The sequence below is a fragment of the Streptomyces sp. enrichment culture genome, assembly GCF_964272855.1.
GTDB lineage: Bacteria > Actinomycetota > Actinomycetes > Streptomycetales > Streptomycetaceae > Streptomyces.
Genome location: NZ_OZ186847.1, coordinates 6,576,569 through 6,631,778, shown reverse-complemented (window position 1 = coordinate 6,631,778; position 55,210 = coordinate 6,576,569). Strand labels below are relative to the sequence as shown.

Genomic DNA, 55,210 nt, shown 5'->3' with positions numbered 1-55,210 from the left:
GCCGGGCCACGGCGGGGTCGCCGCCCGCGGCGTGGGCGTCGGCCGGGTTCAGGATGAGCGTCAGCAGGGCGACGAAGGCGAGCGTCGGCAGGGCGAGGGCCCACCAGGGCAGGCGGGTTTCGACGCCCCGGGTGCCGACCGGGCGGGGGCGGGACTGGGTGCGGGCCGACATGATGCCTCCGTGGATCCGTCCTCGACTGGTGTGGTCCGCCTCCCGCGGCCACACTTCGACGCTACGGAACGGAGAGGCGTCAACCCATCCGGTGATCCACCCACTTGACCCTGACACTCACCCCCTAGGGGATGGTGGGGACAGCCCCACCATGAGCGAGCCATCCGGGGCATCGGGGCCTGGGAGCCGAGGGCCGCGGGTCCTACGGCGCGGCGATCGACGCGATGACGGCGATGATCACGAAGATGGCGAAGAACGAGCCGAAGACGAGCAGCATCTTCTTCTGGCCGTTCTTGGGGTTCGGGTCGAGCACTGGCATACCGCAAGTCTCGCACCCGTCTCCCGCACCCGCCCCGCCGGGGTCACCCGAGCCCCGTACCGCCGGGCTCACCTTCCCCGAGCCCGCCCCGCCGGGGGTCAGCCGGCGGCAGCCGCCTCGTCCTCCACCGTGCGGTCGCGGCCCGCCAGCCAGCCGACCGCCATCTGCGGGATCATCAGGGCGACCATCAGAGCGATCGGCAGCCCCCAGCCGCCGCTGTGCTGGTAGAGCACGCCCACCAGGAGCGGTCCGGGGATGGAGATCAGATAGCCGGTGCTCTGCGCGAACGCGGACAGCTGGGCCACGCCCGGGCCGGACCGCGCGCGCATCCCGACCATGGTCAGCGCCAGCGGGAAGGCGCAGTTGGAGACGCCGAGCAGCACGGCCCACGCCCAGGCGCCGCCGGCGGGTGCGAGGTGGAGCCCGGCGTATCCGGCGAGGCCGCACACGCCGAGGGCGAGGACGATGGGCCCCTGGTGGGGCAGCCGGGTGGCCAGCCGGGGGATGACGAAGGCCAGCGGCACGCCCATCACCATGGTGACGGCCAGGAGCAGACCGGCGGTGCCGGCGGGGACCCCGGCGTCGCGGAAGATCTGCGCCATCCAGCCCATGGTGATGTAGGCGGCGGTGGCCTGGAGGCCGAAGAAGGCGGCGAGCGCCCACGCGATGCGGCTGCGGGTGATGCGCAGCGCGGGGGCCTGCGCCTCCCCCGGGGCTGCCGCGGGGTCGGCCTGTTCGGCGCCGGAGGTCGCGCCCCGGTCCCGCAGGACCGGCAGCCAGGGCAGTACGGCCGCGGCGGCGAGAGCGGCCCACACGGCGAGCCCTGCTTGCCAGTCGCCGCCCAGCGCGTCGGTGACCGGCACGGTCACGGCGGCGGCGGTGGAGGTGCCGAGGGCGAGGGCCATGGAGTACGCGCCGGTCATGGACCCGACCCGGTCGGGGAACCAGCGCTTGACGATGACCGGCATCAGGACGTTGCTGACCGCGATGCCCATGAGGGCGAGCGCGCTGGCGGCCAGGAATCCGGGGGTGCCGCCCGTGAACGGCCGGATGAGCAGGCCGGCGGCGATGGCGGCCATGCCGGCGCAGACCACCGCGGCGGGGCCGAAGCGGCGGGCCAGGCGGGGTGCCATGACGCCGAAGACGGCGAAGCAGAGCGGCGGCACGGAGGTGAGCAGTCCGGCGACGCTGCCGCTCATGCCGAGGCCGTCGCGGACCTCTTCGAGGAGGGCGCCGAGGCTGGTGATGGCGGGGCGGAGGTTGAGGGCGGACAGCATGATGCCGACGACGACCAGGCGTACGGTCCACGCGCGCGTGGTGCTCTGCTGCGCCGCGGTCCTGCGCGGCGCCTCATCGGAGCGGCCTGCCGCCGGACGACCTGCGTCCTGCGACTCCGGGGACTTCTTCGTCTGTATCTCCTCGCCTGCCATGCGATCCATCATAGAATCATGGGATGATTGGTTGTCCATTCCCCGGGCGCCCGATGCCGCCCGGCCCGTGCGAAGGTGTGCCATGCCCTTGAGCCACCCCCGTCGTTCGGCGCTGTCCGAACAGGTCATCGCCGAGCTGCGCAACCAGATCACCTCGGGCGAGTGGCCGGTCGGCTCCCGCATCCCCACCGAGCCGGAACTGGTCGAGCAGCTCGGCGTCGCCCGCAACACGGTCCGCGAGGCGGTCCGGGCGCTGGCGCACAACGGCCTGCTGGACATCCGCCAGGGCTCCGGCACCTATGTCGTGGCGACCAGTGAGCTGGCGGGCGTGATGCACCGCCGTTTCGCGGGCGCCGATCCCCGGCACATCGCCGAGCTGCGCTCGACCCTGGAGTCGGCCGCCGCGAAGCTGGCCGCCGAGCGGCGCACCGAGAAGGACCTCAAGCAGCTGGACGCGCTGCTGGTGCGGCGCGAGGAGGCCTGGGAGACCGGGGACGCGGAGACGTTCGTGACGGCGGACGCGACGTTCCACCTGGCCGTGGTGGCCGCCTCGCACAACGACGTCATGACGGCGATGTACGCGGACCTGGGCGAGGTGCTGCGGGACTGGCTGCGCGAGGACGTGGGCGAGACGCTCACCCCGGAGACGTACATGGACCACGCGCGGCTGGTGGACGCCATCCGCGCGGGCGACGCGGAGACGGCGGCGACGGAGGCGGCGGGCTATCCGTTCCTGTGCCGCCCGGGCCGGTTCAGCTCCCCTGGTTCTGGTGACTGATCCACACCGCGCGAACCTCCTTCCAGCAGCGGCCGGTCAGGCGCACGGTCATCGCGGGACCGGCGTCGGCCGGGGCGCTGTCGGTGTCCAGGTCCCACCAGCGGACGCATTCGATGTGCAGCCGAACGCGGTCCGTGTCCACATAGGGGTTGTGACAGTGAGCGGTCACCTCGGAGCCGTGGATCCGCGTGCGGCAGGCGGCTCCGGACGGCTGGGGCGTTTCCGGTTCGCGCGCCTCAACGCGCGCGTGGGGCATCGCTTCGTGCGGCAGGGAAAGCACCAGGGCGGCGGCCAGGGTCACTGAGGCCAGGCTGCGGAACAGGTACACAAGGGAACCTCCTCGGCCGTGCTGGGGAGGGACGCGTTGGTGGACGCGTAATCAGAGTGCCCGGTTGCCTCGGGCTTCCGCCTGGCCGGATAGACCGAACGGGTGACGCCCCGCTCCCCGCGCCAGGCGGGAAACGGGGCGTCGGCGCCGTAGGCGATGCCTTACGGGACGGGTCACGCACCGATGGCGTGCAGACCACCGTCCACGTGGATGATCTCGCCGGTGGTCTTCGGGAACCAGTCGCTCAGCAGGGCGACCACACCGCGGCCGGCCGGCTCCGGGTCCTTCAGGTCCCACTCCAGCGGGGAGCGGCTGTCCCACACCGAGGCCAGCTCGCTGAAGCCCGGGATGGACTTGGCGGCCATGGAGCCGATCGGGCCCGCCGAGATGAGGTTGCAGCGGATGCCCTGCTTGCCCAGGTCACGCGCCATGTAGCGGTTCGTGGCCTCAAGGGCGGCCTTGGCCGGGCCCATCCAGTCGTACTGCGGCCAGGCGTACTGGGCGTCGAAGGTGAGGCCGACGACCGAGCCGCCGTTCTGCATCAGCGGCAGGCAGGCCATGGTCAGCGACTTCAGCGAGAACGCCGAGACGTGCATGGCGGTGGCCACCGACTCGAACGGCGTGTTGAGGAAGTTGCCGCCGAGCGCGTCCTGCGGGGCGAAGCCGATGGAGTGGACGACGCCGTCGAGGCCGCCCAGCTCCTGGCCGACGATCTCCTCCAGCCGGCCCAGGTGCTCGTCGTTGGTGACGTCGAGCTCGATGACCTTGGTCGGCTTGGGCAGCTTCTTGGCGATGCGCTCGGTCAGCGTGGGCCGCGGGAACGCGGTCAGGATGATCTCGGCGCCCTGCTCCTGGGCCAGCTTGGCGGTGTGGAAGGCGATGGAGGACTCCATCAGCACACCGGTGATCAGGACGCGCTTGCCCTCGAGAATTCCGCTCATGGTGATCAGTGACCCATTCCCAGTCCGCCGTCTACGGGGATGACGGCTCCAGTGATGTACGAGGCGTCGTCCGAGGCGAGGAACCGCACCGTCGCGGCGATCTCCTCGGGCTGCGCGTAACGGCCGAGCGGCACCTGAGACATGATGTTCTCGCGCTGCTCGTCGCTGAGCGCCCGGGTCATGTCCGTGTCGACGAAACCGGGCGCGACGACGTTGAAAGTGATGTTGCGCGAGCCCAGCTCACGGGCGAGGGAGCGCGCGAAGCCGACGAGGGCGGCCTTGGACGCGGCGTAGTTCGCCTGGCCGGCCGAGCCCAGCAGGCCGACGACCGACGAGATGAGGACGACCCGGCCCTTCTTGGCGCGCAGCATGCCGCGGTTGGCCCGCTTCACGACGCGGAAGGTGCCGGTGAGGTTGGTGTCGATGACCGAGGTGAACTCCTCCTCGGACATGCGCATCAGCAGCTGGTCCTTGGTGACGCCGGCGTTGGCCACCAGCACCTCGACCGGGCCGTGCTCGGCCTCGATCTCCTTGTAGGCCTGCTCCACCTGCTCGGGGTCGGTGATGTCGCACTTGACGGCGAGGAAACCGGCCGGCGGCTCGCCGGACCGGTACGTGATCGCGACCTTGTCGCCGGCGTCGGCGAAAGCGCGGGCGATGGCGAGGCCGATGCCCCGGTTGCCTCCGGTGACGAGAACCGAGCGGCTCAACGGATCACCCTTTCGATAGCGGTCTGATACCCCGCCCGGCACCTGGACGACAGGCGGCCATGACAGGCGGCTTCACCGAAAACCTATCGGTCGGCCGCGGGCGCCGGACATTCGGGCACCCACAGTGGCGCAGGGGGCTCACTGTCGAATCCCTACAGAAAGCCCCGGTCGCCGGATACAAACGTGTGGTCCGCGGGCCCGCGGGCGCGTCATGCTCGGAGCCGACAGGCGACGACAGCAGGGAGACCTCGGGTGCCTCATACCATCGACGAAGCCTTCACGGCACTTCCGCTACGCGCCCTCGCCGACGCCGCGCTGGCACGCGCGCGTGCCCTCGGCGCGGAGCACGCGGACTTCCGGTTCGAGCGGGTGCGCAGCGCGTCCTGGCGGCTGCGGGACGGCAGGCCGTCCGGGTCGTCGGACACCACCGATCTGGGCTACGCGGTGCGGGTGGTGCACGGCGGGACGTGGGGCTTCGCGTCCGGCGTGGACCTGACCATGGACGCCGCCGCGAAGGTGGCGAGCCAGGCGGTGGCGATGGCCAGGCTCTCCGCTCAGGTGATCAAGGCGGCCGGGTCGGAGGAGCGGGTGGAGCTCGCGGGCGAGCCGGTGCACGCCGACAGGACGTGGATCTCGTCGTACGAGATCGATCCGTTCACCGTGCCCGACGAGGAGAAGGCCGGGCTGCTGGCGGAGTGGAGCCGGCGGCTGCTGGCGGCCGACGGGGTGGACCATGTCGACGCCTCGCTGCTCACCGTGCACGAGAACAAGTTCTACGCCGACACGGCCGGGACCGTGACCACGCAGCAGCGGGTCCGGCTGCATCCGCAGCTCACGGCGGTGTCGGTCGACGATTCGAGCGGCGAGTTCGACTCGATGCGCACGCTCGCGCCGCCGGTCGGGCGCGGCTGGGAGTACCTGACGGGCACCGGCTGGGACTGGGACGCCGAGCTGGCCGAGATGCCGGAGCTGCTGGCGCAGAAGATGCGCGCGCCGAGCGTGGAGCCGGGGCTGTACGACCTGGTCGTGGACCCGTCCAACCTGTGGCTGACGATCCACGAGTCCATCGGGCACGCGACCGAGCTGGACCGCGCGCTGGGCTACGAGGCCGCGTACGCCGGCACCTCGTTCGCCACGTTCGACCAGCTCGGCACGTTGAAGTACGGCTCGGAGCTGATGAACGTCACCGGCGACCGCACCGCCGAGCACGGCCTGGCGACCGTCGGGTACGACGACGAGGGCGTCGAGGCGCAGTCCTGGGACCTGGTGAGGGACGGCACGCTCGTCGGGTACCAGCTGGACCGCAGGATCGCGAAGCTCACCGGGCTCGGGCGGTCCAACGGGTGCGCCTTCGCCGACTCCCCCGGGCATGTGCCGGTGCAGCGGATGGCCAACGTCTCGCTGCGGCCCGATCCGGCCGGCATGTCCACCGAGGACCTGATCGGCGGCGTCGACCGCGGCATCTACGTCGTCGGGGACCGGTCCTGGTCCATCGACATGCAGCGGTACAACTTCCAGTTCACCGGCCAGCGGTTCTTCAAGATCGAGAACGGGCGGATCACCGGGCAGCTGCGGGACGTCGCCTACCAGGCGACCACCACCGACTTCTGGGGATCGATGGTCGCGGTCGGCGGGCCGCAGACCTATGTGCTCGGCGGCGCCTTCAACTGCGGCAAGGCCCAGCCGGGCCAGGTCGCCGCCGTCTCCCACGGCTGCCCGTCCGCCCTGTTCCGGGGCGTGAACATCCTCAACACCACTCAGGAGGCCGGCCGATGAGCGCCCACTACGGGATCGGCTGGGGGTCCGGGGGTTATTCCCCCGGGAAAGCACAGTCTCAACACCACTCAGGAGGCCGGCCGATGAGCGCCCCGACGAACAAGCCGTACGAGATCGTCGAGCGGGCCCTGGAGCTGTCCCGGGCCGACGGCTGCGTGGTGATCGCCGACGAGGAGTCCAGCGCCAACCTGCGCTGGGCGGGCAACGCGCTGACCACCAACGGCGTCACGCGCGGGCGCACGCTCACCGTCATCGCGACCGTCGACGGCAAGGAGGGCACCGCCTCCGGGGTGGTGTCCCGGTCCGCCGTGACCGCGGACGAGCTGGAGCCGCTGGTGCGGGCCGCGGAGGCCGCCGCGCGCGGCGCCGAGCCCGCCGAGGACGCCCGTCCGCTCGTCGCGGACGTGCCCTCCTCCCCCGACTTCACGGACGCGCCCGCGGAGACCTCCTCGGCTGTGTTCGCCGACTTCGCGCCCGCCCTGGGCGAGGCGTTCGCCCGCGCGCGGGCGGGCGGCCGGGAACTGTACGGCTTCGCCAACCACGAGCTGACCAGCAGCTACCTGGGCACCTCCACGGGGCTGCGGCTGCGCCACGACCAGCCCAACGGCACGCTGGAGCTGAACGCCAAGTCGCCGGACCGCTCCCGCTCGGCGTGGGCCGGACGCTCCACCCGGGACTTCAAGGACGTCGACCCGGCGGCGCTCGACGCGGAGCTGGCCGTCCGTCTCGGCTGGGCCGAGCGCCGGATCGAGCTGCCCGCCGGGCGGTACGAGACGCTGCTGCCGCCGACGGCGGTCGCGGACCTGCTGATCTACCAGATGTGGTCGGCGTCGGGCCGGGACGCGAGCGAGGGCCGCACGGTGTTCTCCAAGCCCGGTGGCGGCACCCGGCTCGGCGAGCGGCTGAGCGAGCTGCCGCTGACCCTGCGCAGCGACCCGCACGAGCCGGGCCTCCAGGCCGCGCCGTTCGTGCTCGCGCACTCGTCCGGCGGCGACTCGTCGGTGTTCGACAACGGGCTGCCGCTCACGCCCACCGAGTGGATCGGCCGCGGAGAGCTGAAGCATCTGATCACCAGCCGGCACAGCGCGGACCTCACCGGGCTGCCGGTGTCGCCGGGCATCGACAACCTGATCCTGGACGGCGGCGACGACCGCACCCTGGACGAGATGGTCGCGAGCACCGAGCGCGGGCTGCTGCTGACCTGCCTGTGGTACATCCGCGAGGTGGACCCGGCGACGCTGCTGCTCACCGGCCTGACCAGGGACGGCGTGTACCTGGTCGAGAACGGCGAGGTGACCGGCGAGGTGAACAACTTCCGGTTCAACGAGTCGCCGGTCGGGCTGCTGGGGCGGGCCACGGAGGCGGGGCGCACGGAGAAGACGCTGCCGAGGGAGTGGAGCGACTGGTTCACCAGGGCCGCGATGCCGCCGCTGCGGGTGCCCGACTTCAACATGAGCTCGGTCAGTCGCGGCGTCTGAGCTGTCGGCAGGCCCCCATAGACTGGGGGAAGCCCTTTTCACCGTTCAAGGAGACATACGACCGTGACGGACATCGTCGACGAGCTGAAGTGGCGTGGGCTGTTCGCCCAGTCCACTGACGAGGACGCTTTGCGCAAGGCGCTCGCGGACGGTCCCGTCACGTTCTATTGCGGCTTCGACCCGACCGCGCCGTCCCTGCACGTGGGGCATCTGGTGCAGGTGCTCACCGTGCGCCGGCTCCAGCAGGCCGGGCACCGGCCGCTGGCCCTGGTGGGCGGCGCCACGGGTCTGATCGGCGACCCCCGCCCGACCGCGGAGCGCACGCTGAACGACCCGGAGACGGTCAAGGGCTGGGTCGAGAAGCTGCGCCGCCAGATCGAGCCGTTCCTGTCCTTCGAGGGCGAGAACGCGGCCCTGATGGTCAACAACCTCGACTGGACCGAGGGTCTGTCCGCGATCGAGTTCCTGCGCGACATCGGCAAGCACTTCCGTGTCAACAAGATGCTGACGAAGGACTCGGTCGCCCGTCGCCTGGAGTCCTCCGAGGGCATCAGCTACACGGAGTTCAGCTACCAGCTCCTGCAGGGCATGGACTTCCTCCAGCTCTACCGGCGGTACGGGTGCAGCCTCCAGCAGGGCGGCAGCGACCAGTGGGGCAACCTCACGGCCGGCCTGGACCTGATCCACCGGCTGGAGCCGCAGGCCGACGTGCACGCCCTGGCCACCCCGCTGATGACGAAGGCGGACGGCACCAAGTTCGGCAAGACCGAGGGCGGCGCCGTCTGGCTCGACCCGGAGATGACCACGCCGTACGCGTTCTACCAGTTCTGGCTGAACGTGGACGACCGTGACATCTCCCGTTACATGCGCATCCTCTCCTTCAAGTCCCGCGAGGAGCTCGAGGAGCTGGAGAAGCTGACCGAGGAGCGGCCGCAGGCCCGCGCCGCGCAGCGCGCGCTCGCCGAGGAGCTGACGACGCTGGTGCACGGCGCCGACCAGACCGCCGCGGTGATCGCCGCGTCCAAGGCGCTGTTCGGGCAGGGCGAGCTGACCGACCTGGACGAGCGGACGCTGGCCGCGGCCCTCTCCGAGGTGCCGCACATCCAGGTCGGCGAGCTCGGCCCGGTCGTGGACCTGTTCGCCGAGGTCGGCCTGGTGGCCAGCAAGTCCGCGGCGCGGCGCACGGTGAAGGAGGGCGGCGCGTACGTGAACAACGTGAAGGTCGCCGCGGAGGACGCCGTCGCGGCGAAGGAGGAGCTGCTGCACGGGCGGTGGCTTGTGCTGCGGCGAGGCAAGAAGAACCTTGCCGCGGTCGAGGTTCTGGGCGCCTAGTGCGATAGGGGTGCGGACGGTCCGCGGGCCGCGGCTTCGTCGTGGTCGCTCGCGCGACTCCCCGCACCCCTTCGCGGCGTTTCTCAGACCCGGTGTTTCCGCTTGCCCAGCGTCGCCATGTACAGCATGTCGCCGACGGCGACGATGATGATGGCCGCGATGAGCTGGAAGATGTGCCGGCTCCAGTCGATGCCGGGCGTCTCCTCGACGCCGAAGCCGCGCGCCATGGCGTTGCCCGCGACAGCGCCGAGCATGCCGAAGATGGTGATCAGCCAGAGGGGGCTGTGCTGCTTGCCCGGGATGATGGCCTTGGCGATCAGGCCCAGCACGAATCCCACGATGATCGCCCACAACCAGCCCATGGTTGCCTCCTCGTCCGGCTCGACGTGAGCTGTACGCCCAGTCTCGGCCGGTAGGCCGTACGGCGCATGTCGGGAGCCCCGTACGCGGGACGGGGGAGGGCGTCCGCGCAGGCCGGAGGGTGACCCGGTCTCGTGGCCTGCGCAGGCCCGGCGTAACGTGGAGTCGTCCCGGCCGGGCGTCCGATCCGGTACGGCGGACGTCGGGACGGGCCGGGGAGAGTCCGATGCGGGCGGATGGTGGAATGTGATGCGGAAGCTAGGGGACGGCGGCAACGCCCAGGTGTTCCGGATCACTGGGGCCCGGCAGGGTCTCCAGGACGATGTCCGCGGGCGCCAGCGCCGGTATGTGATCTCGATGAGCATCCGTACGGTCTCGGTGATCCTGGCCGCGGTGCTCTGGAACGTGGAACGGCATGTCGCGATCGTGGCGTTGGTGCTCGGCGCGGTCTTGCCGTACATCGCGGTGGTGATCGCGAACGCGGGGCGGGAGAACGCGCCGTCGCTGCCCTCGACGTTCGTGTCGGTGCCGCCCCGGACGATGATCGCGCCGCCGGCGGAATCCGGTGCGGAGGACGCGGGGAAGGATCCGGGAGCGGCGTCGCGGGACTGACCGCCGGTGCCGGGTTCGTCCGAAGCTCAGGAAATGCTCAGATCAATCATGTAGTTCCAGTGCCCGGCAACCGGTTACCCGTGACATACTTCGTAGGCGCTCCGCATCCCCCGTCGGAGCGATGGACCGACGCCGGGCAGCTCCCCCCGTGGCTGCTCGGCGTCGCTTTTTTGCGCTGGTGAGACGAAACAGTGAGTGACGAGACCTCCCCGATCTGTTCCGCCAAGGGCTGCCGGGACGCCGCCGTGTGGGTGCTGGCCTGGAACAACCCGAAGATCCACACGCCGGAGCGGCGCAAGACCTGGCTCGCCTGTGAGGAGCACCGCGAGCATCTGTCGCAGTTCCTCGGGGTGCGCGGGTTCCTGAAGGACGTGGTGCTGCTGAAGGAGTGGCAGCAGCAGGCGGAGGGCTGACGCCCGGCGTCAGCCGCCGATGGCGGACATCGGCCGGTCCGGCTGGACGAACGTCGGGTCGTCCAGGCCCGCGCCGGCCTTCTTGCCCCACATCGCCAGCCGCCAGATCCGGGCGATCTCCTCGTCGGGGGCGCCGGAGCGCAGCGCGGCCCTGAGGTCGGTCTCCTCGGTGGCGAACAGGCAGGTGCGGACCTGGCCGTCGGCCGTGAGGCGGGTGCGGTCGCAGGCGGAGCAGAAGGGGCGGGTGACGGAGGCGATGACGCCCACGCGGTGCGGGCCGCCGTCGACCAGCCAGCGTTCGGCCGGGGCGGAGCCGCGGGCCTCGGAACCCTCCTCGGTCAGCTCGAAGCGGGTGCGCAGGGAGGTGAGGATGTCCCCGGCGGTGATCATGCCGTCGCGCTTCCAGCCGTGCTGGGCGTCCAGGGGCATCTGCTCGATGAACCGCAGCTCGTAGTCGTGCTCGACGGCCCAGGCCAGCAGGTCGGGGGCCTCGTCGTCGTTGAGCCCCGGCATCAGGACGGAGTTGACCTTGACCGGGGTGAGGCCGGCCGCGCGGGCGGCTTCGAGGCCTTCCAGGACGTCCTTGTGCCGGTCGCGGCGGGTGAGGGTCTTGAAGACGTCGGGGCGCAGGGTGTCCAGGGAGACGTTGACCCGGTCCAGGCCGGCTGCCTTCAGGGCGGGGGCGGTGCGCTTGAGGCCGATGCCGTTGGTGGTGAGGGACATCTGGGGGCGCGGCTCCAGGGCGGCGACCCGCTCGACGATACCGACCAGGCCGGGGCGCAGCAGGGGCTCACCGCCGGTGAAGCGGACTTCCTTGACGCCGAGTGAGGTGACGGCGATGTCGATGAGGCGGACGATCTCGTCGTCCGTGAGCAGGTCCGGCTTGGCCAGCCACTGCAGGCCCTCCTCGGGCATGCAGTAGGTGCAGCGCAGGTTGCACCGGTCGGTGAGCGAGACCCGCAGGTCGGTGGCCACCCGGCCGTAGGTGTCGATGAGCACTGGGCCCCCTCCCTCGTACGGAGCACACACGGAGCACGCTTGATTCCGTCACCAGTGAGCCTACGTGACGGCACCGACAACGACAGAGCCCGATCCCACGAGGTAAGACACGGCCGCGTCGTAGGGTTCTACGACGCGGCCGTGCCGGGTGGGCTCAGTGAGCGCCGGTGCCGGTGAGGGAGCGGACCTCCAGCTCGGCGTACTTGCCCTTGTCCGGCTCCTCCTTCGACAGCAGGGTGCCGACGACGCCCAGCAGGAAGCCGACCGGGATCGAGATGAGGCCGGGGTTCTCCAGCGGGAACCAGTGGAAGTCGACGTCGGGGAACATCGAGGTGGGCTTGCCGGAGACGACCGGCGAGAACAGCACCAGGCCGACCGCGGTGATCAGGCCGCCGTAGATCGACCACAGGGCGCCCTGGGTGGTGAAACGCTTCCAGAACAGGCTGTAGAGGATGGTCGGCAGGTTGGCGGAGGCGGCGACCGCGAAGGCCAGGGCGACCAGGCCGGCGACGTTCAGGTCGCGGGCGAGGGCGCCGAGCACGATGGAGACCGCGCCGATGCCGACGGTCGCCCAGCGGGCCGCGCTGATCTCCTCCTTCTCGGTGGCCGTGCCCTTCTTGATGACGTTGGCGTAGATGTCGTGCGCGAACGACGAGGACGAGGCGAGGGTGAGGCCGGCGACGACCGCGAGGATCGTGGCGAAGGCGACCGCTGAGATGGTGGCGAGCAGGATGGCGCCCCAGCTGGAGTCGACGCCGCCGAGGTGCAGGGCGAGCAGCGGGGCGGCGGTGTTGCCCGCCTTGTTGGAGCTGGTGATCTCCTCGGGGCTGATCAGCGCGGCGGCGCCGAAGCCGAGGGCGAGGGTCATCAGGTAGAAGGCGCCGATCAGACCGATCGCCCAGATCACGGACTTGCGGGCGGCCTGGGCGGTGGGGACGGTGTAGAAGCGGATCAGGATGTGCGGCAGACCGGCGGTGCCGAGGACGAGGGCGATGCCGAGCGAGAGGAAGTCGAGCTTGGTGGTGCCGCTGGCGCCGTACTTGAGGCCGGGCTCCAGGAAGGCCGCGGCGTGGCCGCTCTTGTCGGCGGCGGTGCCGAGCAGCTCGGAGATGTTGAAGTCGAACTTCAGCAGCACCAGGAAGGTCAGCAGCAGCGCGCCCGCCATCAGCAGCACGGCCTTGACCATCTGCACCCAGGTGGTGCCCTTCATGCCGCCGATGCTGACGTACACGATCATCAGGACGCCGACCAGGGCGACGATGGCGATCTTGCCGCCGTCGCTGGTGATCCCGAGCAGCAGGGAGACCAGGACGCCCGCGCCGGCCATCTGGGCCAGCAGGTAGAAGATCGACACGACGATGGTGGAGGTGCCGGCGGCGGTGCGGACCGGGCGCTGGCGCATCCGGTAGGCGAGGACGTCGCCCATGGTGTAGCGGCCGGAGTTGCGCAGCGGTTCGGCGACCAGCAGCAGGGCGACGAGCCAGGCGACCAGGAAGCCGATGGAGTACAGGAAGCCGTCGTAGCCGAAGAGGGCGATGGCGCCCGCGATGCCGAGGAAGGACGCGGCGGACATGTAGTCGCCGGAGACGGCGAGGCCGTTCTGGAAGCCGGTGAACTGGCGGCCGCCGGCGTAGAAGTCGGCGGCGTCCTTGGTCTGCCGGCCCGCCCAGATGGTGATGACCAGGGTCGCGACCACGAACAACCCGAACAGGCTGATGATCAGCCCGCGGTGCTCGCTCGCCTCACCGGCTGCCAGGGTGAAAGCGGCGGTGCTCATTCGGCGGCCTCCATACGGGTCTTGATGGCCTCGGCCTTGGGGTCGAGCTTCGCGGCGGCGTGCCGCGCGTACCACCAGGCGATGAGGAACGTGGTGAGGAACTGGGCGAGGCCGAGGGCCAGGGCCACGTTGACGTTGCCGAACAGCTTGGTGCCCATGAAGTCGCCCGCGTAGTTGGAGAGCAGGACGTACAGCAGGTACCAGGCGATGAAGGCGACGGTCAGCGGGAAGGCGAAGGAGCGGTAGGAGCGGCGCAGTTCACCGAACTCGGCGCTCTCCTGAACCCTGGCGAACTCCTCGGTGGACGGTAGCCGGTGTTCGGTCTTCGAGGGGGGCGGTGCGTCGGTGGCCACGGAGTCTCCTCGCGGTGCGGATGGCGACAGGGGTGATCTGGATCACATCGACCGGGCGGCGATGTCAGTTGCCCCCGGTGTGATCCGGCAGAGGGCTCGCTTGTGCTCGGCCTCCTGTCCAACGTCACGGCGCCGTTCGGGAACCGGTTCAACGACGATCGTCGTAAATCTGAGAAGTCATCGCGGCTACGCATTGCTGGTCAGCGAGTTCGGGGGATAGCTTCGCTCTGCACCATCGTCATGCACCTGCCCGAGCACCACCTGTGTCTCGGGCCGTTTCGTTTCCGGATGATGTGGAGACCCCATGGCTCATCTGCGCTCCAGACGCCGACTCGCACTCGCCGTGCCCGTCGTGCTGTCGTTGACCGCCTCGCTCGGCTTCCTGCCCGCGACCGCCTCGGCCGCGCCCGGCGGGGAGACCTCGACGCAGGCGGCGGACGCGCCCGAGCTGGCGTACGTCGTCAACACCGAGGTGGACAAGCGCACCGTCGCGGCGGTGAAGAAGGCCGTCGAGGCGGCCGGCGGCACCGTGGTGACGGCGTACGAGAAGATCGGTGTGATCGTCGCGCACTCGGCGAACCCCGACTTCGCCAAGCAGATACGCACGGTCCGCGGCGTGCAGTCGGCGGGTGCCACCCGCACCGCGCCGCTGACCCCCGCGGGCACGACGGACGAGGGCGGCGCGGACTACCTGACGGCCGCGGAGGCCGCGAAGGTGAAGGCCGCGTCGGCGGCCACCCCGGAGGCCGAGCCCCTCGAGGCCGACCAGTGGGACCTGCGGGCGATCGGCGCCGACAAGGCCGCGCAGATCAACCCGGGCAGCAGAAACGTCACGGTCGCCGTCATCGACACCGGTGTCGACGACACCCATCCGGACCTCGCCCCGAACTTCTCCAGGTCCCAGTCCGCCAACTGCGCGGGCGGCGTCGCCGACACCAGCGAGGGCGCCTGGCGGCCGTACACCGAGGCGGACTACCACGGCACCCACGTGGCCGGTGAGATCGCCGCCGCCCGCAACGGCGTCGGTGTGGCCGGTGTCGCGCCCGGGGTGAAGGTCGCCGGCATCCAGGTGACCGACCCGAAGAGCGGCCTCTTCTACGCGGAGAGCGTCGTCTGCGCGTTCGTGTTCGCCGCCGACCACGGCGTCGAGATCACGAACAACAGCTACTACGTCGACCCGTGGCTGTACAACTGCATGGACGACCCCGACCAGCGGGCCATCGTCGACGCGGTCAACCGGGCCCAGCTCTACGGCCAGAAGAAGGGCACCCTGCACCTGGCGTCCGCGGGCAACTCCAACCACGACCTCGACGCCGACGCGATCCTCGACGACACCAGCCCCAACGACACCACGCCGGTCGAGCGCACCATCGACCCGCACGAGTGCTACGACGTGCCGACCCAGCTGCCGGGCGTCGTCACGGTCAGCGCGACGGGCGTGAACAACCTCAAGTCGTACTACTCCTCGTACGGCGAGGGCGTGGTGGACGTGGCGGCGCCGGGCGGCGACCGGCGCTACCAGATCCCGGACACGCCGTCGAAGAACGGCCGCATCCTGTCCACGATGCCGAACAACCAGTACGGCTTCCTCCAGGGCACCTCGATGGCCGCGCCGCACGCCTCGGGCGTCGCCGCGCTGCTGAAGTCCGAGCATCCGTACGCCACTCCGGCCCAGCTCCAGGCGCTGCTGAAGGCGCAGGCGGACAACCCGGGCTGCCCCGAGTCCTACGACCAGGACGGCGACGGCGACCAGGACGCGGTGTGCGAGGGCGGCAAGCGCGTCAACGGCTTCTACGGCTTCGGCGTCGTCAACGCGCTGGACGCGGTGAAGTAGGACTCGACGCGAGTCAATAGGAGTCATCTCTCCATGCCGGGCCGTGCGGGGCATCCGCGCGGCCCGGCATAGTTCGTCCATGAAGGACATCACTCACGCGTGGTCAGCGATCGGCGGAGACCCCGCACTGGTCGAACGGGTGTCGGTGACGGCCCGGCGGGGCGCGCTGGAGGCGCGCCTGCCGGTCCTGGAGTCGGCGCGGGCCTGCGTGGCCGTGTGCGCGCTGGCCGCCGCGGAACTGGCGGCCCGGCGGTACGCGCTCGCGCGGGTGCCCCGGGTACGGGTGGACGACGGGGCGGTGGCCACCGCGTTCACCAGCGAGCGGCAGCTGCTGGTCGACGGGCGCGCGCCGGTCAACTTCGCCCCGCTGTCCCGGTTCTGGCGCACGGCCGACGGCTGGGTGCGGACCCACGCCAACTACCCGCACCACCGGGAACGGCTGCTGTCCGCGCTGGGCGTCGGCGAGGACGGGGTGGCGGCCGCGCTGGCCGCGCGTGGCGCCGCGGACGTCGAGGAGGCCGTGTACGCCGCCGGCGGCCTCGCCGTCGCCGTACGGACCCCCGAGGAGTGGGCCGGGCATCCGCAGGCCGCGGCCGTGGCGCGGCGCCCGCTGGTCGAGCGCGGGCGCCTGGACACGGCTCCCGCGCGGGTGCTCGCCGCTCCGGCGGACACGGCGGACGCTCCCCTGCTGCCCGCCGCCGGGCTGCGCGTGCTGGACCTGTCCCGGGTCCTCGCCGGGCCCGTGGCCACCCGCACCCTCGCCCTGCTCGGCGCGGACGTGCTGCGCCTGGACCCGCCCGGCCTGCCCGAACTCCCCGACCAGCATGCCGACACGGGCTTCGGCAAACGCTCGGCGACCCTCGGCCTCGCCGCCGACCGGCGCGTCTTCGAGGAGCTGCTCACGGCGGCGGACGTCGTCGTCACCGGCTACCGTCCGGGCGCGCTCGACCGGTTCGGGCTGTCCCCCGAGGCGCTCGTCGAGCGGCGTCCCGGGCTGGTGGTGGCCCAGGTGTCGGCGTGGGGGGCGTACGGGCCGTGGGGCGGGCGGCGCGGCTTCGACAGCCTGGTGCAGGCCGCCACCGGCATCGCCGTCGTCGAGGGCACGCCGGAACACCCGGGCGCCCTGCCCGCGCAGGCCCTCGACCACGGCTCGGGCCATCTGCTCGCGGCGGCGGTGCTGCGGGCGCTGACGGAACAGTCGTACGACGGCTGCGGGCGGTTCGTCCGGCTGGCGTTGGCGCGGACCGCGCGGTGGCTGACGCAGGAGGTCACGGCCGGCGGCGGCGCGGACACGCGGGAGCCCGCCTCCTACGACGCGGGCCCCTGGCTGGCCGAACGGGACAGCCGGATCGGCCGCCTGCGGTACGCGCTGCCGCCGGTCGCCTTCGAGGGCGGCCCCGAGGACTGGGCCCGGCCGCCGGGGCCGCTGGGGGCGGACGCGGCGCGCTGGGCCTGAGCCGACGAGGGCGGTACCCGGCTGAACGCGCTCCCCGCGCGGAACGCCGGTCTGTCAGTTGTCCGCGGAGGCTTGCCCAGTTCTGTGGCGACTGGTGAGGATCGTGCGGTGACCTCCATACGACCGGCCGGCGAGGCCGCCGGGAATCGCGGCACCGCGCGGCGGGCCGGTACCGGTGGGGCCGTCACCCTGCTGGTCCTGGTGACCCTGGGGGCGCTGATCCCGCTGCTCGGGCCGTCCGCCGCGCTGCACGGCACCGGCGAGTCCGCCGCGCCCGGCGTCGGCGGCATCGCCCTGCTGCGCGCGGTCCTCTTCGCGGCACTGTGCGTCCCGCTGGGCGAGCTGTTCGTGCGGCGGCTTGCCCGCGCCGTGCCCGGCGCCCCGGCGGAGCTGCCGCGCAGCCGGGCGGTGTGGGCGGCCGGTGCCGGGTTCGCCGCCGCGCTGGGGCTGGCCTCGGTGGTGGCCACCGGCAACCTGGTGCCGCACGGCCTCGGCCAGATCGACGTCGGCGGCCTGTACGCCTCCCGGGACGGCAAGCTGGCCCTGCTGGAGGTCAACGCGTTCGCGGTGGCGGGGCTGTGCGCCCTGTCAGGCCGTCCGGGGACCCAGGTGTGGCCGCTGGCCGCGGTGGTCGCCGCGGAGGCGCTGCGCGCCCATCCGGCGACCGAGCACAGCCCGCTGGCCGGCTCGGCCCTGACGCTCGTTCACGTGCTGTGCGCGTCGCTGTGGACGGGCGGTCTGCTGTACGCGCTGCGCACGCTGCGCCGGTGGGGCGCGGACCGGGCGGGCGCCGCCCTGTTGGGGCTCTACGCGCGCGTGGCGGCGGTGCTGCTCGCCGTGCTCACCGTGACGGGCGTCTGGAGCACCCTGCGCCGGATGCCGCCGGAGACCGTGCCGGAGCAGCTGACGACGACGGCGTACGGGCGTGCCCTGCTCGCCAAGGTGCTGCTCGTGGCCGCCGTCGGCGCGCTGGCGCTGTGGGCGCGGATCCGGCTGTCCCGCGCGGCCGACCCCCTGGCCGCCTGCTCCCCCGCGCGGGCGGAGGTGGTGGTGCTGGCGGTGGTGCTCGCGGTGTCGGGGCTGCTGACGGCACTGCCGGTGCCGATCCGGTGGTGACCGTCAGACGGTCGCCCTCGTCCTGTCCCCGCCCGGCACCCGGTCGCGCAGTGTGCCTCTGGCGAGCAGGAACTGCGCGGCGATGTACGTGAGCATGATCCACAGGTCGGGGCGCGGTGCCTGCGGCCAGTCGGCGACGCCGGTCGCGATGAGGGTGTCGGAGAGCACGAAGAGCGCGCCGCCGATCCCCGCGGTGCGTCCGAACCGGCTCGCCGCCGCGTACGCCATGGCCGTGAGCAGCAGGCTGTAACCGGCCACGGGGACGCGCAGGTCGGCCGGCAGGTCGGGCCAGAGCGCGGCGACGGTGGAGACGAGGACGACGCCGTAGGCAGCGAGCAGCACGCCGGGAGGGGTGCCCGCACGGCCGTACGCCTTGAACAGCATCAGGTAGCAGACGTGGCCGACGGCGAACGAGGCCATCCCGGCGAGGAAGGCGGGCTCCGCGCCGGAGAGCAGCAGCACGTCGCCGCCCCAGCCGCACAGCAGGGCCGCGATCAGCAGCCGGGGTGCGCCGGAGAACGCGGCGTAGCCGGCCAGCAGGGGCATCAGGAGGGGCTTGGCCACCACGTGCCCGGGGTCGAATCCGGCCGCGAGGGAGGCGAGGTCGACGGCGGCGGCGAGGCCGAAGGCCCACAGGAGGGCGCGGCGCGGCGTCATGCGACCACGGTCTCCTTCGAGGCGTCCTTCTTCGGCGGGGCGGGCTGCCAGCCGGGCCCGCCGAAGACGCGCCCGACCCGTTCGCGCCAGCCGGAGGCGGCCTTCACGTCCCTGGCGATGGCGACGTACTCGTGGGTGGCGACCCGCAGCGGGTTGTACGTGTCGATGTTCTTCGTCAGGCCGAACACGGGCCGCTCGGTCTCGGCGGTGAACGAGCCGAACAGGCGGTCCCAGACGATGAGGATGCCGCCGAAGTTGCGGTCCAGGTAGCCGCCCTGGGAGGCGTGGTGCACGCGGTGGTGGGAGGGGGTGTTGAAGACGAACTCGAACCAGCGGGGCATCTTGTCGATCCGCTCGGTGTGGATCCAGAACTGGTAGACGAGGTTCGCGGAGGAGCAGAACGCGAGGGCGGCCGGGTGCACGCCGGCGGCGATCAGGGGGACGTAGAACGGCCAGACGGTCAGCGAGGTCCAGGGCTGGCGCAGCGCGGTGGTGAGGTTGAACTTGCGGCTGGAGTGGTGGACCACGTGGCAGGCCCACAGGATGCGGATGACGTGGTGGCCGCGGTGCGACCAGTAGTAGAAGAAGTCCTGCGCGAGGAGCATCAGGGCCACGGTCCACCACAGCACGGGCACGCGCAGCGGGGTGAGTTCGTAGACGGCCGTGTAGATGGCGACGATCGGGAACTTCCACAGGAAGTCGAAGACGAGACTGCCGAGCCCCATGGTCACACTGGTCGCGGCGTCCTTCGTCTCGTACCCGGCCTGTTCCTCGTCGGGATGGAGCCGGACACTGATGATCTCGAGGATCGTGAGCAGCGCGAAGGCGGGTATCGACCAGACCACGACATCGGGGAGGTTCGGCATTACTGCACCGTAGGACCGTCGTCGGGCCGGAGCTAGACGTTGTTACCGATAAGTATTACCAGCGGTAAGCGCTTGTTTGTTGGCGATCTCCGCCAATGGCGATCTTCACCGACGACGCTCACACCCCCGCCGCCCCCAGCAGCGACCCGACCGCATACGTGACCCCCATCGCCAACACCCCGCCCCCCACGTTCCGCACCACCGCCCGGCGTGGCGCCGCCTCCCCCAGCCGGGCGCTACTCCAGCCGGTGCAGACCAGCGCGAGCAGGACGGACCCCACGGTCACCGGCAGGCGCCAGTCCGCCGGCGGCAGCACGATGGCCAGCAGCGGGAGCAAGGCTCCCGCCGTGAACGCCAGGAAGCTCGCCCAGGCCGCGTGCCACGGATCGGTCAGCACGTCGGGGTCGATGCCGAGCTCCACGCGCGCGTGGGCGCGCAGCGCGTCACGTTCCGTCAGCTGGACGGCCGCCTCGCGGGCGACGTCCCGGGACAGGCCCCGCTCCTCGAGCAGGCCCGTCAGCTCCGCCAGCTCGGCTTCCGGCCGCTCCCGCAGTTCCCGCTTCTCCACGGCCAACGCGGCCTTCTCGGAGTCCCGTTGGGTGGAGACCGAGACATACTCCCCCGCGGCCATCGACAGGGAGCCGGCGAGCAGGCCGGCGAGGCCCGCGGTGAGGAGCGAGGAGCGGTCGCCGGTCGCACCGGCGACACCGACGACGAGACCGGCGGTGGACACGATCCCGTCGTTGGCGCCCAGTACGGCCGCACGCAGCCAGTTCAGCCGCTCGGCCAGCGCGCCCCCGTGGGCACTGCCGGGCGGCGGTCCGGTCGGTTCGGTCACCCCCGGAGGATGACATTCCGGACATCGCCCGACCGGTACCGACTCACACGCACGCACATCGGACCGTCGAACACACGGCCGCACTCGGCCACCTGAGGGACAGCACTGTCAGTCCCGGCCCGTATCCTCAGGGACCATGCTCGAAGACCGCACGACCGCAGCGTCCTCCGCCACGACGTGGCCGGCCGCGTATCCGCACGGATACGCGGTCGTTGACGTGGAGACCACCGGACTGGCCCGCGACGACCGGATAATCTCCGCGGCCGTCTACCGGCTGGACGCGCGAGGCGAGGTCCAGGACCACTGGTACACGCTGGTCAACCCCGAGCGCGATCCCGGCCCGGTGTGGATCCACGGACTCACCAGCGAGGCACTGGAGGGCGCGCCGCTCTTCGCGGACATCGCCGACGAGTTCGCGACCCGGCTGGAGGGCCGGGTGCTCGTCGCGCACAACGCCGTCTTCGACTGGCAGATGATCGCCCGGGAGTACGCGCGCGCCCGGCGCGAGGCGCCGGTGCGGCAGCGGCTGTGCACCATCGCCCTGTCCAAGGCGCTGGAGCTGCCGCTGCCCAACCACAAGCTGGAGTCGCTGGCCGCCCACTTCGGCGTCGTCCAGCGGCGCGCGCACCACGCGCTGGACGACGCGCGCGTGCTGGCGGAGGCGTTCCGGCCGAGTCTGCACGCCGCCGCCTCCGGGGACGTACGGCTGCCGCTGCACGAGTGCCGACCGCTGACCGAGTGGGCCGACCGGCCCGCGCCCCGCATCGGACAGCAGGCGGGCGGCCCTGGCGGCTACGGCGGCTACCGGCCGACCAGTTGGCGCCCCTCCCGGAAACGGCCCGCATGCCCCTATCCCAACCCAGGGCGGTACGAAGAGGGCAAAAGACTCAAGCAGGGCATGCGGGTCGCGTTCTCCGGCGACACGTCCGTGGAGCGGGAGCTGCTGGAGGACCGGGCGACCGAGGCCGGGCTGCACGTCGCGACCAGCCTGTCCCGGCTGACCAGCCTGCTCGTCACCAACGACCCGGACTCGGGCACCTCCAAGGTGCTCAAGGCCCGGCAGTACGGCACGCCGGTGGTCGACGAGGCCGCGTTCGGACAGCTGCTGCGGGATGTGGAACCGGCGTCGGAGCAGTGACCGTACGGACGGGTGATTGCCGCGCGACTCGCCCGCCGCCCGCTCGCCCGCGCGGCGGCGACGGCTCACCCTGTGGCGCATGGCGACTTGCGAAGTTTGCGGCAACAACTACGGCATGACCTTCGAGGTGCACGCGCAGGGCGCGGTGCACGTCTTCGACTGCTTCTCCTGCGCGATCCACCGCATGGCTCCCATCTGCGAGCACTGCCGGGTGCAGATCATCGGCCAGGGCGTCGAGGTCGAGGGCCACTGGTACTGCGGCGCCCACTGCGCCCGCTCGGAGGGGAAGGTGGGCATCGTCGACCGCGTCTGAGCCCCGCGTCCCGGCACCCCTGCCGACGGCACCCCACGGCCTGCGAGGTACGGTCGTGGGGTGTACCGCTTCCTGTTGTCCCGGCAGTGGGTGATCCTCACCCTCGTCGTCCTCGCGCTCATCCCGACGATGATCGAGCTGGGCTTCTGGCAGCTGCACCGGCATGAGCACCGGGTCGCGTTGAACAAGGTGATCGCCGACTCGCTGGCCGCGAAGCCGGTGCCGGCCGAGTCGCTGACCTCGCCCGGGGCCGTGATCGAGGACGCGGACCTGTACCGCCGGGTGTCGGCGACGGGCCGGTTCGACACCGCCCACGAGGTCGTCGTACGGCGTCGGACGAACGCCAACGACGAGATCGGCTACCACGTGCTGACCCCGTTCGTCCTCACCGACGGCAAGGTCCTGCTGGTCAACCGGGGCTGGGTGCCCGCGGGCGCCACCCAGCGCACGTTCCCGAGGGTCCCGGCGCCGCCGCGCGGCGAGGTGACCGTCACCGGACGGCTGATGGCCGACCAGACGACCGCCGAGAGCGGCATCAAGGACCTCGAGGGGCTGCCCGACCGCCAGATCATGCTGATCAACAGCGCGCAGGAGGCGAAGCGGCTGGGCAAGCAGGTCCTCGGCGGGTACGTCGAACTGACCGATCCGCGGCCCGAGGGCGACACCCCGCAGCTGATCCCGGCCCCCGACCACGACGACATCGGCCCCCACATGGCGTACGCCGTGCAGTGGTGGCTGTTCTCCGGGGCCGTCCCGCTCGGCTGGGTGATCCTGGCCCGCCGGGAGGCCCGCGACCGCGCGCAGGCGCGGGAGAAGGAGAACGAGAAGGAGAAGGAGAACGACGGCGAGACGCCGGAGGCCGAACCGGCCACGGTGTAGCGCCCTCGCACACCTTCACCCGCCCGGCGGCAGCCTCACCCGCCCGCCTACGGCCTCACCCGCCCGGCCGTAGTCCCGATTGGCCCCCAGGTCCGCCGGGAACCCGCACCCCGTGCATCCCCGTATCGAGGACTACGCGCTCATCGGCGACGCGCAGACCGCCGCCCTCGTCGGCAAGGACGGTTCCGTCGACTGGCTGTGCCTGCCCCGCTTCGACTCGGCCGCGTGCTTCGCGAAGCTGCTCGGCGACGAGGAGAACGGCCACTGGCGCCTCGCCCCCAAGGACGCCGAAGGCCCCTGCACCCGGCGCGCCTACCGTCCCGGCACGCTGGTGCTGGACACCGAGTGGGAGACCCCGCAGGGGGCGGTCCGGGTCACCGACCTGATGCCGCAGCGCGACCGCGCCCCCGATCTGGTCCGCGTGGTGGAGGGCCTGAGCGGCAGCGTCACCATGCACGGCACGCTGCGGCTGCGCTTCGACTACGGCTCGATCGTGCCGTGGGTGCGCCGCTCCGACGGCCACCGGGTGGCCGTCGCGGGCCCGGACTCGGTGTGGCTGCGCAGCGAGCCCCCGGTGCACACCTGGGGCCAGGACTTCTGCACTCACTCGGAGTTCACCGTGCGGGCGGGCGAGCGGGTGGCGTTCGTGCTCACCTGGCATCCCTCGCACGAGCCGCGCCCGCCGCTGGTCCACCCGTTCACCGCGCTGGAGTCGAGCGTCGCGGAGTGGCAGGCGTGGGCGGCCCGCTGCCGCTACCAGGGCCCCTACCGGGACGAGGTGATCCGCTCCCTGATCACCCTCAAGGCCCTCACCTACGCGCCGACCGGCGGCATCGTCGCCGCCCCCACCACGTCCCTGCCCGAGGCGATCGGCGGGGTCCGCAACTGGGACTACCGCTACTGCTGGCTGCGCGACTCCACGCTGACCCTCGGCGCGCTGCTCGCGGGCGGCTACGCGGAGGAGGCGGCGGCCTGGCGGGACTGGCTGCTGCGCGCGGTCGCGGGTGACCCGGCGGACCTGCAGATCATGTACGGCCTGGCGGGCGAGCGGCGGCTGCCGGAGGTGGAACTGCCGTGGCTGCCGGGGTTCGAGGAGTCCCAGCCGGTGCGGATCGGGAACGCCGCCGTCAAGCAGGTGCAGCTGGACGTGTACGGCGAGGTCATGGACTCGCTGTCGCTGGCCCGCAGGGCGGGCATGCCGATCGTGCCGCAGGGGTGGGAGATCCAGCGGGCGATGGTGGACTTCCTGAGCCGGGCCTGGCGGCAGCCGGACGAGGGGCTGTGGGAGGTGCGCGGCGGGCGCCGGCACTTCGTGCACTCGAAGGTGATGGTGTGGGTGGCGTTCGACCGCGCGGTGCGGGCCCTGGAGCGCTATCCGCAGCTGGACGGCGACCGGGAGCGCTGGCGGGCGATGCGCGAGGAGGTGCACCAGGAGGTGTGCGAGCGCGGCTACGACCCCGCGCGGAACACCTTCACCCAGTACTACGGCTCCAAGGAGCTGGACGCCGCCCTGCTGCTGATCCCGCGCGTCGGCTTCCTGCCGCCGGACGATCCCCGGGTGCTCGGCACCGTCGAGGCGGTCCGCGAGGAGCTGGAGCACGACGGTCTGCTGCGCCGCTACAGCGCCCGGCGGACGACCGTCGACGGGCTGCCCGGGGACGAGGGCACCTTCCTGGTGTGCTCGTTCTGGCTGGCCGACGCCCTGCACATGGCGGGCCGTACGGACGAGGCCCGCCGGCTGTTCGAGCGGCTGGTGGGCCTGGTCAACGACGTGGGGCTGCTGGGCGAGGAGTACGACCCGGCGACCGGCCGCCAGCTCGGGAACTACCCGCAGGCGTTCAGCCATATCGGTCTGGTGAACACCGCTCTCGCCCTGTTCGGGGACGAGCGGGCAGGATAGGGGTCATGGATCTTGGACTGAAGGACCGGGTGTACGTCGTCACCGGGGCCACGCGCGGCCTCGGCAACGCCTCCGCGCGCGAGCTGGTCGCCGACGGGGCGCGGGTGATCATCACCGGGCGGGACGAGAAGACGGTCGCGGACGCGGCCGACGCGCTGGGACCGAACGTGGTGGGCGTGGCCGTGGACAACTCCGACCCGGAGGCACCCACCCGGCTGATCGCGACCGCGCGGGAGCGGTTCGGCCGGTTCGACGGCATCCTCATCAGCGTCGGCGGGCCCCCGGCCGGTTTCGTGGCCGACAATTCCGACGAGCAGTGGCAGGCCGCGTTCGAGTCGGTGTTCCTGGGCGCGGTGCGGCTGGCCCGCGCGGCGGCCGCCGAGCTGGACGAGGGCGGTGTCATCGGGTTCGTGCTGTCCGGGTCGGTGTACGAGCCGATCGCGGGGCTGACCATCTCCAACGGTCTGCGGCCGGGGCTCGCGGGCCTGGCCAAGTCGCTGTCGGACGAGCTGGGTCCGCGCGGCATCCGGGTGGTCGGGGTGCTGCCCGGCCGGATCGACACCGACCGGGTGCGCGAGCTGGACTCGCTGTCCGCGGACCCGGAGGCGACGCGGGCGGCGGCGGAGTCGCGGATTCCGCTGCGCCGGTACGGCACGCCGGAGGAGTTCGGGCGGACGGCGGCGTTCCTGCTGTCTCCGGCCGCCTCCTACCTGACGGGTGTGATGGTGCCGGTGGACGGCGGGGCGCGGCACGGGTTCTGAGGGTTCTGGGCGGGAGCCGGTCTCCGCCGGCCTCAAGTGACCCGTTCCGCGCGGTGCCTGACACCCCGCAGGCGGACCTCCGTCGGCAGGCTCGCCAGGCCCGCCGAGTCACGGGCGTGGGTCAGGACCCGGGCCGTGAGGTGATCCAGCGTCTCTCCCGGGTCCACATGGGGTTCCAGCGCCAGGCGTACCCGTGCCTTGGGGGCCGTACGGCGGCCGGTGAGCAGGACGTGGGCGCCTGTGACGCCGTCCAGGCCGGCCGTCTCGCTCTCCAGGACGTCCTCCAGGGCCCGGCCGCGCAGCAGGGCGCCCTCGCCGTCGCCGGTGTCGACCAGGACCTCGTTCAGGCGGCGCCGGCGCAGCACCGCGATCAGCCACCACAGGGCGAGCAGCACGAGGAGGGCGAGCGCGGCGAGCACGACCGGCCACCACCAGTCGGCGTCCCGCCAGCGGGTCCGTTCGGCGGCGGTGAGCAGGACGTCGTGGCGGCTCTGGTGGAGCCACCAGGAGGGTGGCGGGGCGCCCAGCCCGACGGCGAGGACGGAGCCGCCCAGGGCGACGAGGACGAGGCCGACGAGGCCGAGCAGTACCCGGTTGACGGTCCTGAGCATGGTGGTCACCCCTTCCTGCCGGGTCGCCGGACGCGCACGGACAGGGCCGGCGGGTGGGCGAGCCCCAGCCCCGCGAGCGCGTCGGCGAGCACGGCGTCCAAGTCGGCGCGTACGTCCTCCAGTTCGCGGAAGTGGGACACCGCGCGGACGGTGGCCTTGCGGCGGCGCACCTTCGCCCGTGCCGACTGCACGCCCGCCACCTCCATGGCCCGGTCGCGCAGCACGGTGGCGGCGGCCGGCCGGTGCAGTGCCGCGCGGACGTCGGGTCGGGTGCCGCGCATCGGCAGCAGGGCGCGCAGGCCGGGCGTGACGGCCAGGACGACGAGCCAGAGGCCGAGGGCCGCGGCGACGCCGGCGCCGGTGAGCACCCAGGGGTCGTCCAGAGGCCGTTCGGCGAGTTGCCGGGCCAGTTCGCGGCGCCAGCGCATGGCCGGCCGGTCGGCGCGTACGGCGGCGATGTCGTAGAGGAAGAGGCCCGACACGCCGAGCAGGAGGACGGCGACGATGCCCGCGGGCACGCGGCGCGCGGACCAGAAGCGCCGGCCGGCGCGCTCGGCGTGCGGCGCGGGCTCGGGGCTCGCGGCCGGTTCCGCCTTCTCCAGGACCGGCATCCGCCGTGTGGTGCCGTCGGAGCCGTGGGGTTCGCTCATCGCGTCCTCCCCCGTGCGGCGCCGAGGGCCTTCGGCAGGTGCAGGCGTTCCACCTCGACGGCGACCTCCGGCACCTCGAATCCCACCAGCGTGCCCACCCGCTCGGCGACCTGACGTCGCACCGCGCGGCAGCGGGAGCCGATGTCGGCGGGGTAGCCGAGTTCGAGGTGGATGCGGATCCGCGCGGCGTCGTGGTGGACGGCCACGTTCGCGTGCGGCGGCGCCGCCTCGGCGGGCACCGCGCCGAGCGCCTCGCGTGCCGCCTGGGCGGCGATCTTCGCGACGACGCGGTCGGCGATCCGCGTGGCACCGCGTTCGCCCGGCGGTGGGGCGCCGAGGGGTCGGGGGATCTCACCGGCGCCGCTGTTCACCGGCGTCACCCCTGCCGGTTGCCGCGCGGCCGGAAGAAGTCGCGCAGGTCTATGTCTCCCTCGAGGAGCCGGCCTACGACGAACCCGACGGCGCCCAGTGCGGCCACCAGCAGGAACGCGCCGAAGCCGCCGAAGTACCCGGCGAAGCCCAGCGCCATCCCGGCGATCATTCCGGCCACGGCCATGCTCATCCTGTGCTCCTCCGGTGCGTCACTGCAGCCTTGGCTCCGGCTGTTCCTCTTCCTCTTCGTCCGGCAGCTTCACGTCGCTGACCGCGATGTTCACCTCCACGACCTCCAGGCCGGTCATCCGCTCCACGGCCGCGATGACGTTCTCGCGGACATCGCGGGCGACGTCGGCGATCGAGACGCCGTAGTCGATGACGATCTCCAGGTCGAGTGCGGTCTGCTTCTCGCCGACCTCGGCCTTGACGCCGCGGGTCACCGATTTGGTCCCGCCGGGTACCCGGTCGCGTACGGCGCCGATGGTGCGGCTGAGGCCGCTGCCCATGGCGTGCACGCCGACGACGTCCCGGGTGGCGAGCCCGGCGATCTTCTCCACCACGCCGTCGGCGATGGTGGTGCGCCCCCTGGTGCCGGGGTCTCCCCCGCCGCGCCGGGTGGCCTTCTGGGTCTGCACGGGCGAGTCGGTCCCGCCCTCCGGGGTCTGCGTCCGGTTCCGGTCCGTCATGTCGGTCATCGCCGTACGTCCCTTTCGGTTCGTCGCCCCCTGCCACAACGGTAAGCGCGGTTGCTCGGTCGCGCGCCAGGAATGAGGCAGGCTGGAGCAATGACGACGGCGGACCGGTGGACGCGGGCGGTGCGGGATCAGCTGGGGCTCGGCAGGATCCTCCCGCTGGGTGACGCACGTGACGGGGCTTGGATCACGGAGGCCGCGGCGCGCGCGGTGCTGTGGCGCGCGACGGACGAGGTGACGGGGGTGCGGCTGGGCGCGTTGCGGATCGCGCTGGCCGACCCGGGCCACACCTACGACCCGGCCGTGCCGGCGCCGCCGAGCGCGCTGCCGCCGGGCCCGCTGCGGCTGACGGCGGAGTTCGCGGCCTGGGCGGCGGTGCCGCTCCCGGAGTCCGCGGCGCGGGTGCGCGCGGCCCTGCTGGAGGCGTCGGCGCGGCGGCTGGGGCTGCGGGTCGCGGAGGTCGATCTGCGGGTGACGGACCTGCTGGACGAAAAGCGGGAGCCGGTCGTCGTACGGCCGCCGGAGCCGCCGGACGCGCGGGAGCCGGCGGGCGGCGACGAGGCGCGGGTCGCGGGCCTGGTGCTGTCCGTGCCGGGCGTGGCGCGGCTGACCGGCACGCTGGGCGGTGCGGGCCGGGCGGTGCACGTCGAGGAACGGGCGATGGGCGCCGAGGAGGGGCCGGACGCGGGCGCGGCGGGGAGCGCCGGGGCGGCGCCGCACGCGTTGCCGCGGCGGCACGTCCGGCTGGAGGTCGCCCTGCGTGCGGACCACCGGGCCGTGGATGTGGCCCGGGAGGTCCGCGCGCGGGTGGGTGAGGCGCTGCCGGATCACCCGTCGGTGGCCGTGCTGGTCACCTCGGTGGGCTGATCGGCGGCGTGCCGGGGTGGTCAGTCGCCGATCCCGGCCAGGTCGCGCAGCCGGCGGGCCTGGGCCTGGCGCTCGGCGGCGCGCTGTTCCTCGTAGGTGCGGTCCTGGGCGCCACGCAGCAGCGCCTTGGTCTCGACGACGGCGTCGCGCGGCGCGGCCAGCAGGGCGGCGGCCAGGTCGCGTACGGCGCCGTCGAGCTGGTCGCCGGGCACGGCGACGTTCGCGAGTCCGGTGGTGACGGCCTCCTCGGCGTGGACGAACCGTCCGGTGGCGCAGATCTCCAGCGCGCGGGCGTACCCGACGAGGCCCACCAGCGGATGGGTGCCGGTGAGGTCGGGGACGAGTCCCAGGCTGGTCTCACGCATGGCGAACTGCACGTCGTCGGCGACGACGCGCAGGTCGCAGGCGAGCGCCAGCTGGAATCCGGCGCCGATGGCATGCCCCTGGACGGCGGCGATGGACACGAGGTCGCTGCGCCGCCACCAGGTGAACGCCTCCTGGTACTCGGTGATGGTGGCGTCCAGTTCGGCGTCGCCGCCGCGCGCGAGGTCGATGAACGACGGCTCGCCGTCGAAGCCCTCGGGCGTGAACGCCTGCCGGTCGAGTCCGGCCGAGAACGACTTGCCCTCGGCGCGCAGCACGACCACGCGGACGGTGCCCGGCAGCAGCCGGCCCGCCTCGGCCAGCGCCCGCCACAGAGCGGGGCTCTGCGCATTGCGCTTGGCCGGGTTGGTCAGCGTCACCGTGGCGAGCGCGTCGTCGACGGTGAGCCGTACGCCGTCCTTGTCGAGTACCGGGTCGATTACCGGGTCGAGCGAAGCCATGGGGCGCCTCCGATGGGTGCGGTCATCGCGAGTGCCGTCTGCGGGCACTCCTAAGTGACTGCACAGTAACCACCCGGCCGATCAGCCGACCGACCGGGTGGCCACCATCGAAGCCGTGGGGCCACCCGGGGGCTGGTCAGGCCGACGTGGCCTTCTTGCCCCGGGTCGCCCCGCCACGCCCACGGAGCGTGACGCCCGACTCGCTGAGCATGCGGTGCACGAAGCCATACGAGCGGCCGGTCTCCTCGGCCAACGCCCGGATGCTCGCACCGGCGTCGTACTTCTTCTTCAGGTCTGCCGCGAGCTTGTCGCGCGCGGCGCCGGTCACCCGGCTGCCCTTCTTCAGAGTCTCGGCCACCCGTGCCTCCTCATGGGAAGTGCGCTCTGGTCTCCTCATGATCACCCCTCTGGGGCTTCATGGCCACCCATTCGGCAAGGTCCGTGGATGAGGGTTTTGACGACAGGAGCACATCCCCACAAGCGGAATCGACGGCTCCACGTGATGGACGGGATACGTCCGAACGGGTTGTTCCGCAAAATTCCAGGTCAGCGACGCGAAGCGGCCGACCCCTTGTCGACAAAGGAGTCGGCCGCGAGATCGGTGTAGGACACACCCTGGGGTGAGGAGATCTCACACAGATGATGGATCTCGGCTAGGCCGAATGATCCATACGCGGTGGATCACCCTCTCGATCACGCCAGGGCGACGAGATCCGCGTAGTCGGAACCCCACAGGTCCTCCACGCCGTCCGGCAGCAGGATGATCCGCTCCGGCTGGAGCGCCTCCACGGCGCCCTCGTCGTGGGTGACCAGGACCACCGCGCCCTTGTAGGTGCGCAGCGCGCCGAGGATCTCCTCGCGGCTGGCCGGGTCGAGGTTGTTGGTGGGCTCGTCGAGCAGCAGCACGTTCGCCGAGGAGACCACCAGGGTGGCCAGCGCGAGCCGGGTCTTCTCACCGCCGGAGAGGACGCCCGCGGGCTTGTCGACGTCGTCACCGGAGAACAGGAACGAACCGAGCACCTTGCGGACCTCGACCAGGTCCATGTCGGGCGCCGCGGAGCGCATGTTCTCCAGGACCGTGCGGTCGGGGTCGAGGGTCTCGTGCTCCTGCGCGTAGTAGCCGAGCTTGAGGCCGTGGCCCTCGATCACCCGGCCGGTGTCGGGCTTCTCCACGCCCCCGAGCAGACGCAGCAGGGTGGTCTTGCCGGCGCCGTTGAGGCCGAGGATGACCACGCGGGAGCCCTTGTCGATGGCCAGGTCGACGTCGGTGAAGATCTCCAGCGAGCCGTACGACTTCGACAGGCCCTCGGCGGTCAGCGGGGTCTTGCCGCAGGGCGCGGGCTCCGGGAAGCGCAGCTTGGCGACCTTGTCGGACTGGCGCACCTCGTCCAGACCGGCGAGCAGCTTCTCCGCGCGGCGGGCCATGTTCTGCGCGGCGACCGTCTTGGTGGCCTTGGCGCGCATCTTGTCGGCCTGGGCGTTGAGGGCGGCGGCCTTCTTCTCGGCGTTGGCGCGCTCGCGCTTGCGGCGCTTCTCGTCGGCCTCGCGCTGCTGCTGGTAGAGCTTCCAGCCCATGTTGTAGATGTCGATCGTGGCGCGGTTGGCGTCCAGGTAGAACACCTTGTTGACGACCGTGTCCACCAGGTCGACGTCGTGCGAGATGACGATGAAGCCGCCGCGGTAGGTCTTGAGGTAGTCCCGCAGCCAGACGATCGAGTCGGCGTCCAGGTGGTTGGTCGGCTCGTCGAGCAGCAGGGTGTCGGCGTCCGAGAAGAGGATGCGGGCCAGCTCCACGCGGCGGCGCTGACCGCCGGAGAGCGTGTGCAGCGGCTGGCCGAGCACCCGGTCGGGCAGGTTGAGCGCGGCGGCGATGGTGGCGGCCTCGGCCTCGGCGGCGTACCCGCCCTTGGTCAGGAACTCCGTCTCCTGACGCTCGTACTGCCGCATCGCCTTCTCGCGGGTGGCGCCCTTGCCGCTGGCGATGCGCTGCTCGTTCTCGCGCATCTTGCGGATCAGCGCGTCGAGGCCGCGCGCGGAGAGGATGCGGTCGCGGGCGAGGACGTCGAGGTCGCCGGTGCGGGGGTCCTGCGGGAGGTAGCCGACCTCGCCGGAGCGGGCGATGGTGCCGGCGGCGGGGATGCCCTCGCCGGCCAGGCACTTGGTGAGGGTGGTCTTGCCGGCGCCGTTGCGGCCGACCAGGCCGATGCGGTCGCCCTTGGCGACACGGAAGGTGGCGGACTCGATGAGGACGCGGGCACCGGCGCGCAGCTCGATACCGGAGGCGGAGATCACGGACAGACTCCAGGGCGGATGGTGGGCGGGACGGGGGGCTTCGAGACGTTCCCGCCGTCTAATGCGCGAGGAGAATGGCCATGGGGCCAGTCTAACGGGGTGGTGCAAGCACTTTTTCTGCGTCCGGGTGTTCGATCTCGGGGCCGGGAAGATCGACGTCGAGGGGCTGCCGGCGTGCGACGACGCGCCCCGGGCCATCGACCGCGATGAGCTGCGCGGTCCAGGCGCCGGTCCGGGGGCGCGGCTGGGAGGGCAGCGGTACGCCCCTGTGACGCATGGCACGTTCGGGGGCGAAGGCGCAGCCCTCGCGGGCCGGGAGTCGCGAGCCGGGCCGTTGTCGGTGGTGGCTGCCAGACTGGATCGCGCGGTGGGCCCCGGTGGCGGGGTCCCGGCGCGGGCCGGTGTCGAGCACGAGGGAGTGATCGGTATGGCGGGCACGGACAACGGACGTCCGAGCATCTTCCCGGCGTTGTTGTACGCGGACGCGAAAGCGGCGATCCGGCAGCTCACGGAGGCCCTGGGCTTCACCGAGCTGTCGGTGTACGAGGGCGAGGACGGCGTGGTGCTGCACGCGGAGCTGGTGCAGGGCAACGGCGCGGTGATGCTCGGCTCGAAGGGCCGCGGCGGCATCTTCGACACGGCGATGAAGGGATCGGGCCCGACCGGGGCGTACATCGTCGTGGACGACGTCGACGCACACCACCGGCAGGCCGTGGACCACGGCGTGGAGATCCTGATGCCCCCGACGGACCAGGAGCACGGCTCCCGGGACTACATGGCCCGGGACCTCGAGGGCAACATCTGGACGTTCGGCACGTACGCCCCGCAGATACGCGTCTGAGCCGCCGCGGCGCCCGGGCCCGCGCGTCCCGGCGGCGCCTCAGCTTCCCCCGGTGTGCACCTGGAAGGCGGCGCGGCGCACGGCCTTGGCCAGCGCGGGGTCCGGGTGGGCCGCCGCGAGCGCGACGAGGACCTGCACGGTGCGCGGGTGACCGACGGCGCGCACCTCGTCGAGCAGGGCGGGCACGGTCGGCTGCACCGCGGACTCCAGGTGCCGCACCAGCATCGGCGCCTCGCCGTGGTCGGCGACCGCCGCGGCGGTGTCGACCCACAGCCAGGTGGCCTCGTCCCGGGTCAGCACCTCATGGGCGTCCTCGGGGTCGGTGCCCTCCTGTTCGGCGAGCCACAGCAGGGCGTAGGGCCGCAGCGTCGGCTCGTCCACCACGAGGCGCACATCGGGCTCGGCGGGGGCGCCGACGACCCGCAGCGCCTCGAAGGCGAGTCCGCGCAGCAGCGCGTCGTCGCCCCGGGCGGCGTCGAGGAGCTCGGTGACGGCGCTCCCGACGGGGCGGGCGGCGAGCCAGGCCCGGTATTCGGCACGGGCCGCGTTGGGCCGCAGCTGGGCGCAGCCGCGCAGCATGTCCTCGGCGGCGGCCTCGATGTTGCCGGCGGGGCTCTGCGCGGCGACGCAGATCTGCTCCAGCTTGACCCAGACCGCCCAGCTGCCCAGCGGGGTGAGGGTCGCCTGGTCGTCGGCGCAGGTGAGGGCGCCGACGGAGGCGAGGGCGTGCAGGGCCCAGTCGAGCAGCGGGGCGAGTTCGGCGTCGGCCGGGGCGGCGGGCTGCGCGAGGCCGGCGACGGGCCGCGCGGGTTCGCGCTGGGGGCCGTAGGGCACTTCGCAGCGCTCGGTGCGCAGTTCCCGCACCCGCTGCTGGAGCAGGTCGAGCAGCTGCTCGACGGGGACGGGCCCGGCGGACAGCTGGAGGAAGGAGAGCACCTGCGGCATCGCCGAGACGACCTCGGCGACGGCGGCGGGCTCGTGGTCGACGGGCTCCGGGTAGGCGAGCGACCAGGCGTCGAAGAGGGCGACCCAGCCGCGCAGTACGGCGCTGTCGTCGCGGTGCCAGGCGCGCAGCCGCCAGCCGGGGCGGGCGCTGTCGCCGTGCACCTCGACGAGGCCGGCCAGCCGGGCGGTGTCCCAGTCGGCGCGGACCTGCGACGGCGTCAGGCCCAGCTCCACGGCCGCCCGTTCGGCGGTCGCGTCGGTGAGGGTGGCCTTGCCGTCGGCGGTCGCGCCGGCTCTGCCGGGGCGCAGCGCGGTGTCGGCCCAGCGGGCGACACGGGCGGCACCGGCCAGTCTTGAGCGTGCCATTCCGGCCAGCTCCGCGGGGGCCGGGGTGCCCTCCGGCGGGCGCGGGGCGGGGCGGCGCGCGGGCCGCTGGTTCATCGCTCGGGGGGCGGCGGCCAGGGGTCGCGGGCGGACGAGTCGAAGCCTGGAGTCGCGCGGGATACGGGACGTCACGGGTGCAGTCTTCCGGTTGACGGTCCGAAAACCCAAACGGAATGTCACCGCGGGCGACGGGACTGGCCAAGGGAGGGGGTTCGGCAGGCGCCCGAAGGCCATGAACCGGACAGTGGTACGACGCTAAACGGAATCGCTGCGACCGGATGAGGAGCGGGTGGGGAGCGGGTGTGTTCGAAACGGATGCACGCGGGACGGCCAGGGCCCACGGGCTCACATGAAGGGCGTGAGGAAGCGCCTCAGGGCCTCCTCGTAGGCCTCGGGGTCGGCGTTCCACATGGCGCCGTGCGGGGCCTGCGGGACCGTGTGCAGGGCGACCAGGCCGGGGCGGCGCGCGGCCAGGCGGCGGGAGAACACCCAGGGGGCCACCGTGTCGTCCGGGCCGTGGAAGAGCAGGACCGGGACGTCGAGCCGGTCGGCCTGCGCGGCGTCGTCGGCGTCGTCGCCGAGCAGCCCGGCGCGGCCCTGCGCGGCGCGCACCGCGAGCGGCAGCAGCGCGCCCGGGGTGCGGCGCGCGGACGCGAGGGCGCGCAGCGTGGACTCCCAGTGCAGCACCGGCGAGTCCAGCACCAGTCCGGCGATCCGGTCGCGCACGGCGGAGTGGGCGGCGGCCCGCAGGGCCATGGTGGCGCCGGTGGACCAGCCGTACACGACGACGCGTCGGGCGCCGTACCGGGTGGCGTAGCGGATCGCGGCGTCCAGGTCGCGCCACTCGCTCTCGCCGAGGTGGTTCAGACCGTCGACGGGGCGGGGGGCGCCGAGGTCGCCGCGGTAGGCGAGGTCGAGTACGGGGAAGCGCTGGCGGTGCAGGAACCCCATGACGTTCATGGGGTGCTCCCGGGTGGTGCCGAGGCCGTGCACGGTGATGACCCAGGTGTCGCGGGCGCCGGGCACGAACCAGGCGGGCAGGGCGCCGAGTTCCCCGGGGACGTCGACGTCGGCGTGTTCCAGGCCGAGGGCGGCGTGCGGGTCGCCGATGTACGCGTTCGGGGTGAGCCAGACCTTGTCGCCGGTCTCCAGGGTGCCGTGGGTGACGCGGTGCAGCCTCCGGACGACGGTGTCGGCGGTGTGCGGGGCGGATTCGAGGACCGGCCCGACGACCGCGTGCAGCCCGTTGCCGGCCAGGCCGTACGTGCCGGGGCGCAGCGAGGCGAGGGCCCGGGTGAGGACGATCTGCCCCGCGGCCGTGCCGTGCACGGTGAGCCGGGGTTCGGTGGGCAGCGGGCGGCCCGGTGGCGCCTTGAGCGCGGCATCGCTGGCGAAGCGGCCGGCGGCCACCGCGGCGGCACCGGCGACTGTCATGGCGGTGACGGCAGCGGCCGTCGCTTTGACAGGGCGCACGGATCCAGTGTCCGGGCGGAGGCGGCGCCCGGCCAGTGGGCGGACGGGTTCCGTGTCCGCGTCAGCCGCGCCCGCGCCCCCGCGGCCTCACTCCGTACTCCGCTGGCCGTAGCCCCGCAGGCGCTCCTCCACCGCTTTCAGCTGGGGCTCGGACAGGAGGCTCGGGGTCAGGCCCGGCACCGAGGAGGCGGTGAGCCAGAGGCGGCACATCCACTCCAGCTGGGCGGTGCGGTCGTAGGCCTGGTCGAGGGTGGTGCCGTAGGTGATCGTGCCGTGGTTCTGGAGGAGGCAGCCGGAGCGGTCGGCGAGGGCGTGGAGCATGTTCTCGGCCAACTCGTCGGTGCCGTATGTCGCATACGGGGCAACCCGGACGGGTCCGCCGAGCGCCGCGGTCATGTAGTGGATCACCGGCAGTTCCGGGACGAGCGTCGAGACGGCCGTCGCGTGCACCGCGTGGGTGTGGACGACGGCCCGGGCGCCGGTGGTGCGGTAGACGGCGAGATGCATCGGCAGCTCGCTGGTCGGCACGAGGGTGCCGCGCACCTGCCGGCCGGTGAGGTCCACGCCGGTGAGGTCGGCGGGCGTGAGCCGGTCGTAGGGGACGCCCGACGGTGTGACCAGAACGGTGTCCCCGACCCGTACGGACACGTTGCCGGACGTGCCGACGACCAGCCCGTCGGCGACGGTCCGCCGCGCGGTGGCGACCAGGGCGTCCCAGGCCCGCGCCTCCTCCTCGCGCGTACCGCTCCCGCGCGGCTCCGTCACCTCCGGTGCGCCTTCCAGGCCGTCCCGCACGTCCCGCCGGTCCCCTCGCTGCTCAGCCATGGCGCGATCCTGCCAGGCGGACCGGGGGCCGGCGCGCCGCCGGGGCACTGTAGGCCGGAACCAGCCGGTCCGGAAGTTCCCATATCGGGGCGTATCACCCTTTGATCAGCTTTGGTCGGAGATCGACGAGCATCCACCGATCTTCCAGTACCGTCTGGCTGGATTTGTCATGTACGACGCCATTCCGGGGGGATACATGGCCCGTGACCGCAGACCATCCAGCCACCACAGGCACGACCACCGCCACCGTCACAGCGGCCGCGGCAGCCGCCTGGCCGCCGCCTTCGTGGCGGCGCTCACCCTGACCGGTACCGCCCTCGCCGGGATTCCGGCCTCGGCGGCCGGCAGGCCCAAGGGGCACGACGTCTCGTCGCACCAGAAGAGCGTGGACTGGGAGAGCGCCAGGACCAAGGGCGCCCGGTTCGTCTACGTCAAGGCGACCGAGGCCACCACCTACCGGAACCCGTATTTCAGACGGCAGTACGACGGCTCGCGCGCCGCGGGCCCGATCCGCGGGGCCTACCACTTCGCCCTGCCGGACAGGTCGTCGGGCAGGACGCAGGCCGCCCACTTCGTACGCAACGGCGGCGGCTGGCGGGCGGACGGCTGGACGCTGCCGCCCGCGCTCGACATCGAGTACAACCCGTACGACAAACAGCACAAGTGCTACGGGCTGGGCAAGGCGAGGACGGTCGCCTGGATCAAGGCCTTCAGCGACGAGGTCAAACGGCTCACCGGCCGCCGCCCGGTGATCTACACGACCACGCACTGGTGGAACAGCTGCACCGGGGGCAGCCGCGCCTTCGCCGCCGACCACCCGCTGCGGATCGCCCGCTACGACGCGGCGGAGCCGGGAACACTGCCGGCCGAGTGGTCGTTCTGGACGATCTGGCAGTACGACAACGGCGGCGGCCTGCCGGGTGACCAGAATCTCTTCAACGGCTCGACGGACCGGCTGAGGGCGTTCGCCAAGGGCTCGTGAGCCGTGCGGCACGGGGGCCGTCGGACCCACCGCACATGTCCGGCACGCCGGGAAATCGACGGCGGAACGGCGGTCCTCCTTTAGAGACACCGTGATGCCCTCCCCAGTTCACCTCGCGTTCACCTGGGTTACCTACCTTCGTCCAGCCAATGACCTCGAACGATTGCCTGGGTAAATGGAAGGCATCTCGCTGATCCTCGCGATTGTGGTGGTAACCGCACTCGCGTTCGATTTCACGAACGGTTTCCACGACACCGCCAACGCGATGGCCACCACCATCTCGACCGGTGCGCTCAAGCCGAAGGTCGCGGTGGCCATGTCCGCCGTCCTGAACCTCGTCGGTGCCTTCCTCTCGGTGGAAGTCGCCAACACCATCTCCAAGGGCCTGGTCGACGAAAGCGGCATACGTCCCGAGGTCATCTTCGCCGCGCTGGTCGGCGCGATCCTGTGGAACCTGCTGACCTGGCTCGTGGGACTGCCGTCCTCCTCCTCGCACGCCCTCATGGGCGGCCTGGTCGGCGCCACCATCGCCTCGGCGGGCGTCGGCGCCGTCCACGGTGACGTGCTGGTCACCAAGGTGCTCATCCCCGCGATCGCGGCCCCGCTGGTGGCGGGCATCGCCGCGATGATCGCGAGCCGGCTGACGTACACGATGGGCAAGAAGGCCGACGGCAAGGCGGCCGCCAAGGGCTACCGTGCCGGGCAGATCGCCTCCGCGGGCCTCGTCTCCCTCGCCCACGGCACCAACGACGCCCAGAAGACGATGGGCATCATCACCCTCGCCCTGGTCGCCGGCGGCTCGCTCGCCCCCGACTCCGACCCGCCCATGTGGGTCATCCTCTCCGCGGGCGTCGCCATCGCCCTCGGCACCTACCTCGGCGGCTGGCGCATCATCCGCACCATGGGCAAGGGCCTCACCGACCTCCAGCCGCAGCAGGGCTTCGCCGCCCAGACCAGCGCCGCGACGGTCATCCTGGCCTCCTCCCACCTCGGCTTCTCCCTCTCCACCACGCACTCGGTCTCCGGTGCGGTGATGGGCGCGGGCCTCGGCCGCAAGGGCGGTGTGGTCCGCTGGTCCACCGCCACCCGCATGTTCGTCGCCTGGGGTCTGACCCTGCCGGCCGCCGCGCTGGTCGCCGCGCTCGCCGAGTGGGTCTGCGGCTTCGGCGACTGGGGCACGGCGCTCGTCGCGGTCTTCCTGGTGGGCTCCAGCTTCGCCATCTGGAAGATCTCCCGCCGCGAGGTCGTCGACCACACCAACGTCAACGACAGTGACGACGCCGAGTCGCCCGGCGTGGTGACCACCGCCATGGCCGCCGTGACCCCGCCGCCGACCGCTGCCGCCGCCGAGGAGCTGGCGGCCACCATCCCGGCCCCGGCCAAGCCCGCCAGCACGGACCCGGCGCCCTCGCAGGCCGCGGTCTGAGCCCCGCGCACCCAGGTACGTAAGGAATCAGCAGCATGAAGATCGACTGGGCGGCCCTCGGCTCCGTCTTCGGCGTCAGCCTCGTGGTCACCGTGGCCCTCGTGGCCCTCTTCACCCTCGGCATCGCCGGCCTGTCCCGCCGCGAGCGCGCGGCGGAGCAGGGCGACTCGGCGGCCCTCGCGGTCACCGGCGCGTACGCGTGCTTCGCGGCGTGCGCGGCGGCGGTGGCGTACGGGATCTACCTGATCGTCGCCTGACCCACCGGGTTCCTCGATCCGCCCTGTCGGGGCCGTCCCATCGGCGGCCCGGGCGGGGCGGACCCATGTCCGGGGCCGGTCTCCGCCGAGGCTCCGGACGTCGTCGTCAGCGGGAGCCCTCACCGTCACGCTGCCCCGGTACACCCGACGTGACGGGGTTCGTCCAGTGCATGGTCACGCTGAAGTGGGCCTCGCTCGATCCCTGGGCCACCACGACCCCCGCCTCGGCGCTGAGGGTGATGCCGAACTCCACGGTGACCGAGTCCGGTGGTCTGGGCAGTGCGCGGGCCCCGTCCACGACGGCGCCGAGTGCGGGCCGGACCCGGGCGAGTGCCTGCTGGAGCGTCTCGGCGGCCCCGGCGATCCGGCCGCCGCGCGCCACCCGCTGCACTCCGGCCGGGCCTTCCCCGGCCACCGCCAGCAGCACGACCTGCCCGTCGTCCAGCGGCATCTCGCCCACGTACGCCACGTGCGTCCCCTCCCGCCTGCGTCCCACGCCCTATGAGACACAGGGGAATTGCAGGCGTTCACCCTGCGTGATCACAAGCGGGTTCGGTGAATGCCGCCCGCAGGAGGGGATTTCGGGCGAGCCGGTTACGGCGGGCCGGGCGCCGTGCTAGCCATGTGGGGTTCTGCACACTCCCCCCTCGCAGGTCAACGGCAAGTTGACGGCCGTTCCGGCCCCGTGGTGGACTGCCCGAGCCATGTACGGCGGCAGGAGAGGAAGCCCGGTGTGAATCCGGCGCGGTCCCGCCACTGTGACCGGGGAAGAACAGCCTCGGGAGCCAGGAACTCTCACCGCCGGTCTCGTCGAACCAGGGCGTGGACACCCTGAGTGAGGACATAACGCGATGCTCGGCTGCCGCCGTTCGAGGTTGAGGTTCGGTACCAGGGCCCTGCCCGCCCCCACGGCCGGCTGAGCCCGATGCGTGCCGATCGCGTCTTCGCGTACGGCGTCGCCGCCGGCCTTCTCGGTGACCTGCTCTTCGGCGATCCGCGCCGTGGGCATCCGGTCGCCGCGTTCGGGCGGGCCGCGTCCGCCGTCGAACGCGTCCTGTACCGGGATCACCGGGGGCGGGGCGCGCTGCACACCGTCGTGTGCGCCGGTGGCGCCGTCGCACTGGGGGCCGTGGCCTCGCGGGCCGTACGGTCCTCCCCCGCCGCTTCCGTCGCGCTGACCGGCGCCGCCACCTGGGCGGTGGTCGGCGGGACTTCGCTCGCGCGCGAGGCCGCGGCCATCGGGCGGGCTCTGGAAGCAGGCGACGTGGAAGCCGCACGGGCGCGGCTGCCGCATCTGTGCGGGCGTGATCCGCAGGCGCTCGACGCCGACGGCATCGCCCGGGCCGTGGTCGAGTCCGTCGCCGAGAACACCTCCGACGCCGTCGTGGGCGCCCTGGTGTGGGGGGTCGTCGGCGGGGTGCCGGGACTGCTCGGGTTCCGTGCCGTGAACACGCTGGACGCCATGGTCGGGCACAAGTCGCCCCGCTACCGGCGCTACGGGTGGGCCTCCGCGCGGCTGGACGACCTCGCCGGGTGGCCGGGGGCGCGGCTGACCGCCGTGCTCGCGGTCGTGGCGGGCGGGGATCCGCGGGGCGCGGCGCGGGCCTGGTGTGCCGACGCGCACCGGCATCCGAGCCCCAACGCCGGGCCCGTGGAGGCCTCGTTCGCGGGGGCGCTCGGGGTGCGGCTGGGCGGCACGCTCTCCTACGGCGGGCGGGTCGAGCACCGGCCCGTGCTCAACGGGGACGCCGGACGCGCCGTCCGGGTCACCGACATCCAACGGGCCGTACGGCTCTCGCGCCGCGTCGGGCTGCTCGCGCTCGGCGTGTGCGCGGCCGGACGGCTCCTAGGGAAGGGGCGTACCTCATGAGCGGCGGTCTGCTGGTCGCCGGCACCACCTCCGACGCCGGGAAGAGCGTCGTCACCGCCGGGATCTGCCGCTGGCTGGTGCGGCAGGGCGTGAAGGTGGCGCCGTTCAAGGCGCAGAACATGTCCCTCAACTCGTTCGTGACGCGCGAGGGCGCGGAGATCGGGCGGGCGCAGGCCATGCAGGCGCAGGCCTGCCGGGTCGAGCCGACCGCGCTGATGAACCCGGTGCTGCTCAAGCCCGGCGGTGAGCAGAGCAGCCAGGTGGTGCTGTTGGGCAAGCCGGTGGGCGAGATGAGCGCGCGCGGCTACCACGGCGGGCGGCAGCAGCGGCTGCTCGGCACGGTGCTGGACTGTCTGGCCGAACTGCGGGGCACGTATGACGCGGTGATCTGTGAGGGGGCGGGCAGTCCGGCCGAGATCAATCTGCGCCGGACGGACATCGTGAACATGGGCATCGCGCGCAACGCCGGTCTGCCCGTGCTCGTCGTCGGCGACATCGACCGCGGGGGCGTCTTCGCCTCCTTCTTCGGCACGGTCGCGCTGCTGTCGCCGGAGGACCAGGCGCTGGTCGCCGGGTTCCTCGTCAACAAGTTCCGGGGGGACGTCAGCCTCCTCGAACCCGGCCTCGACATGCTCCGCGACCTCACCGGGCGGCCCGCCTACGGCGTCCTGCCGTTCCGGCACGGCCTCGGCATCGACGAGGAGGACGGACTGCGGGTGTCGCTGCGCGGCACGGTGCGGGAGTCGGCGGTCGCCCCGCCGGTCGGCGAGGACGTGCTGCGGGTCGCCGTGTGCGCGGTGCCGCTGATGTCCAACTTCACCGACGTGGACGCGCTGGCCGCCGAACCCGGCGTCGTGGTGCGGTTCGTGGACCGGCCGGAGGAACTGGCCGACGCCGACCTCGTGGTGGTGCCGGGTACGCGCGGCACCGTGCGGGCGCTGGAGTGGCTGCGGGAGCGGGGGCTGGCCGAGGCCATCACCCGCAGGGCGCGCGACGGGCGGCCCGTCCTCGGAGTCTGCGGCGGCTTCCAGGTGCTCGGCGAGCACATCGAGGACGACGTGGAGAGCCGCCGCGGGCACGTCGACGGGCTCGGCGTCCTGCCCGTACGGGTGCGGTTCGCCCGCGAGAAGACCCTCACCCGGCCGCGGGGCGAAGCGCTCGGCGAACGCGTCGAGGGATACGAGATCCACCACGGGGTCGCCGAAGTCCTCGGCGGGGAAGCCTTCCTGGACGGCTGCCGGGTCGGACAGACCTGGGGCACCCACTGGCACGGCTCGCTGGAGTCCGACGGCTTCCGGCGCGCGTTCCTGCGCGAGGTGGCCGCCGCCGCGGGCCGCCGCTTCGTGCCGGCGCCGGACACCTCGTTCGCCGCGCTGCGCGAGGAGCAGCTCGACCGGCTCGGCGACCTGATCGAACAGCACGCGGACACGGACGCGCTGTGGCGGCTCATCGAGTCGGGCGCGCCGCAAGGACTGCCTTTCATTCCACCGGGAGCGCCCGCATGAGCACAGTGTTGTTGTTGTCGACCGCCGACACGGATCTGCTGGCGGCCCGCGCCTCCGAGGCCGCCTACCGGATCGGCAACCCGACCCGGGTGGACGTCCGGGAGGAGCTGCCGGGCCTGATCGAGGGCGCCGACATCGCCGTCGTACGGCTGCTGGGCGGCAAGCGCGCCTGGGAGGACGGGCTCGCCGCGCTGAAGGCGGCCGGGGTCCCGACCGTGCTGCTCGGCGGGGAGGCCGTGCCGGACGCGGAGCTGATGGCCGAGTCGTCGGTGCCCGCCGGCGTGGTGGCGGAGGCGCTGAAGTACCTCGTGGAGGGCGGGCCCGCCAACCTCACCGAACTCGCCCGGTTCCTGTCGGACACCGTGCTGCTCACCGGTGAGGGCTTCGACGAGCCGCGGAAGATGCCGGAGTACGGGGTCCACGGGGAGCGTGCGCTCCAGGACGGCCGCCCGACCGTCGGCGTGCTCTTCTACCGGGCCCACGAACTGAGCGGCAACACCGCCTTCGTGGACACGCTGTGCGACGCGATCGAGGCGCACGGCGCCAACGCCCTGCCCGTGTACTGCGGTTCGCTGCGCGGCGCCGACGCCGGGCTGTACGAGCTGCTGGGGCAGGCCGACGCGCTCGTCGCCACCGTCCTCGCCGCGGGCGGCACCCACGCCTCGCAGGCCTCCGCCGGCGGCGACGAGGAGGCCTGGGACATCGGCGCGCTCGCCGAGCTGGACATCCCCGTGCTGCAGGGCCTGTGCCTCACCTCCTCGCGCGCCGCCTGGGACGAGTCCGACGCCGCCCTGTCCCCCATGGACGCGGCCATGCAGGTCGCGATCCCCGAGTTCGACGGCCGGCTGATCACCGTGCCGTTCTCCTTCAAGGAGCAGGGCCCGGACGACGTCCCCGTGTACGTGGCCGACCCGGAGCGGTCGGCGCGGGTCGCCGGGATCGCCGTACGGCACGCGCGGCTCAGGCACAAGCCCAACGCGGACAAGCGGATCGCGCTGGTCTTCACCGCCTACCCGACCAAGCACTCCCGGGTCGGCAACGCCGTCGGCCTGGACACGCCCGCGTCGGCGGTGCGGGTGCTGGACGCGCTGCGCGACGCCGGGTACGGGCTCACCGAGTACCCCGCGGGCGGCGACGAGCTGATCCACCGGCTCATCGAGGCCGGCGGACACGACGTGGAGTGGCTGACCGAGGATCAGCTGGCCGCCGCGCCCGCGCGGGTGCCGCTCGCCGACTACCGGGCCTGGTTCGACAAGCTCGACCCCGAGCTGCGGGAGGCCATGCGGGAGGCCTGGGGCGAACCGCCGGGCAGCCTGTACGTCGACGGCGACGACATCGTCCTCGCGTCCCTGCGGTTCGGGAACGTCGTGGTGATGATCCAGCCGCCGCGCGGCTTCGGCGAGAACCCGATCGCGATCTACCACGACCCGGACATGCCGCCGTCGCACCACTACATGGCGGCCTACCGCTGGCTGGAGAACAGCTTCGGCGCCGACGCGATCGTCCACATGGGCAAGCACGGCACGATGGAGTGGCTGCCCGGCAAGGGCCTCGGGCTGTCCGGCGGGTGCGCGCCGGACGCCGTACTCGGCGACCTCCCGCTGATCTACCCGTTCATCGTCAACGACCCCGGCGAGGGCACGCAGGCCAAGCGGCGCGGCCACGCCACCGTCGTCGACCACCTGGTGCCGCCGATGGCCCGCGCCGACACCTACGGCGACCTGGCCAAGCTGGAGCAGCTGCTCGACGAGTACGCGCTCGTCTCCGACCTGGACCCGGCGAAGGCGCCGGCCGTGCGGGCCCAGATCTGGACGCTGGTCAAGGCGGCCGAACTGCACCACGACCTGCATGTCGACGAGCAGCCGGACGACGACGAGTTCGACGAGTTCGTCATGCACATCGACGGCTACCTGTGCGAGATCAAGGACGTGCAGATCCGCGACGGGCTGCACGTCCTGGGCGGCGGGCCGGTCGGCGAACCGCGCGTCAACCTGGTGCTCGCCGTGCTGCGCGCCTCGCAGGTGTGGGGCGGGCAGGCGAACGCGCTGCCGGGTCTGCGGTCCGCGCTGGCCGCGCACTTCGGGCTGGCCGAGAAGGAACTGCTGGCCGAGCCGGGCGCGCCGGTGAAGGTGCCGGCGGAGCTGACGGACCTGGTGGACGGCCCGGCGCGGACCGCCGCCGACGCGATCGACCTGCTGGAGCAGCTGTGCCAGCGGATCGCGGAGGGCATGGAGGAGCGGGACTGGGAGGTCTCCTCGGTGCCCGGGCTGGTGCAGGAGGTCCTGGGCACGCGGCTGCCCGACGCGCTCGCCGTGCTGGAGTTCGCCTGCACCGAGGTCGTGCCGCGGCTGGCCCGGACGACGGACGAGATCGGTCACATCCTGAAGGCGCTGGACGGCGGTTACGTCCCGGCGGGCCCGTCGGGCTCCCCGACCCGCGGCCTGGTCAACGTCCTCCCCACCGGCCGGAACTTCTACTCGGTCGACCCGAAGGCGATCCCCTCCCGGCTGAGCTGGGAGGTCGGGCAGTCGCTCGCGGACTCCCTGGTGCAGCGGTACCTCGCCGACAACGGGGAGTACCCGAAGTCGGTCGGCCTCACCGTCTGGGGCACCTCGGCGATGCGCACCCAGGGTGACGACATCGCGGAGATCCTGGCGCTGCTGGGGTGTCGGCCCGTGTGGGACGAGGCGTCCCGGCGGGTCACCGGGTTCGAGGTCATCGGCCTGGAAGAGCTGGGCCGGCCCCGCATCGACGTCACCGTCCGCATCTCCGGCTTCTTCCGGGACGCGTTCCCGCATGTGGTCGGTCTGATCGACGACGCGGTGCGGGCGGTGGCCGAGCTGGACGAGCCGGCCGAGTCCAACTACGTGCGGGCGCACGTGGAGGAGGACACCGCCGAGCACGGCGACCGCCGCCGGGCCACGGCCCGGGTCTTCGGTTCCAAGCCGGGGGCGTACGGCGCGGGCCTGCTGCCGCTGATCGACGCCCGCAACTGGCGCTCCGACGCGGACCTCGCCGAGGTGTACGCGGTGTGGGGCGGCTACGCCTACGGCCGCGGGCTCGACGGGCGGGCGGCACGCGGGGACATGGAGACGGCGTTCAGGCGGATCGCGGTCGCCGCGAAGAACGTCGACACGCGCGAGCACGACCTCGTCGACGCGGACGACTACTTCCAGTACCACGGCGGCATGGTCGCCATGGTCCGCCACCTCACCGGCGCCAACCCCGAGGCCTACGTCGGCGACTCGGCGACGCCCGACCAGGTGAAGACCCGCACCCTGGGCGAGGAGACCCACCGCGTCTTCCGCGCCCGCGTGGTCAACCCGCGCTGGATGGCGGCGATGCGGCGCCACGGCTACAAGGGCGCCTTCGAGATGGCGGCGACCGTCGACTACCTGTTCGGTTACGACGCCACCGCCGGGGTCGTCGACGACTGGATGTACGAGAAGCTCAGCGCCGAGTACGTCTTCGACCCGGAGAACCGGGACTTCATGAAGAAGTCCAACCCGTGGGCCCTGAGGGGCATCACCGAGCGGCTGCTGGAGGCGGCGGACCGGGGGCTGTGGGCGGAGCCGGACGCGGACACGCTGGAGCGGCTGCGCGCCACCTACCTGGAGCTGGAAGGCGACTTGGAGGACGACCAGTGAGTACCCCGTTCCCTTTCACGGCCGTCGTCGGCCAGGACGACCTGCGGCTCGCGCTGCTGCTGAACGCGGTCTCCCCGGCGGTCGGCGGTGTGCTGGTGCGCGGCGAGAAGGGGACCGCGAAGAGCACCGCGGTCCGTGCGCTGTCGGCGCTGCTGCCGGAGGTCGACGTCGTCCCCGGGTGCCGGTTCTCCTGTGACCCGGCCGCCCCGGACGCCGGCTGCCCGGACGGGCCGCACGAGCCGGGCGCGGGGGCGCCGCGGCCCGCGCGCATGGTGGAGCTGCCCGTCGGTGCCTCCGAGGACCGGCTGGTCGGCTCGCTGGACATCGAGCGGGCGCTCGCGGAGGGCGTGAAGGCGTTCGAACCCGGTCTGCTCGCCGACGCGCACCGCGGGATCCTGTACGTCGACGAGGTCAACCTCCTCCACGACCACCTGGTCGACCTGCTCCTCGACGCCGCCGCGATGGGCGCCTCGTACGTCGAGCGGGAGGGCGTCTCCGTGCGGCACGCGGCCCGTTTCCTGCTCGTCGGGACCATGAACCCCGAGGAGGGCGAGCTGCGCCCGCAGCTGCTCGACCGGTTCGGGCTGACCGTGGAGGTCGCGGCCTCGCGGGAGCCGGAGCAGCGGGTGGAGGTCGTACGGCGGCGGCTCGCCCACGACGACGACCCCGCCGGGTTCGCGGCCCGCTGGGCCGAGGAGGAGGCCGCCGTACGGCAGCGGATCGTGGCGGCGCGGGAGCTGCTGCCGTCCGTGCGGCTCGGTGACGGCGCGCTGCGGCAGATCGCGGCGACCTGTGCCGCCTTCGAGGTGGACGGGATGCGCGCCGACATCGTGATGGCGCGCACCGCGACCGCGCTGGCCGCGTGGGCGGGCCGGACCGACGTGCTCGCCGAGGACGTCCGGCAGGCGGCGCTGCTGGCGCTGCCGCACCGGCGGCGCCGTAACCCCTTCGACGCCCCCGGGCTCGACGAGGACAAGCTGGACCAGACCCTGGAGGAGTTCTCGGGAGACGACGACCCGGACCCGGATCCGGACCCGGACGGTCCGGGCGGCGGGGGTGGCGGGCAGCCCTCCCCCGACGCGGGCCCGCAGGGCGGTGACACCGCCGCGCGCCCCGAGGCCGGCGAGGGCGGCGAGCCGCAGGCGTCCGGCGCCGGTGAGCAGTCGCCCGTACGGGCGGCCGAGCCGTTCCGTACGAAGGTGCTGAGCGTGCCGGGGATCGGTGAGGGTGCCGCCGGGCGGCGCTCGCGGGCGAGGACCGAGCACGGCCGGACGACCGGGGCCCGGCGCCCGCGGGGCACGCTGACCAAGCTGCACCTGGCGGCGACCGTGCAGGCGGCGGCGCCGCATCAGCGGGCGCGGGGCAGGTCGGGGCCTGGGCTGGTGGTCCGCCGGGACGATCTGCGGCAGGCGACCCGTGAGGGCCGCGAGGGAAACCTCGTGCTGTTCGTGGTCGACGCCTCCGGCTCCATGGCCGCCCGGCAGCGGATGAGCGCGGTGAAGGGTGCCGTGCTGTCGCTGCTGCTCGACGCCTATCAGCGGCGGGACAAGGTGGGGCTGGTGACCTTCCGCGGGTCGGCGGCCGACGTGGCGCTGCCGCCGACCTCGTCCGTCGACGCCGCCGCCGCGCGGCTGGAGTCGCTGCCGACCGGTGGCCGTACGCCGCTGGCGGCGGGGCTGCTGAAGGCGCACGACGTGCTGCGGGTGGAGCGGCTGCGGGACGCGGCGCGGCGTCCGCTGGTCGTGGTGGTGACGGACGGTCGGGCGACGGGCGGTCCGGAGCCGGTGGCGCTGGCCGCGCGGGCGGCCGGGCTGTTCGCGGCCGACGGGGTCGCGTCGGTGGTCGTGGACTGCGAGTCGGGGCCGGTGCGGCTGGGGCTCGCGGGGAAGCTCGCGGGTGAGCTGGGCGGTACCGCGGTGACGCTGGACGAGCTGCGGGCCGACAGCATCGCCGGGCTGGTGAAGGACGTACAGAGGAGGGCCGCGTAATGCCGCAGGGACAGCCGAGTGTCATCCCGGACGACGGGCTGACGACGCGTCAGCGCAGGAACCGTCCACTGGTCGTGGTGCACACGGGGATCGGCAAGGGCAAGTCCACGGCCGCCTTCGGACTGGCGCTGCGCGCCTGGAACCAGGGGTGGCCGATCGGGGTGTTCCAGTTCGTCAAGTCGGCGAAGTGGAAGGTCGGCGAGGAGAACGCGCTGCGTGTGCTGGGCGCCTCCGGCGAGGGCGGCACCGTCGACTGGCACAAGATGGGCGAGGGCTGGTCGTGGGTCCAGCGGGACGCTCAGATGGACAACGAGGAGAAGGCCCGCGAGGGCTGGGAGCAGGTCAAGCGGGACCTGGCGAACGAGACGTACCGGCTGTACGTGCTCGACGAGTTCGCGTACCCCATGCACTGGGGGTGGGTGGACACCGACGAGGTGGTGGCGGTGCTCCGTGACCGTCCCGGCACCCAGCACGTCGTGATCACCGGGCGGAACGCGCCGGAGAAGCTCGTCGACTTCGCCGACCTGGTGACCGACATGTCCAAGGTCAAGCACCCGATGGACGCCGGCCAGAAGGGCCAGAAGGGCATCGAGTGGTGACGTCCGTTCCCCGGCTGGTCGTCGCCGCCCCCGCGTCGGGGAGCGGCAAGACCACCGTAGCCACGGGGCTGATGGCCGCGTTCGCCGCGCGGGGGCTCGCCGTGTCCCCGCACAAGGTCGGGCCGGACTACATCGACCCGGGCTACCACGCGCTCGCGACCGGGCGTGCGGGGCGCAACCTCGACGCGTACCTGTGCGGTCCGGAGCTGGTCGGTCCGCTGTTCGCGCACGGCGCGTCCGGCTGTGACATCGCCGTCGTCGAGGGCGTGATGGGGTTGTACGACGGGGCCGCCGGGGAGGGTGAGCTGGCGTCCACCGCGCAGGTGGCGAAGCTGCTGCGGGCGCCGGTGGTGCTCGTGGTGGACGCCTCCTCGCAGTCGCGGTCGGTGGCCGCGCTGGTGCACGGCTTCGCGTCCTGGGATCCGGAGGTGCGGATCGGGGGCGTGATCCTCAACAAGGTCGGCTCGGACCGGCACGAGGCGCTGCTGCGGGAGGCGCTGGACGCGTCCGGGGTGCCCGTGCTCGGGGTGCTGCGGCGGGTGAAGCAGGTGGACACGCCGTCGCGGCATCTGGGTCTGGTGCCGGTCGCCGAGCGCCGGGCGGCGGCCGTGGAGGCCGTGGCGGCGATGGCCGCGCAGGTCGAGACCGGCTGCGATCTGGACGCGCTGGCGGGGCTGGCGCGGGGCACGGGCGCGCTGCCGTGCGAGCCGTGGGAGCCGCCGGTGGTGCCCGTCGGCGAGCGGGCGGTGGTGGCCGTGGCCGGTGGTCCCGCGTTCACGTTCTCCTACGCCGAGCACGCCGAGCTGCTGACGGCGGCCGGTGCCGAGGTGGTGCCGTTCGATCCGCTGCGGGACGAGCGGCTGCCCGAGGGCACGGCGGGGCTGGTGATCGGTGGCGGCTTCCCCGAGGTGTACGCCGGTGAGCTGTCCGCCAACGAGCCGCTGCGCGCGGCGGTCGGCGCACTGGCGCGCTCCGGGGCCCCCGTGGCCGCCGAGTGCGCGGGGCTGCTGTATCTGTGCCGGGAGCTGGACGGGCAGCCGATGTGCGGGGTGCTGGACGCCTCGGCGCGGATGAGCGAGCGGCTGACGCTGGGCTACCGGGACGCGGTGGCCGTGGGCGACAGTGTGCTGGCGGCGGCCGGGACGCGGATGCGGGGGCACGAGTTCCACCGCACGGTCGTCGAGCCGGGCGCGGGGGCCGCCCCGGCGTGGGGGGTACGGGCGCCCGAGCGGCGCGTCGAAGGTTTCGTACAGCGTGGTGTGCACGCGAGTTATCTGCACACGCACTGGGCGTCCGAGCCCGGTGTCGCCCGTCGGTTCGTGGAGAGGTGCCGGACGTCATGAGCAGCAGGCTGATCGGGGTCGGGGTGGGTCCGGGCGACCCGGAGCTGGTGACCGTGAAGGGCGTGAACGCGCTGCGGGCCGCCGATGTCGTCGTGGTGCCGGTGATGGCTGCACCTGATGGGACGGACGGCGGTGAGCGGGGGCGGGCCGAGGCGACCGTGCTGCACTACGTGCCCGAGGAGAAGGTCGTCCGGGTGGTGTTCGCGCTGAACGAGCGGACGGACCGGGCGCGTCGGGAGGCCACCTGGGACGCTGCCGGGGAGCGGGTCGCCGGGCTGCTGCGGGCGCATGGCGCGGTGGCGTTCGCGACCATCGGGGACCCGAACGTGTACTCGACGTTCACGTATCTCGCGCAGACCGTCGCCGAGCTGGTGCCGGGCACGGTCGTGGAGACCGTGCCGGGGATCACCGCGATGCAGGATCTGGCGGCGCGTTCCGGTGCCGTGCTGACGGAGGGCACGGAGCCGCTGACGCTGGTGCCGGTGACGGCGGGCGCGGCCGTGCTGAAGGACGCGCTGAACGGGCCGGGGACGGTCGTGGCGTACAAGTTCGGGCGGCAGGCCGCCGAGGTCGCGGAGGCGCTGCGCGACAGCGGGCGGATCGACGGGGCCGTGTGGGGGTCGGCGCTGGGGCTGCCGGAGGAGTCGATCCGGCCGGCCGCCGAGCTGGACGGGGCTGCGCTGCCGTATCTGTCGACGCTGATCGCGCCCGCGCGGCGGGACGGCGGGCGGGGCGGCAAGCTGTGACCTGCCCCGAGGCGCGGTCACTCGGCGATGCCGACCACCAGCCAGATGAAGCCCGCGCCCGCGACCGTGCACAGCAGGGTCGAACGGGCCGGGTGTTCGTGGTGGGCCTCGGGCAGGATCTCGGCGGCCGCCAGGTAGAGCAGCGCGCCGCCGAAGAAGGCGAGGTAGCCGCCGAGCACCGGTTCGGGGACGGTGAACAGCAGCGTGGACGCCGCGCCGACGACCGGGGCGACCGCGTCCGCGACGAGCATGGCGATCGCGCGGCGGCGGGCGTTGCCGTAGACGGTCGTGAGGGTGAACGTGTTGAAGCCGTCCGCGAAGTCGTGGGCGATGACGGCCAGCGCGACGGCGAGGCCCATGCCGTGGCCGACCTGGAAGGCGGCGCCGATGGCGATGCCGTCCATGGCGCTGTGGCCGACCATCGCGGCGGCCGCGGTGAGGCCCACTTCGGGGGTGCGGCCGTTGCGCTCCTCTCCCCCGTGCGCGGATTGACGGGCCGCCAGCAGACGTTCCACCAGATGGGCTACGAGGAAACCGGCCACGAACAGCAGCAGGGCCGCCGGTACGCCGTGCACCTCGGTGCCCGCGGCCTCCAACGCCTCCGGCAGCAGGTCCAGGCCGACGACGCCCAGCATCAGGCCGCCGGCCAGGCCCAGCACCAAGTGGCGGCGGTCCGTCACGCGCTGTGCCGTCCAGCCGCCGGCCAGCGTCATCAGGAACGCGCCGAGCGCGACGAAGACCGCCATGTGCCCTTGCTATCCGATGCGTGCCCGCCCGCGCACATCCGACGCCGCGCGCGTTGACCCGCGCCGCCCCCTGAGAACTTCCGTACGAGAGGAACCGATCCATGGCCGACACCCCCGCCGGCAAGGTGACCTTCGTCGGTGCCGGCCCCGGCGCCGCCGACCTGCTGACCTTCCGTGCCGCGCGCGCGATCGCCGAGGCCGACGTCGTGATCTGGGCCGCGAGCCTGGTCCAGGCGGAGGTCCTGGAGCACGCCCGGGAGGGCGCGCGGATCCTGGACTCGGCGACGATGTCGCTGGAGGACGTGGTCGCCGTCTACGAGCGGGCGCACGCCGAGGGGCTGAGGGTGGCCCGGATCCACTCCGGCGACCCGGCCCTGTGGGGCGGCACCCAGGAGCAGCTGGACCGCTGTCACGCGATCGGCATCGCCACCGAGGTGGTGCCCGGCGTGTCGTCGTTCTCGGCGGTCGCGGCGCTCGCGCAGCGGGAGCTGACGATCCCCGAGGTCGCGCAGTCCGTGGTGCTCACCCGGCTGGGCGGCGGCAAGACGCCGATGCCGCCGGGTGAGGAGGTGCGCGAGTTCGCCAGGCACGGCACCACCATGGCCGTCTTCCTGTCGGCGGCGCGCAGCGGGCAGCTGGTGCGGGAGCTGCTGGAGGGCGGCTACCCGACGACCACGCCGGTCGTCGTCGCCTATCAGGCGACCTGGCCCGAGGAGCTGGTCGTGAGGTGCACGATCGGCACGCTGGAGGAGACGGTCAAGGAGCACAAGCTGTGGAAGCACACGCTGTTCCTGGTCGGCCCGGCCCTCGACGCGCACGGCACCCGCTCGCACCTGTACCACCCGGGGCACTTCCACGGGTACCGCAAGGCCGACCCGGAGGCCCGCAGGGCGCTGCGCGCGCGAGGTGCCCAGACGTGATCACGGTGGTCGGTACGGGCACCGGGGCGCCCGTGCCGCGGGAGGTGCTGGCCGGAGCCGAGCTGGTCGTCGGCGGGCAGCGGCATCTGGACGCCGTACGGCTGCCGGAGGGCGCCGAGCGGATCGTGCTGGGGCCGCTGGCGCCCGCGCTGGACGCGATCGAGGAGTACGCGGGGAAGGATCGGTCCGTGGTCGTGCTGGCCTCGGGCGACCCCGGGTTCCTCGGGATCGTGCGGGTGCTCGCCGAGCGGTTCGGGCCGGAGCGGCTGGACGTGCGGGCCGGGGTGTCCTCGGTGGCCGCCGCGTTCGCGCGGGCCGGGCTGCCCTGGGACGACGCTGTGGTGGTGAGCGCGCACGGGCGGGATCCGCGGACCGCGGTGAACGTGTGCCGGGCACATCCCAAGGTGGCGGTGCTGACCGGGCCGGGCGCGGGACCGGCGGAGCTGGGTGCGGCGCTGCGGGACACCGGGCGGGTCCTGGTCGTGGCCTCGGCGCTGGGCGATCCGCAGCGGGAGCGCGTGGTGCGGGTGACGCCCGCCGAGGCTGCGGCCCGCGACTGGGGCACGGCGGTCAGCGTCGTGCTGTGCCTGGACCCGGAGCGGGCGCTGGGCGCGGTGCGCACGGTGGCCGGCCCGGCGCCGGGGCCCGCCGGCTGGGCCCTGGACGAGGCGGACTTCGCGCACCGCGACTCGATGATCACCAAGTTCGAGGTGCGGGCGCTGGCCCTGGCCCGGCTGGGCCCCCGGCTCGGCGACCTGGTGTGGGACGTCGGCGCGGGCTCCGGCTCGGTGGCCGTGGAGTGCGCGCGGCTCGGCGCTGCGGCCGTCGCCGTGGAGAAGTCGGCGGACGGTGTGGAGCGGATCCGCGCCAACGCCGCCGCGCACGGCGTGGACGTGCGGGTGGTGCACGGGGCGGCGCCGGACGCGCTGGCGGGCCTCGACGGCGACCCGGACGCGGTGTTCGTCGGCGGGGGCGGGCGGGAGCTGCCCGCGATCGTCACCGCCTGCGCGCGGCGCGCCCGGCGCACGGTGGTCGTCGCCATGGCCGCGCTCGACCGGGTGCCGGCCGCCCGCGAGGCCCTGACGGACGCCGGGTTCACCTGCGACGGGGTGCTGTTGCAGTCTTCCCGGCTCGCGCCGCTGCCGGGGGACGTGACCCGGCTCGCGGCGACCAATCCCGTTTTCCTGCTGTGGGGCGTGCGGCCTCACGCCTGTACTGAAGGAGTTGCCCAGTGATCGGCCTCATTTCCGCCACCGCGGCGGGGGCGGCTGCGCGGGACCGGCTGGCCGCGGCGTGGCCGGACCGCACGCGCGTGTACGACGGACCCGTGGGGGACGCCGTACGGCGGGCGTTCGCCGAGTGCGAGCGGCTGGTGTGCTTCCTGGCGACGGGGGCCGTCGTCCGGCTGGTCGCGCCGCTGCTGGACGGCAAGACGGCCGACCCGGGCGTGGTCTGCGTCGACGAGGGCGGGCGGTACGCCGTGTCGCTGCTCGGCGGGCACGCCGGCGGCGCCAACGACCTCGCGCGCGAGGTGGGCGCGGTGCTGGGCGCCGAGCCGGTGGTGACGACCGCGACGGACGCCGTCGGCATCGCCGGGCTGGACACGCTCGGGCTGCCGGTGGAGGGCGCGGTCGCCGCCGTGTCGCGGGCGCTGCTGGACGGGGAGCCGGTGGCGCTGCGGGCGGAGGTGGCGTGGCCGCTGCCGCCGCTGCCGGTCGCCGAGGACGGGCCGTACGCGATCCGGGTGACGGACCGCGCGGTCGAGCCCGCCGAGCGGGAGGTGCTGCTGCGTCCCCCGACGCTCGTCGTCGGTGTCGGCGCCTCGAAGGGCGCCCCCGCCGAGGAGGTGCTCGGGCTGGTCGAGGAGGCGCTGCGGGAGGCGGGGCTGTCGCCTCGCAGCGTCGCCGAGCTGGCCACCGTGGACGCCAAGGCGGAGGAGCCCGGCATCGTCGAGGCGGCCGCCCGGCTGGGGGTGCCGCTGGTGACGTACGGCGCCGAGGAGCTGGCCCGGGTCGAGGTCCCCAACCCGTCCGACGCGCCGCTCGCCGCGGTCGGCACGCCGTCGGTCGCGGAGGCCGCGGCGCTGCTGGGCGGCGGCGAACTCCTCGTGCCGAAGCGGAAGTCCTCGGCCCGGCCGGCCATGGCGACCTGCGCGGTCGTACGGCGGCCCGGGCGCGGGCGGCTGGCGGTGGTCGGGCTCGGGCCGGGCGCCCGCGACCTGCTCACCCCGCGGGCCAGGGCGGAGCTGGAGCGGGCGTCGGTGCTGGTCGGGCTCGACCAGTACGTCGACCAGATCCGCGACCTGCTGCGGCCCGGCACCCGCATCCTGGAGTCCGGGCTGGGCGCCGAGGAGGAGCGGGCGCGGACCGCGGTCGCCGAGGCCCGCGAGGGCCGGGCGGTCGCGCTGATCGGCAGCGGGGACGCGGGCGTGTACGCGATGGCCTCCCCCGCGCTCGCCGAGGCGTCCGACGACATCGACGTCGTCGGCGTGCCGGGCGTCACGGCGGCGCTGGCGGCCGGGGCGATCCTCGGCGCGCCGCTCGGCCACGACCACGTCTCGATCAGCCTGTCCGACCTGCACACGCCGTGGGAGGTCATCGAACGGCGGGTGCGGGCCGCGGCCGAGGCGGACATCGTCGTGACCTTCTACAACCCGCGCAGCCGGGGCCGCGACTGGCAGCTGCCGAAGGCGCTCGCGATCCTCGCCGGGCACCGGGAGCCGGCGACGCCGGTCGGTGTCGTACGGAACGCCTCCCGGCCGGACGAGTCCAGCCGGCTGACCACGCTGGGCGCGCTGGATCCGGCGACCGTCGACATGATGACGGTGGTGACCGTGGGCAACACCGCGACCCGTGAGATCGCGGGC

The 55,210-nt window shown here is 73.1% G+C and carries 55 protein-coding genes and 1 riboswitch (2 of these 56 cut by a window edge); of the genes, 29 read left to right on the top strand and 26 right to left on the bottom strand.

Translation table 11 applies throughout. From position 1 onward, the window contains the following. The 3 genes from ACSU6L_RS29370 to ACSU6L_RS29360 all read right to left on the bottom strand — a co-directional run. Positions 1-172 carry the 5' portion of a hypothetical protein gene (locus ACSU6L_RS29370; RefSeq protein WP_437061613.1) on the bottom strand. Its footprint begins 35 nt before the window's first position, so 172 of the gene's 207 nt are visible here — the first part of the coding sequence; its start codon is at positions 170-172; its stop codon lies beyond the left edge, outside the window. A gap of 202 nt (positions 173-374) precedes the next feature. Continuing rightward, complete coding sequence (locus ACSU6L_RS29365; RefSeq protein ID WP_274535971.1) at positions 375-491, bottom strand: SGM_5486 family transporter-associated protein; 117 nt, start codon at positions 489-491, stop codon at positions 375-377. A 98-nt stretch (positions 492-589) separates the two neighbouring features. After that, positions 590-1,921 (bottom strand): CynX/NimT family MFS transporter, encoded by a 1,332-nt coding sequence (locus tag ACSU6L_RS29360; protein ID WP_437061611.1) that lies wholly within the window; start codon positions 1,919-1,921, stop codon positions 590-592. Between the two features lie 82 nt (positions 1,922-2,003). Here ACSU6L_RS29360 and ACSU6L_RS29355 point away from each other — a divergent pair, with 82 nt between their 5' ends. Continuing rightward, on the top strand, positions 2,004-2,699 hold the full coding sequence (locus tag ACSU6L_RS29355) for a FadR/GntR family transcriptional regulator (protein WP_437061609.1): 696 nt from the start codon (positions 2,004-2,006) through the stop codon (positions 2,697-2,699). On the opposite strand, the gene ACSU6L_RS29350 is transcribed toward ACSU6L_RS29355, so the two are convergent. From ACSU6L_RS29350 to fabG, 3 genes are all read right to left on the bottom strand, one after another. Continuing rightward, positions 2,674-3,027, bottom strand: coding sequence for a hypothetical protein (locus ACSU6L_RS29350; RefSeq protein ID WP_437061607.1), 354 nt, complete (start codon positions 3,025-3,027; stop codon positions 2,674-2,676). The genes ACSU6L_RS29355 and ACSU6L_RS29350 overlap by 26 nt on opposite strands. A gap of 173 nt (positions 3,028-3,200) precedes the next feature. Continuing rightward, positions 3,201-3,968 carry an enoyl-ACP reductase FabI gene (gene fabI, locus ACSU6L_RS29345; RefSeq protein ID WP_073942224.1) on the bottom strand — a complete coding sequence of 256 codons (768 nt, stop codon included), beginning with the start codon at positions 3,966-3,968 and terminating at the stop codon, positions 3,201-3,203. A 5-nt stretch (positions 3,969-3,973) separates the two neighbouring features. Continuing rightward, positions 3,974-4,678 (bottom strand): 3-oxoacyl-[acyl-carrier-protein] reductase, encoded by a 705-nt coding sequence (fabG, locus tag ACSU6L_RS29340; protein WP_073942225.1) that lies wholly within the window; start codon positions 4,676-4,678, stop codon positions 3,974-3,976. A gap of 252 nt (positions 4,679-4,930) precedes the next feature. Between fabG and ACSU6L_RS29335 the strand changes: the two genes are divergently transcribed. From ACSU6L_RS29335 to tyrS, 3 genes are all read left to right on the top strand, one after another. Next, positions 4,931-6,454 (top strand): TldD/PmbA family protein, encoded by a 1,524-nt coding sequence (locus ACSU6L_RS29335; protein WP_437061604.1) that lies wholly within the window; start codon positions 4,931-4,933, stop codon positions 6,452-6,454. Positions 6,455-6,537: 83 nt separating this feature from the next. Continuing rightward, positions 6,538-7,932 carry a metallopeptidase TldD-related protein gene (locus tag ACSU6L_RS29330; RefSeq protein ID WP_437061602.1) on the top strand — a complete coding sequence of 465 codons (1,395 nt, stop codon included), beginning with the start codon at positions 6,538-6,540 and terminating at the stop codon, positions 7,930-7,932. Positions 7,933-7,995: 63 nt separating this feature from the next. Next, positions 7,996-9,264, top strand: coding sequence for a tyrosine--tRNA ligase (gene tyrS, locus ACSU6L_RS29325; RefSeq protein WP_437061600.1), 1,269 nt, complete (start codon positions 7,996-7,998; stop codon positions 9,262-9,264). Positions 9,265-9,347: 83 nt separating this feature from the next. Here the strand turns inward: tyrS and ACSU6L_RS29320 are convergent, their stop codons facing one another. Then, positions 9,348-9,626 (bottom strand): GlsB/YeaQ/YmgE family stress response membrane protein, encoded by a 279-nt coding sequence (locus ACSU6L_RS29320; RefSeq protein WP_437061598.1) that lies wholly within the window; start codon positions 9,624-9,626, stop codon positions 9,348-9,350. A 247-nt stretch (positions 9,627-9,873) separates the two neighbouring features. Between ACSU6L_RS29320 and ACSU6L_RS29315 the strand changes: the two genes are divergently transcribed. Both ACSU6L_RS29315 and ACSU6L_RS29310 read left to right on the top strand, forming a co-directional pair. Then, the gene (locus ACSU6L_RS29315; RefSeq protein WP_437061596.1) at positions 9,874-10,236 is read left to right on the top strand and encodes a DUF3099 domain-containing protein; all 363 of its coding nucleotides are present in this window, start codon (positions 9,874-9,876) and stop codon (positions 10,234-10,236) included. A 191-nt stretch (positions 10,237-10,427) separates the two neighbouring features. After that, positions 10,428-10,649: a hypothetical protein gene (locus ACSU6L_RS29310; RefSeq protein ID WP_437061594.1), complete on the top strand. Its 222-nt coding sequence runs from the start codon at positions 10,428-10,430 to the stop codon at positions 10,647-10,649. Positions 10,650-10,658: 9 nt separating this feature from the next. Here the strand turns inward: ACSU6L_RS29310 and moaA are convergent, their stop codons facing one another. The 3 genes from moaA to ACSU6L_RS29295 form a co-directional block, all read right to left on the bottom strand. Then, positions 10,659-11,648, bottom strand: a complete 990-nt coding sequence (gene moaA / locus ACSU6L_RS29305) for a GTP 3',8-cyclase MoaA (protein WP_437061592.1) — start codon at positions 11,646-11,648, stop codon at positions 10,659-10,661. Between the two features lie 154 nt (positions 11,649-11,802). After that, positions 11,803-13,425, bottom strand: coding sequence for a solute symporter family protein (locus ACSU6L_RS29300; protein WP_437061590.1), 1,623 nt, complete (start codon positions 13,423-13,425; stop codon positions 11,803-11,805). Continuing rightward, positions 13,422-13,778 (bottom strand): DUF485 domain-containing protein, encoded by a 357-nt coding sequence (locus tag ACSU6L_RS29295; protein WP_437061588.1) that lies wholly within the window; start codon positions 13,776-13,778, stop codon positions 13,422-13,424. Before ACSU6L_RS29295 ends, ACSU6L_RS29300 begins: the two co-directional genes overlap by 4 nt. Positions 13,779-14,082: 304 nt before the next feature. On the opposite strand from ACSU6L_RS29295, the gene ACSU6L_RS29290 reads away from it, so the two are divergent. The 3 genes from ACSU6L_RS29290 (at position 14,083) to ACSU6L_RS29280 (ending at position 18,184) form a co-directional block, all read left to right on the top strand. After that, complete coding sequence (locus ACSU6L_RS29290; protein WP_437061586.1) at positions 14,083-15,612, top strand: S8 family serine peptidase; 1,530 nt, start codon at positions 14,083-14,085, stop codon at positions 15,610-15,612. Between the two features lie 79 nt (positions 15,613-15,691). Continuing rightward, on the top strand, positions 15,692-17,068 hold the full coding sequence (locus tag ACSU6L_RS29285) for a CoA transferase (protein WP_437061584.1): 1,377 nt from the start codon (positions 15,692-15,694) through the stop codon (positions 17,066-17,068). A gap of 108 nt (positions 17,069-17,176) precedes the next feature. Continuing rightward, entirely contained in the window at positions 17,177-18,184 is a 1,008-nt protein-coding gene (locus ACSU6L_RS29280; protein WP_437061582.1) for a CopD family protein, read from the top strand. Positions 18,185-18,187: 3 nt separating this feature from the next. Here ACSU6L_RS29280 and ACSU6L_RS29275 read toward each other — a convergent pair whose 3' ends face one another. The 3 genes from ACSU6L_RS29275 to ACSU6L_RS29265 form a co-directional block, all read right to left on the bottom strand. Further along, positions 18,188-18,841 (bottom strand): lysoplasmalogenase, encoded by a 654-nt coding sequence (locus ACSU6L_RS29275; protein WP_437061580.1) that lies wholly within the window; start codon positions 18,839-18,841, stop codon positions 18,188-18,190. Next, on the bottom strand, positions 18,838-19,707 hold the full coding sequence (locus ACSU6L_RS29270; protein ID WP_437061578.1) for a sterol desaturase family protein: 870 nt from the start codon (positions 19,705-19,707) through the stop codon (positions 18,838-18,840). The genes ACSU6L_RS29275 and ACSU6L_RS29270 overlap by 4 nt, the downstream gene beginning before the upstream one ends. Before the next feature lie 118 nt (positions 19,708-19,825). After that, positions 19,826-20,545 (bottom strand): VIT1/CCC1 transporter family protein, encoded by a 720-nt coding sequence (locus tag ACSU6L_RS29265; protein WP_437061576.1) that lies wholly within the window; start codon positions 20,543-20,545, stop codon positions 19,826-19,828. A gap of 136 nt (positions 20,546-20,681) precedes the next feature. Between ACSU6L_RS29265 and ACSU6L_RS29260 the strand changes: the two genes are divergently transcribed. From ACSU6L_RS29260 to ACSU6L_RS29240, 5 genes are all read left to right on the top strand, one after another. Beyond that, positions 20,682-21,683: a DEDDh family exonuclease gene (locus ACSU6L_RS29260; protein ID WP_365517000.1), complete on the top strand. Its 1,002-nt coding sequence runs from the start codon at positions 20,682-20,684 to the stop codon at positions 21,681-21,683. 79 nt (positions 21,684-21,762) lie between these two features. Beyond that, on the top strand, positions 21,763-21,996 hold the full coding sequence (locus tag ACSU6L_RS29255; protein ID WP_073942431.1) for a hypothetical protein: 234 nt from the start codon (positions 21,763-21,765) through the stop codon (positions 21,994-21,996). Positions 21,997-22,056: 60 nt separating this feature from the next. Next, the gene (locus ACSU6L_RS29250) at positions 22,057-22,875 is read left to right on the top strand and encodes an SURF1 family cytochrome oxidase biogenesis protein (RefSeq protein WP_437061573.1); all 819 of its coding nucleotides are present in this window, start codon (positions 22,057-22,059) and stop codon (positions 22,873-22,875) included. Between the two features lie 112 nt (positions 22,876-22,987). Then, positions 22,988-24,775, top strand: a complete 1,788-nt coding sequence (locus tag ACSU6L_RS29245; RefSeq protein WP_437061571.1) for a glycoside hydrolase family 15 protein — start codon at positions 22,988-22,990, stop codon at positions 24,773-24,775. A 5-nt stretch (positions 24,776-24,780) separates the two neighbouring features. Then, positions 24,781-25,536 (top strand): SDR family oxidoreductase, encoded by a 756-nt coding sequence (locus ACSU6L_RS29240; protein WP_437061569.1) that lies wholly within the window; start codon positions 24,781-24,783, stop codon positions 25,534-25,536. Between the two features lie 32 nt (positions 25,537-25,568). Here the strand turns inward: ACSU6L_RS29240 and amaP are convergent, their stop codons facing one another. The 5 genes from amaP to ACSU6L_RS29215 are packed head-to-tail and all read right to left on the bottom strand — an operon-like array spanning position 25,569 to position 27,867. Next, a complete protein-coding gene (amaP, locus tag ACSU6L_RS29235) occupies positions 25,569-26,147 on the bottom strand; it encodes an alkaline shock response membrane anchor protein AmaP (protein ID WP_437061567.1) in 579 nt (192 codons plus the stop codon). A gap of 5 nt (positions 26,148-26,152) precedes the next feature. After that, positions 26,153-26,797, bottom strand: coding sequence for a DUF6286 domain-containing protein (locus ACSU6L_RS29230; protein ID WP_437061565.1), 645 nt, complete (start codon positions 26,795-26,797; stop codon positions 26,153-26,155). Next, entirely contained in the window at positions 26,794-27,177 is a 384-nt protein-coding gene (locus ACSU6L_RS29225; RefSeq protein WP_437061563.1) for a hypothetical protein, read from the bottom strand. Before ACSU6L_RS29225 ends, ACSU6L_RS29230 begins: the two co-directional genes overlap by 4 nt. After that, positions 27,174-27,359, bottom strand: a complete 186-nt coding sequence (locus ACSU6L_RS29220; protein ID WP_437061561.1) for a hypothetical protein — start codon at positions 27,357-27,359, stop codon at positions 27,174-27,176. The genes ACSU6L_RS29225 and ACSU6L_RS29220 overlap by 4 nt, the downstream gene beginning before the upstream one ends. Before the next feature lie 19 nt (positions 27,360-27,378). Next, positions 27,379-27,867 carry an Asp23/Gls24 family envelope stress response protein gene (locus tag ACSU6L_RS29215; RefSeq protein WP_437061559.1) on the bottom strand — a complete coding sequence of 163 codons (489 nt, stop codon included), beginning with the start codon at positions 27,865-27,867 and terminating at the stop codon, positions 27,379-27,381. A 90-nt stretch (positions 27,868-27,957) separates the two neighbouring features. On the opposite strand from ACSU6L_RS29215, the gene ACSU6L_RS29210 reads away from it, so the two are divergent. Next, the gene (locus ACSU6L_RS29210) at positions 27,958-28,731 is read left to right on the top strand and encodes a nucleopolyhedrovirus P10 family protein (RefSeq protein WP_437061557.1); all 774 of its coding nucleotides are present in this window, start codon (positions 27,958-27,960) and stop codon (positions 28,729-28,731) included. Between the two features lie 20 nt (positions 28,732-28,751). On the opposite strand, the gene ACSU6L_RS29205 is transcribed toward ACSU6L_RS29210, so the two are convergent. The 3 genes from ACSU6L_RS29205 to ACSU6L_RS29195 all read right to left on the bottom strand — a co-directional run bounded on the left by ACSU6L_RS29205 (position 28,752) and on the right by ACSU6L_RS29195 (position 31,847). Then, a complete protein-coding gene (locus tag ACSU6L_RS29205) occupies positions 28,752-29,555 on the bottom strand; it encodes an enoyl-CoA hydratase/isomerase family protein (RefSeq protein ID WP_437061555.1) in 804 nt (267 codons plus the stop codon). Positions 29,556-29,691: 136 nt separating this feature from the next. After that, positions 29,692-29,913 carry a helix-turn-helix domain-containing protein gene (locus tag ACSU6L_RS29200; RefSeq protein ID WP_003976983.1) on the bottom strand — a complete coding sequence of 74 codons (222 nt, stop codon included), beginning with the start codon at positions 29,911-29,913 and terminating at the stop codon, positions 29,692-29,694. A 335-nt stretch (positions 29,914-30,248) separates the two neighbouring features. Continuing rightward, a complete protein-coding gene (locus ACSU6L_RS29195) occupies positions 30,249-31,847 on the bottom strand; it encodes an ABC-F family ATP-binding cassette domain-containing protein (protein ID WP_437061553.1) in 1,599 nt (532 codons plus the stop codon). 427 nt (positions 31,848-32,274) lie between these two features. Here ACSU6L_RS29195 and ACSU6L_RS29190 point away from each other — a divergent pair, with 427 nt between their 5' ends. Beyond that, positions 32,275-32,688, top strand: coding sequence for a VOC family protein (locus tag ACSU6L_RS29190; RefSeq protein WP_437065110.1), 414 nt, complete (start codon positions 32,275-32,277; stop codon positions 32,686-32,688). 39 nt (positions 32,689-32,727) lie between these two features. On the opposite strand, the gene ACSU6L_RS29185 is transcribed toward ACSU6L_RS29190, so the two are convergent. The 3 genes from ACSU6L_RS29185 to ACSU6L_RS29175 all read right to left on the bottom strand — a co-directional run bounded on the left by ACSU6L_RS29185 (position 32,728) and on the right by ACSU6L_RS29175 (position 36,315). Then, complete coding sequence (locus tag ACSU6L_RS29185) at positions 32,728-34,149, bottom strand: hypothetical protein (protein ID WP_437061551.1); 1,422 nt, start codon at positions 34,147-34,149, stop codon at positions 32,728-32,730. Between the two features lie 213 nt (positions 34,150-34,362). Next, the gene (locus ACSU6L_RS29180) at positions 34,363-35,490 is read right to left on the bottom strand and encodes an alpha/beta hydrolase family protein (RefSeq protein ID WP_437061549.1); all 1,128 of its coding nucleotides are present in this window, start codon (positions 35,488-35,490) and stop codon (positions 34,363-34,365) included. An 87-nt stretch (positions 35,491-35,577) separates the two neighbouring features. After that, positions 35,578-36,315, bottom strand: a complete 738-nt coding sequence (locus ACSU6L_RS29175) for a class II aldolase/adducin family protein (protein WP_437061547.1) — start codon at positions 36,313-36,315, stop codon at positions 35,578-35,580. Between the two features lie 196 nt (positions 36,316-36,511). Here ACSU6L_RS29175 and ACSU6L_RS29170 point away from each other — a divergent pair, with 196 nt between their 5' ends. The 3 genes from ACSU6L_RS29170 to ACSU6L_RS29160 all read left to right on the top strand — a co-directional run bounded on the left by ACSU6L_RS29170 (position 36,512) and on the right by ACSU6L_RS29160 (position 38,980). Further along, the gene (locus ACSU6L_RS29170) at positions 36,512-37,297 is read left to right on the top strand and encodes a lysozyme (protein ID WP_437065109.1); all 786 of its coding nucleotides are present in this window, start codon (positions 36,512-36,514) and stop codon (positions 37,295-37,297) included. Positions 37,298-37,472: 175 nt separating this feature from the next. Then, a complete protein-coding gene (locus ACSU6L_RS29165; protein WP_073942252.1) occupies positions 37,473-38,723 on the top strand; it encodes an inorganic phosphate transporter in 1,251 nt (416 codons plus the stop codon). A gap of 35 nt (positions 38,724-38,758) precedes the next feature. Then, complete coding sequence (locus ACSU6L_RS29160; RefSeq protein ID WP_073942253.1) at positions 38,759-38,980, top strand: hypothetical protein; 222 nt, start codon at positions 38,759-38,761, stop codon at positions 38,978-38,980. A 106-nt stretch (positions 38,981-39,086) separates the two neighbouring features. Here the strand turns inward: ACSU6L_RS29160 and ACSU6L_RS29155 are convergent, their stop codons facing one another. Further along, positions 39,087-39,449 carry a CU044_2847 family protein gene (locus tag ACSU6L_RS29155; protein WP_437061544.1) on the bottom strand — a complete coding sequence of 121 codons (363 nt, stop codon included), beginning with the start codon at positions 39,447-39,449 and terminating at the stop codon, positions 39,087-39,089. Between the two features lie 203 nt (positions 39,450-39,652). Next, a riboswitch (cobalamin riboswitch) is annotated at positions 39,653-39,794 on the top strand. A 111-nt stretch (positions 39,795-39,905) separates the two neighbouring features. Between ACSU6L_RS29155 and ACSU6L_RS29150 the strand changes: the two genes are divergently transcribed. From ACSU6L_RS29150 to cobI, 7 genes are read left to right on the top strand one after another with little or no spacing between them, the layout of a single operon-like run. Next, positions 39,906-40,850, top strand: coding sequence for a cobalamin biosynthesis protein (locus tag ACSU6L_RS29150; RefSeq protein ID WP_437061542.1), 945 nt, complete (start codon positions 39,906-39,908; stop codon positions 40,848-40,850). Beyond that, positions 40,847-42,355, top strand: coding sequence for a cobyric acid synthase (locus ACSU6L_RS29145; protein ID WP_437061540.1), 1,509 nt, complete (start codon positions 40,847-40,849; stop codon positions 42,353-42,355). Before ACSU6L_RS29150 ends, ACSU6L_RS29145 begins: the two co-directional genes overlap by 4 nt. Then, positions 42,352-46,002 (top strand): cobaltochelatase subunit CobN, encoded by a 3,651-nt coding sequence (gene cobN, locus ACSU6L_RS29140; protein WP_437061538.1) that lies wholly within the window; start codon positions 42,352-42,354, stop codon positions 46,000-46,002. The genes ACSU6L_RS29145 and cobN overlap by 4 nt, the downstream gene beginning before the upstream one ends. Then, a complete protein-coding gene (locus ACSU6L_RS29135; RefSeq protein WP_437061536.1) occupies positions 45,999-47,990 on the top strand; it encodes a putative cobaltochelatase in 1,992 nt (663 codons plus the stop codon). Before cobN ends, ACSU6L_RS29135 begins: the two co-directional genes overlap by 4 nt. Beyond that, positions 47,990-48,589 carry a cob(I)yrinic acid a,c-diamide adenosyltransferase gene (gene cobO, locus ACSU6L_RS29130; protein ID WP_437061534.1) on the top strand — a complete coding sequence of 200 codons (600 nt, stop codon included), beginning with the start codon at positions 47,990-47,992 and terminating at the stop codon, positions 48,587-48,589. The genes ACSU6L_RS29135 and cobO overlap by 1 nt, the downstream gene beginning before the upstream one ends. Then, positions 48,583-49,932 carry a cobyrinate a,c-diamide synthase gene (locus tag ACSU6L_RS29125; RefSeq protein ID WP_437061532.1) on the top strand — a complete coding sequence of 450 codons (1,350 nt, stop codon included), beginning with the start codon at positions 48,583-48,585 and terminating at the stop codon, positions 49,930-49,932. The genes cobO and ACSU6L_RS29125 overlap by 7 nt, the downstream gene beginning before the upstream one ends. Then, entirely contained in the window at positions 49,929-50,678 is a 750-nt protein-coding gene (gene cobI, locus ACSU6L_RS29120; RefSeq protein ID WP_073942435.1) for a precorrin-2 C(20)-methyltransferase, read from the top strand. Before ACSU6L_RS29125 ends, cobI begins: the two co-directional genes overlap by 4 nt. 17 nt (positions 50,679-50,695) lie before the next feature. Here cobI and ACSU6L_RS29115 read toward each other — a convergent pair whose 3' ends face one another. Continuing rightward, positions 50,696-51,424, bottom strand: coding sequence for a ZIP family metal transporter (locus ACSU6L_RS29115; RefSeq protein WP_437061530.1), 729 nt, complete (start codon positions 51,422-51,424; stop codon positions 50,696-50,698). A 101-nt stretch (positions 51,425-51,525) separates the two neighbouring features. Between ACSU6L_RS29115 and cobM the strand changes: the two genes are divergently transcribed. The 3 genes in view from cobM to cobJ are tightly spaced (each overlapping or abutting the next) and all read left to right on the top strand, a layout consistent with a single transcriptional unit that may run on beyond the window. Beyond that, entirely contained in the window at positions 51,526-52,344 is an 819-nt protein-coding gene (gene cobM, locus ACSU6L_RS29110) for a precorrin-4 C(11)-methyltransferase (RefSeq protein WP_437061528.1), read from the top strand. Continuing rightward, on the top strand, positions 52,341-53,579 hold the full coding sequence (gene cbiE, locus ACSU6L_RS29105) for a precorrin-6y C5,15-methyltransferase (decarboxylating) subunit CbiE (RefSeq protein ID WP_437061526.1): 1,239 nt from the start codon (positions 52,341-52,343) through the stop codon (positions 53,577-53,579). The genes cobM and cbiE overlap by 4 nt, the downstream gene beginning before the upstream one ends. After that, positions 53,576-55,210, top strand: partial view of a precorrin-3B C(17)-methyltransferase gene (cobJ, locus tag ACSU6L_RS29100; RefSeq protein ID WP_437061524.1) — the 5' portion only. Its footprint extends 48 nt past the window's final position; only the first 1,635 of its 1,683 coding nucleotides appear in the window; its start codon is at positions 53,576-53,578; its stop codon lies off the right edge, out of view. Before cbiE ends, cobJ begins: the two co-directional genes overlap by 4 nt.

Coding starts and splice junctions, on each gene's coding strand:
- ACSU6L_RS29365 (WP_274535971.1), bottom strand. CDS start 491: ATGCCAGTGCTCGACCCGAACCCCAAGAACGGCCAGAAGAAGATGCTG.
- ACSU6L_RS29360 (WP_437061611.1), bottom strand. CDS start 1,921: ATGGCAGGCGAGGAGATACAGACGAAGAAGTCCCCGGAGTCGCAGGAC.
- ACSU6L_RS29355 (WP_437061609.1), top strand. CDS start 2,004: ATGCCCTTGAGCCACCCCCGTCGTTCGGCGCTGTCCGAACAGGTCATC.
- fabI (WP_073942224.1), bottom strand. CDS start 3,968: ATGAGCGGAATTCTCGAGGGCAAGCGCGTCCTGATCACCGGTGTGCTG.
- ACSU6L_RS29330 (WP_437061602.1), top strand. CDS start 6,538: ATGAGCGCCCCGACGAACAAGCCGTACGAGATCGTCGAGCGGGCCCTG.
- ACSU6L_RS29320 (WP_437061598.1), bottom strand. CDS start 9,626: ATGGGCTGGTTGTGGGCGATCATCGTGGGATTCGTGCTGGGCCTGATC.
- ACSU6L_RS29315 (WP_437061596.1), top strand. CDS start 9,874: ATGCGGAAGCTAGGGGACGGCGGCAACGCCCAGGTGTTCCGGATCACT.
- ACSU6L_RS29300 (WP_437061590.1), bottom strand. CDS start 13,425: ATGAGCACCGCCGCTTTCACCCTGGCAGCCGGTGAGGCGAGCGAGCAC.
- ACSU6L_RS29290 (WP_437061586.1), top strand. CDS start 14,083: ATGGCTCATCTGCGCTCCAGACGCCGACTCGCACTCGCCGTGCCCGTC.
- ACSU6L_RS29285 (WP_437061584.1), top strand. CDS start 15,692: ATGAAGGACATCACTCACGCGTGGTCAGCGATCGGCGGAGACCCCGCA.
- ACSU6L_RS29275 (WP_437061580.1), bottom strand. CDS start 18,841: ATGACGCCGCGCCGCGCCCTCCTGTGGGCCTTCGGCCTCGCCGCCGCC.
- ACSU6L_RS29270 (WP_437061578.1), bottom strand. CDS start 19,707: ATGCCGAACCTCCCCGATGTCGTGGTCTGGTCGATACCCGCCTTCGCG.
- ACSU6L_RS29260 (WP_365517000.1), top strand. CDS start 20,682: ATGCTCGAAGACCGCACGACCGCAGCGTCCTCCGCCACGACGTGGCCG.
- ACSU6L_RS29255 (WP_073942431.1), top strand. CDS start 21,763: ATGGCGACTTGCGAAGTTTGCGGCAACAACTACGGCATGACCTTCGAG.
- ACSU6L_RS29240 (WP_437061569.1), top strand. CDS start 24,781: ATGGATCTTGGACTGAAGGACCGGGTGTACGTCGTCACCGGGGCCACG.
- amaP (WP_437061567.1), bottom strand. CDS start 26,147: ATGCTCAGGACCGTCAACCGGGTACTGCTCGGCCTCGTCGGCCTCGTC.
- ACSU6L_RS29230 (WP_437061565.1), bottom strand. CDS start 26,797: ATGAGCGAACCCCACGGCTCCGACGGCACCACACGGCGGATGCCGGTC.
- ACSU6L_RS29220 (WP_437061561.1), bottom strand. CDS start 27,359: ATGAGCATGGCCGTGGCCGGAATGATCGCCGGGATGGCGCTGGGCTTC.
- ACSU6L_RS29215 (WP_437061559.1), bottom strand. CDS start 27,867: ATGACCGACATGACGGACCGGAACCGGACGCAGACCCCGGAGGGCGGG.
- ACSU6L_RS29210 (WP_437061557.1), top strand. CDS start 27,958: ATGACGACGGCGGACCGGTGGACGCGGGCGGTGCGGGATCAGCTGGGG.
- ACSU6L_RS29205 (WP_437061555.1), bottom strand. CDS start 29,555: ATGGCTTCGCTCGACCCGGTAATCGACCCGGTACTCGACAAGGACGGC.
- ACSU6L_RS29190 (WP_437065110.1), top strand. CDS start 32,275: ATGGCGGGCACGGACAACGGACGTCCGAGCATCTTCCCGGCGTTGTTG.
- ACSU6L_RS29175 (WP_437061547.1), bottom strand. CDS start 36,315: ATGGCTGAGCAGCGAGGGGACCGGCGGGACGTGCGGGACGGCCTGGAA.
- ACSU6L_RS29170 (WP_437065109.1), top strand. CDS start 36,512: ATGGCCCGTGACCGCAGACCATCCAGCCACCACAGGCACGACCACCGC.
- ACSU6L_RS29165 (WP_073942252.1), top strand. CDS start 37,473: ATGGAAGGCATCTCGCTGATCCTCGCGATTGTGGTGGTAACCGCACTC.
- ACSU6L_RS29160 (WP_073942253.1), top strand. CDS start 38,759: ATGAAGATCGACTGGGCGGCCCTCGGCTCCGTCTTCGGCGTCAGCCTC.
- ACSU6L_RS29150 (WP_437061542.1), top strand. CDS start 39,906: ATGCGTGCCGATCGCGTCTTCGCGTACGGCGTCGCCGCCGGCCTTCTC.
- ACSU6L_RS29145 (WP_437061540.1), top strand. CDS start 40,847: ATGAGCGGCGGTCTGCTGGTCGCCGGCACCACCTCCGACGCCGGGAAG.
- cobN (WP_437061538.1), top strand. CDS start 42,352: ATGAGCACAGTGTTGTTGTTGTCGACCGCCGACACGGATCTGCTGGCG.
- cobO (WP_437061534.1), top strand. CDS start 47,990: ATGCCGCAGGGACAGCCGAGTGTCATCCCGGACGACGGGCTGACGACG.
- cobI (WP_073942435.1), top strand. CDS start 49,929: ATGAGCAGCAGGCTGATCGGGGTCGGGGTGGGTCCGGGCGACCCGGAG.
- ACSU6L_RS29115 (WP_437061530.1), bottom strand. CDS start 51,424: ATGGCGGTCTTCGTCGCGCTCGGCGCGTTCCTGATGACGCTGGCCGGC.
- cobM (WP_437061528.1), top strand. CDS start 51,526: ATGGCCGACACCCCCGCCGGCAAGGTGACCTTCGTCGGTGCCGGCCCC.